52 protein-coding genes and 2 pseudogenes (1 of these 54 only partly in view) are annotated in these 55,842 nt (G+C 73.2%); 28 read left to right on the plus strand and 26 right to left on the minus strand.

What is annotated here, in order from left to right; genetic code table 11:
- Nucleotides 1–129 precede the first annotated feature (129 nt).
- Both ACPC54_RS29205 and ACPC54_RS29210 read right to left on the minus strand, forming a co-directional pair.
- Nucleotides 130–696, minus strand: a complete 567-nt coding sequence (locus tag ACPC54_RS29205; RefSeq protein ID WP_498969043.1) for a hypothetical protein — start codon at nt 694–696, stop codon at nt 130–132.
- A 13-nt stretch (nt 697–709) separates the two neighbouring features.
- Nucleotides 710–1,159: an ATP-binding protein gene (locus ACPC54_RS29210; RefSeq protein ID WP_498969045.1), complete on the minus strand. Its 450-nt coding sequence runs from the start codon at nt 1,157–1,159 to the stop codon at nt 710–712.
- Nucleotides 1,160–1,376: 217 nt separating this feature from the next.
- Here ACPC54_RS29210 and ACPC54_RS29215 point away from each other — a divergent pair, with 217 nt between their 5' ends.
- From ACPC54_RS29215 to ACPC54_RS29235, 5 genes are all read left to right on the plus strand, one after another.
- Nucleotides 1,377–2,642 (plus strand): NsdA family TPR-like regulatory protein, encoded by a 1,266-nt coding sequence (locus tag ACPC54_RS29215; protein WP_498969047.1) that lies wholly within the window; start codon nt 1,377–1,379, stop codon nt 2,640–2,642.
- Nucleotides 2,639–3,151: a GNAT family N-acetyltransferase gene (locus tag ACPC54_RS29220; RefSeq protein WP_498969048.1), complete on the plus strand. Its 513-nt coding sequence runs from the start codon at nt 2,639–2,641 to the stop codon at nt 3,149–3,151. The genes ACPC54_RS29215 and ACPC54_RS29220 overlap by 4 nt, the downstream gene beginning before the upstream one ends.
- 246 nt (nt 3,152–3,397) lie before the next feature.
- Nucleotides 3,398–3,742, plus strand: coding sequence for an ASCH domain-containing protein (locus ACPC54_RS29225; RefSeq protein WP_498969050.1), 345 nt, complete (start codon nt 3,398–3,400; stop codon nt 3,740–3,742).
- A 571-nt stretch (nt 3,743–4,313) separates the two neighbouring features.
- Nucleotides 4,314–5,045, plus strand: a complete 732-nt coding sequence (locus ACPC54_RS29230; RefSeq protein WP_498969051.1) for a hypothetical protein — start codon at nt 4,314–4,316, stop codon at nt 5,043–5,045.
- Nucleotides 5,046–5,162: 117 nt separating this feature from the next.
- Nucleotides 5,163–5,315, plus strand: coding sequence for a hypothetical protein (locus ACPC54_RS29235; protein WP_498969053.1), 153 nt, complete (start codon nt 5,163–5,165; stop codon nt 5,313–5,315).
- Nucleotides 5,316–5,487: 172 nt separating this feature from the next.
- Here the strand turns inward: ACPC54_RS29235 and ACPC54_RS29240 are convergent.
- The 5 genes and pseudogenes from ACPC54_RS29240 to ACPC54_RS29260 form a co-directional block, all read right to left on the minus strand.
- A pseudogene (locus ACPC54_RS29240) lies at nt 5,488–5,652 on the minus strand (LuxR C-terminal-related transcriptional regulator); the annotation flags it as partial.
- 31 nt (nt 5,653–5,683) lie between these two features.
- Nucleotides 5,684–6,670 (minus strand): IS3 family transposase, encoded by a 987-nt coding sequence (locus ACPC54_RS29245; protein WP_498969189.1) that lies wholly within the window; start codon nt 6,668–6,670, stop codon nt 5,684–5,686.
- Nucleotides 6,601–6,912, minus strand: a complete 312-nt coding sequence (locus ACPC54_RS29250) for a transposase (RefSeq protein ID WP_498969054.1) — start codon at nt 6,910–6,912, stop codon at nt 6,601–6,603. Before ACPC54_RS29250 ends, ACPC54_RS29245 begins: the two co-directional genes overlap by 70 nt.
- A gap of 69 nt (nt 6,913–6,981) precedes the next feature.
- Nucleotides 6,982–7,512 (minus strand): annotated as a pseudogene (locus tag ACPC54_RS29255) (response regulator); the annotation flags it as partial.
- Nucleotides 7,509–8,750 (minus strand): sensor histidine kinase, encoded by a 1,242-nt coding sequence (locus tag ACPC54_RS29260; protein ID WP_498969056.1) that lies wholly within the window; start codon nt 8,748–8,750, stop codon nt 7,509–7,511. The pseudogene ACPC54_RS29255 and the gene ACPC54_RS29260, both read right to left, overlap by 4 nt.
- A gap of 200 nt (nt 8,751–8,950) precedes the next feature.
- Between ACPC54_RS29260 and ACPC54_RS29265 the strand changes: the two genes are divergently transcribed.
- The 5 genes from ACPC54_RS29265 (at nt 8,951) to ACPC54_RS29285 (ending at nt 12,730) form a co-directional block, all read left to right on the plus strand.
- Nucleotides 8,951–9,844 (plus strand): ABC transporter ATP-binding protein, encoded by an 894-nt coding sequence (locus ACPC54_RS29265; RefSeq protein ID WP_498969057.1) that lies wholly within the window; start codon nt 8,951–8,953, stop codon nt 9,842–9,844.
- Entirely contained in the window at nt 9,841–10,836 is a 996-nt protein-coding gene (locus ACPC54_RS29270) for an ABC-2 membrane transporter-related protein (protein WP_498969058.1), read from the plus strand. The genes ACPC54_RS29265 and ACPC54_RS29270 overlap by 4 nt, the downstream gene beginning before the upstream one ends.
- A gap of 622 nt (nt 10,837–11,458) precedes the next feature.
- Nucleotides 11,459–11,584: a hypothetical protein gene (locus tag ACPC54_RS29275; protein WP_498969059.1), complete on the plus strand. Its 126-nt coding sequence runs from the start codon at nt 11,459–11,461 to the stop codon at nt 11,582–11,584.
- Nucleotides 11,585–11,876: 292 nt separating this feature from the next.
- A complete protein-coding gene (locus ACPC54_RS29280) occupies nt 11,877–12,377 on the plus strand; it encodes a VOC family protein (protein ID WP_498969060.1) in 501 nt (166 codons plus the stop codon).
- Between the two features lie 59 nt (nt 12,378–12,436).
- Nucleotides 12,437–12,730 carry a flavin reductase family protein gene (locus ACPC54_RS29285; protein ID WP_498969061.1) on the plus strand — a complete coding sequence of 98 codons (294 nt, stop codon included), beginning with the start codon at nt 12,437–12,439 and terminating at the stop codon, nt 12,728–12,730.
- A 7-nt stretch (nt 12,731–12,737) separates the two neighbouring features.
- Here the strand turns inward: ACPC54_RS29285 and ACPC54_RS29290 are convergent, their stop codons facing one another.
- A complete protein-coding gene (locus ACPC54_RS29290; protein ID WP_498969062.1) occupies nt 12,738–13,577 on the minus strand; it encodes an IclR family transcriptional regulator in 840 nt (279 codons plus the stop codon).
- 102 nt (nt 13,578–13,679) lie between these two features.
- Between ACPC54_RS29290 and ACPC54_RS29295 the strand changes: the two genes are divergently transcribed.
- The 3 genes from ACPC54_RS29295 (at nt 13,680) to ACPC54_RS29305 (ending at nt 18,463) form a co-directional block, all read left to right on the plus strand.
- On the plus strand, nt 13,680–14,633 hold the full coding sequence (locus ACPC54_RS29295) for an amidohydrolase family protein (protein ID WP_498969064.1): 954 nt from the start codon (nt 13,680–13,682) through the stop codon (nt 14,631–14,633).
- 1,905 nt (nt 14,634–16,538) lie between these two features.
- Nucleotides 16,539–17,048: a SixA phosphatase family protein gene (locus ACPC54_RS29300; RefSeq protein WP_498969065.1), complete on the plus strand. Its 510-nt coding sequence runs from the start codon at nt 16,539–16,541 to the stop codon at nt 17,046–17,048.
- Nucleotides 17,049–17,104: 56 nt separating this feature from the next.
- Complete coding sequence (locus ACPC54_RS29305; RefSeq protein WP_498969066.1) at nt 17,105–18,463, plus strand: dihydrolipoyl dehydrogenase family protein; 1,359 nt, start codon at nt 17,105–17,107, stop codon at nt 18,461–18,463.
- A 22-nt stretch (nt 18,464–18,485) separates the two neighbouring features.
- Here ACPC54_RS29305 and ACPC54_RS29310 read toward each other — a convergent pair whose 3' ends face one another.
- The 4 genes from ACPC54_RS29310 to cseB form a co-directional block, all read right to left on the minus strand.
- On the minus strand, nt 18,486–21,023 hold the full coding sequence (locus tag ACPC54_RS29310) for an ABC transporter permease (RefSeq protein ID WP_498969067.1): 2,538 nt from the start codon (nt 21,021–21,023) through the stop codon (nt 18,486–18,488).
- A 49-nt stretch (nt 21,024–21,072) separates the two neighbouring features.
- Nucleotides 21,073–21,843: an ABC transporter ATP-binding protein gene (locus tag ACPC54_RS29315; protein WP_498969190.1), complete on the minus strand. Its 771-nt coding sequence runs from the start codon at nt 21,841–21,843 to the stop codon at nt 21,073–21,075.
- A gap of 134 nt (nt 21,844–21,977) precedes the next feature.
- Nucleotides 21,978–23,225: a sensor histidine kinase gene (locus ACPC54_RS29320; RefSeq protein WP_498969192.1), complete on the minus strand. Its 1,248-nt coding sequence runs from the start codon at nt 23,223–23,225 to the stop codon at nt 21,978–21,980.
- Between the two features lie 5 nt (nt 23,226–23,230).
- On the minus strand, nt 23,231–23,914 hold the full coding sequence (gene cseB, locus ACPC54_RS29325; protein ID WP_498969194.1) for a two-component system response regulator CseB: 684 nt from the start codon (nt 23,912–23,914) through the stop codon (nt 23,231–23,233).
- A gap of 338 nt (nt 23,915–24,252) precedes the next feature.
- Here cseB and ACPC54_RS29330 point away from each other — a divergent pair, with 338 nt between their 5' ends.
- The 9 genes from ACPC54_RS29330 to ACPC54_RS29370 all read left to right on the plus strand — a co-directional run bounded on the left by ACPC54_RS29330 (nt 24,253) and on the right by ACPC54_RS29370 (nt 37,744).
- Nucleotides 24,253–25,068: a PP2C family protein-serine/threonine phosphatase gene (locus ACPC54_RS29330; protein ID WP_498969069.1), complete on the plus strand. Its 816-nt coding sequence runs from the start codon at nt 24,253–24,255 to the stop codon at nt 25,066–25,068.
- A gap of 61 nt (nt 25,069–25,129) precedes the next feature.
- Nucleotides 25,130–26,146 (plus strand): MASE1 domain-containing protein, encoded by a 1,017-nt coding sequence (locus tag ACPC54_RS29335; RefSeq protein WP_498969071.1) that lies wholly within the window; start codon nt 25,130–25,132, stop codon nt 26,144–26,146.
- Between the two features lie 48 nt (nt 26,147–26,194).
- Complete coding sequence (locus ACPC54_RS29340) at nt 26,195–26,950, plus strand: DeoR/GlpR family DNA-binding transcription regulator (RefSeq protein ID WP_498969072.1); 756 nt, start codon at nt 26,195–26,197, stop codon at nt 26,948–26,950.
- A gap of 246 nt (nt 26,951–27,196) precedes the next feature.
- Nucleotides 27,197–28,474, plus strand: coding sequence for an extracellular solute-binding protein (locus ACPC54_RS29345; RefSeq protein ID WP_498969073.1), 1,278 nt, complete (start codon nt 27,197–27,199; stop codon nt 28,472–28,474).
- Nucleotides 28,475–28,544: 70 nt separating this feature from the next.
- Nucleotides 28,545–29,468: a carbohydrate ABC transporter permease gene (locus ACPC54_RS29350; protein ID WP_498969074.1), complete on the plus strand. Its 924-nt coding sequence runs from the start codon at nt 28,545–28,547 to the stop codon at nt 29,466–29,468.
- Nucleotides 29,465–30,292 (plus strand): carbohydrate ABC transporter permease, encoded by an 828-nt coding sequence (locus ACPC54_RS29355; RefSeq protein ID WP_498969076.1) that lies wholly within the window; start codon nt 29,465–29,467, stop codon nt 30,290–30,292. Before ACPC54_RS29350 ends, ACPC54_RS29355 begins: the two co-directional genes overlap by 4 nt.
- A gap of 57 nt (nt 30,293–30,349) precedes the next feature.
- Nucleotides 30,350–33,013 carry a glycoside hydrolase family 31 protein gene (locus tag ACPC54_RS29360; protein WP_498969078.1) on the plus strand — a complete coding sequence of 888 codons (2,664 nt, stop codon included), beginning with the start codon at nt 30,350–30,352 and terminating at the stop codon, nt 33,011–33,013.
- Nucleotides 33,014–33,188: 175 nt separating this feature from the next.
- Nucleotides 33,189–34,919 (plus strand): RNA ligase family protein, encoded by a 1,731-nt coding sequence (locus tag ACPC54_RS29365; protein WP_498969080.1) that lies wholly within the window; start codon nt 33,189–33,191, stop codon nt 34,917–34,919.
- Nucleotides 34,919–37,744 carry an RNA repair domain-containing protein gene (locus tag ACPC54_RS29370; RefSeq protein WP_498969081.1) on the plus strand — a complete coding sequence of 942 codons (2,826 nt, stop codon included), beginning with the start codon at nt 34,919–34,921 and terminating at the stop codon, nt 37,742–37,744. The genes ACPC54_RS29365 and ACPC54_RS29370 overlap by 1 nt, the downstream gene beginning before the upstream one ends.
- A 216-nt stretch (nt 37,745–37,960) precedes the next feature.
- On the opposite strand, the gene ACPC54_RS29375 is transcribed toward ACPC54_RS29370, so the two are convergent.
- Nucleotides 37,961–38,554 carry a helix-turn-helix domain-containing protein gene (locus tag ACPC54_RS29375; RefSeq protein ID WP_498969196.1) on the minus strand — a complete coding sequence of 198 codons (594 nt, stop codon included), beginning with the start codon at nt 38,552–38,554 and terminating at the stop codon, nt 37,961–37,963.
- A gap of 164 nt (nt 38,555–38,718) precedes the next feature.
- Here ACPC54_RS29375 and ACPC54_RS29380 point away from each other — a divergent pair, with 164 nt between their 5' ends.
- Entirely contained in the window at nt 38,719–39,708 is a 990-nt protein-coding gene (locus ACPC54_RS29380; protein WP_498969083.1) for an alpha/beta fold hydrolase, read from the plus strand.
- A 176-nt stretch (nt 39,709–39,884) separates the two neighbouring features.
- Here the strand turns inward: ACPC54_RS29380 and ACPC54_RS29385 are convergent, their stop codons facing one another.
- Both ACPC54_RS29385 and ACPC54_RS29390 read right to left on the minus strand, forming a co-directional pair.
- A complete protein-coding gene (locus tag ACPC54_RS29385) occupies nt 39,885–40,463 on the minus strand; it encodes a dienelactone hydrolase family protein (RefSeq protein WP_498969085.1) in 579 nt (192 codons plus the stop codon).
- A gap of 80 nt (nt 40,464–40,543) precedes the next feature.
- On the minus strand, nt 40,544–42,169 hold the full coding sequence (locus ACPC54_RS29390; RefSeq protein WP_498969086.1) for an outer membrane protein assembly factor BamB family protein: 1,626 nt from the start codon (nt 42,167–42,169) through the stop codon (nt 40,544–40,546).
- Between the two features lie 142 nt (nt 42,170–42,311).
- Between ACPC54_RS29390 and ACPC54_RS29395 the strand changes: the two genes are divergently transcribed.
- Nucleotides 42,312–42,935 (plus strand): helix-turn-helix domain-containing protein, encoded by a 624-nt coding sequence (locus ACPC54_RS29395; RefSeq protein ID WP_498969087.1) that lies wholly within the window; start codon nt 42,312–42,314, stop codon nt 42,933–42,935.
- A 127-nt stretch (nt 42,936–43,062) separates the two neighbouring features.
- Nucleotides 43,063–44,352 (plus strand): MFS transporter, encoded by a 1,290-nt coding sequence (locus ACPC54_RS29400; protein WP_498969089.1) that lies wholly within the window; start codon nt 43,063–43,065, stop codon nt 44,350–44,352.
- A 218-nt stretch (nt 44,353–44,570) separates the two neighbouring features.
- On the opposite strand, the gene ACPC54_RS29405 is transcribed toward ACPC54_RS29400, so the two are convergent.
- On the minus strand, nt 44,571–45,149 hold the full coding sequence (locus tag ACPC54_RS29405) for a TetR/AcrR family transcriptional regulator (protein ID WP_498969091.1): 579 nt from the start codon (nt 45,147–45,149) through the stop codon (nt 44,571–44,573).
- Between the two features lie 143 nt (nt 45,150–45,292).
- Between ACPC54_RS29405 and ACPC54_RS29410 the strand changes: the two genes are divergently transcribed.
- Complete coding sequence (locus ACPC54_RS29410) at nt 45,293–46,054, plus strand: SDR family NAD(P)-dependent oxidoreductase (RefSeq protein ID WP_498969093.1); 762 nt, start codon at nt 45,293–45,295, stop codon at nt 46,052–46,054.
- A 158-nt stretch (nt 46,055–46,212) separates the two neighbouring features.
- Here the strand turns inward: ACPC54_RS29410 and ACPC54_RS29415 are convergent, their stop codons facing one another.
- From ACPC54_RS29415 to ACPC54_RS29440, 6 genes are all read right to left on the minus strand, one after another.
- The gene (locus ACPC54_RS29415) at nt 46,213–47,016 is read right to left on the minus strand and encodes a putative protein N(5)-glutamine methyltransferase (protein WP_498969094.1); all 804 of its coding nucleotides are present in this window, start codon (nt 47,014–47,016) and stop codon (nt 46,213–46,215) included.
- Between the two features lie 234 nt (nt 47,017–47,250).
- The gene (gene ligA, locus ACPC54_RS29420; protein ID WP_498969095.1) at nt 47,251–49,338 is read right to left on the minus strand and encodes an NAD-dependent DNA ligase LigA; all 2,088 of its coding nucleotides are present in this window, start codon (nt 49,336–49,338) and stop codon (nt 47,251–47,253) included.
- A gap of 71 nt (nt 49,339–49,409) precedes the next feature.
- Entirely contained in the window at nt 49,410–50,072 is a 663-nt protein-coding gene (locus tag ACPC54_RS29425) for a ScbR family autoregulator-binding transcription factor (RefSeq protein ID WP_498969097.1), read from the minus strand.
- 60 nt (nt 50,073–50,132) lie between these two features.
- Nucleotides 50,133–50,300 (minus strand): hypothetical protein, encoded by a 168-nt coding sequence (locus ACPC54_RS29430; protein ID WP_498969099.1) that lies wholly within the window; start codon nt 50,298–50,300, stop codon nt 50,133–50,135.
- Between the two features lie 30 nt (nt 50,301–50,330).
- Nucleotides 50,331–50,525: a BTAD domain-containing putative transcriptional regulator gene (locus ACPC54_RS29435; protein ID WP_498969101.1), complete on the minus strand. Its 195-nt coding sequence runs from the start codon at nt 50,523–50,525 to the stop codon at nt 50,331–50,333.
- Between the two features lie 98 nt (nt 50,526–50,623).
- Nucleotides 50,624–51,325, minus strand: a complete 702-nt coding sequence (locus tag ACPC54_RS29440) for a ScbR family autoregulator-binding transcription factor (protein WP_498969102.1) — start codon at nt 51,323–51,325, stop codon at nt 50,624–50,626.
- A gap of 397 nt (nt 51,326–51,722) precedes the next feature.
- Here ACPC54_RS29440 and ACPC54_RS29445 point away from each other — a divergent pair, with 397 nt between their 5' ends.
- Entirely contained in the window at nt 51,723–52,388 is a 666-nt protein-coding gene (locus ACPC54_RS29445; protein ID WP_498969104.1) for a C40 family peptidase, read from the plus strand.
- Between the two features lie 67 nt (nt 52,389–52,455).
- Here the strand turns inward: ACPC54_RS29445 and ACPC54_RS29450 are convergent, their stop codons facing one another.
- A complete protein-coding gene (locus ACPC54_RS29450; RefSeq protein WP_498969105.1) occupies nt 52,456–52,938 on the minus strand; it encodes a MarR family winged helix-turn-helix transcriptional regulator in 483 nt (160 codons plus the stop codon).
- Nucleotides 52,939–53,049: 111 nt separating this feature from the next.
- Here ACPC54_RS29450 and ACPC54_RS29455 point away from each other — a divergent pair, with 111 nt between their 5' ends.
- Nucleotides 53,050–53,463 (plus strand): VOC family protein, encoded by a 414-nt coding sequence (locus ACPC54_RS29455; protein ID WP_498969106.1) that lies wholly within the window; start codon nt 53,050–53,052, stop codon nt 53,461–53,463.
- On the opposite strand, the gene thrS is transcribed toward ACPC54_RS29455, so the two are convergent.
- The 3 genes from thrS to ACPC54_RS29470 form a co-directional block, all read right to left on the minus strand.
- Entirely contained in the window at nt 53,457–54,746 is a 1,290-nt protein-coding gene (gene thrS / locus ACPC54_RS29460; protein WP_498969107.1) for a threonine--tRNA ligase, read from the minus strand. The two genes, ACPC54_RS29455 and thrS, sit on opposite strands and share 7 nt — an antisense overlap.
- A 213-nt stretch (nt 54,747–54,959) precedes the next feature.
- A complete protein-coding gene (locus ACPC54_RS29465) occupies nt 54,960–55,700 on the minus strand; it encodes a leucine-rich repeat domain-containing protein (protein ID WP_498969110.1) in 741 nt (246 codons plus the stop codon).
- Nucleotides 55,701–55,731: 31 nt separating this feature from the next.
- A protein-coding gene (locus ACPC54_RS29470) for a hypothetical protein (RefSeq protein ID WP_498969111.1) crosses the window boundary here: on the minus strand, nt 55,732–55,842 show its 3' portion. It continues 36 nt past the right edge of the window; only the last 111 of its 147 coding nucleotides appear in the window; its start codon lies beyond the right edge, outside the window; it ends in the stop codon at nt 55,732–55,734.

A 55,842-nucleotide genomic window follows, 5' to 3' on the forward strand; every position in this document is an offset into this window, starting at 1 on the left:
ACGAGGGCCCCGGCGGACTGGTCTCGGCGGTACGCGCGCCGCGCTGAGCACGACGACGGCAACGACGACCGACCCCCGCGTGCGGCGGGGGCCGGTCTGTCGGCTTTCGGCCGGGCGCACTTCCTCCGGTTACGTGGTGGTCGCGCGGGTGGCGCGGTCGCGGCAGCGGGCAAGGGCGTTGCGGAGGCGGACGTCGGGGTTGGGGGTGCCGGCGAGGAGTTCGCCGGCGGCGACGAGGGTGGTCCAGTAGCGGGCCGGGTCGCCGGTGCGGGGCATGGGGGTGGCGGCGGCGAGGGACAGGTAGGCGGCGGTGAGGTTGCCGGTGGTGAACCAGCGGGCCAGGCCGTGCTGGTGGCCGGCACGGATGCCGCCCAGAGCGTCGATGGCGGTGAGGAAGAGGTCGACGACAGCCTGCTCGCGGGTGTCGAGCTGCTTGGGGACGTCGAACACGCCGAGGGCTTCGAGGAGTTCGCCGGTGTCGGCCTCGGAGCCGGGGCGGGGGTCGGCGAGCAGGGCGTCGTAGCAGTCGTTGAGGCGGCAGGTGGCCTCGGCCACGGGGATGTCGAGGGCGAGGCAGACCGCACGGGCGGCGGGGAGCGGCTTGCGACTGCGGCGGGCGAGGAGGGCGTAGGCCTCGGCGGGGGTGGAGCCTCGGGCGAGGCAGTGCCGGGCGAGGGTGACGAGGGGCGGGTTCATCGGCGGCACGCTTTCAGACGGCAGTGGCGAGGGCCGGGGCAGGGGCGGGCGCGACGCGCACCCAGACGAACTTGCCGATCCCGTCCGCGCGGGGACAGCAGCCCCATCGCTCGGCGAGCGCGTCGACGAGGAAGACTCCGCGACCGTGCTCGTCGTCGTGGGCGGCGCTGCGGAGGGCGGGGCGTCCGCTGCCGCCGTCGTGGACTTCGAGGCGCAAGTGGTCGTCGACGAGGGCGAAGCGGACCTCGATCAGGCCGTCGTCGGGCGCGTCGGAATACTGGACGGCGTTGGCGAAGAGCTCGCCGAGGAGGAGTTCGGCAACGTCGCGGTAGCAGTCGCCGGTGGGCAGGGCGGAGAGGTACGCCCGGAGGAGGTGCCGCGCGAGGGGCGTCGAGTCCGGGCGGGAATCGAGGCGCGCGGCGAACGGGCGGGGGCGACGGGCCGTGGAGCGGCTTTCGAGCATGGCGAAGTACCTCGGGAGACGAAGAGGCGATGTACGAGGGGTCCAGGAGTCAGCAGAGCTCTCGACTCCGAAAGGAAACTGACATCTACTCAACTCTCTGAATCCGCCGATGGGGAGTGAAAAACACGACCGTCCAAGCGCCCCCTGGAGGGAACTTTTGACTAGCTCTTTACACAAACTCGCGCACGCCCTGTGACTGCTGCGTTACTTTGAGAACATGGTGGAGAACGTCGAACTCCGCGCTGTGATGACCGAACTCGGGCTCACGCGGCCGGAACTGGCTCGTCTGGTCAACACCGAGCTCGTAGCCCTTGGATGCCCGGGAACCCTCACAGTGCGGACGGTAGGCACCTGGCTCGCCGGCAAGTCCCGGTGGCCTCAGGGCAGAATCCGGATCGCGCTCGAACGCGCGCTGAAGCGCACGCCCGAGCAACTCGGCTTCATCCCACCCGGCGCCACCCAGCCCCGAGCATCACCGGAGGAACCCGTGCTCCGCCGCAACTTCCTCGGCCTGTCGGCCGCTGCCGCCCTCCCGTCTGCAACCCTTCGAGGAAACTCGGTCGGGCACACCGATGTCGACCGGCTCAACGCCAGTCTCAGGACCCTCACCGAACTCGACGACCGTCGCGGCGGACACGGCACGCTTGAGGCGGCCGCGGTTGCGGGAGCGAAGCAGGCCCTCGACCAGGCCCAGCACGCCATCAGTGAAAGCGTGCAACGACGCCTCTACAGCCTCGCTGCCGACTACACCGCAACCGCCGGATTCTCGTGCATCGACGGCCGTCGCCTGGATGCCGCCGAACGGCACTTCGAGACGGCCCTACGTCTGGCCGGGTTCGGCAACGACCACGTAGCGGCGCTGCGGGTCTTCAACTCCCTCTCCATGATCGGCTACCAGCGCAACAATCCCGCTGTCGCCTTGTCAGCCGCCCGAGCCGCCCAGGACACCCGAGCGACGCAGCGCGACCCGTTCCTCGCCTCCCTCGCGCACGCCCGTACCGCCGTCGCCTACTCCACCGCAGGCGATCGGCAAGCCGCCTTGCGCTGCCTGGGGCACGCCCGCGATGCGCTGGAGCGCGCGGACAACCGGGACCGGCCGACCTGGGTCAAGTTCTACGGCCCGGCCGAACTGGCTGCCTTGAGCGCCATCGTTCACCAGCATCTCAACCGCAGCGCCGAGGCCGAACGATCGTCACACCAAGCTCTGGCCGGGATTCCCCCGCAGTTCCGCCGCAACCGCGCGTTCGCGACAGCCCGCCTCTCGCTCGCCCAACTGGGCCAGGAGGAGGTCGAGCAGGCCACGACGACCGCCAGCAGTGTGTACGCGCTCATGGACGGCGACCCGCTTCCGCCACGGCTGCGCACCCTCCTCGGGGACTTCCACCGCGGCCTTGTCACCCTGGCGCCGATGTCCGCGGTGACGCGAGAGTGGACCGACCGAATTCATGCTCAGCGAATTCATGCTCAGGGAGAAGCCAAGTGACGATAACCCTCCGCCGATACGAGGCCGGCGGCCTTCCCGTCAGCCACAAGCAACTGCTGATCGACGTCCATGCGGACGCCTACCGGGACCAGGCGGACGACCCTTTCGTCCAACGCTTCCCCTGGTTCGCCCAGCACTGGACGTCCCGGCCCGGCTACTGCTGTGTCATGGCCTACGACGGCGACGAGCCGGTCGGCTACTCCTACGGCGCACCACTGGAAGCCGAACGTGAATGGTGGCGCCGGTACATGCCCGCGCCCGCTGACCCGTCGACCTTCGCGGTGTCCGAGGTCATGGTGCGTCCGAGCTGGCGGAAGCTGGGCATCGCCGAGCAGACGCACGAGGCGCTGCTGGCCGAACGGGGCGAGGCCCTCGCCGTGCTCAACGTCGACGTCACCCATCCTCGTGTCCAGGCCATGTACGAGAGCTGGTCGTACAGGAAGGTCGGCGAACGCCGTCCCTTCGAAGACGCCCCGCTCTATGCCGTGATGGTTCGTCAGCTCCGATGAGGTGCCTCAGCAAGGGCGGAATCGGCGGCCGGGGCCTCCTTTGACGGATCCCCGGCCACGTGGTGGCGGGCGCGCACGATCGTTGGGGGGAGACGTTCAGGGCGCGCCCCCTCCGGTCTCACGACCGGATTCGACATGCCGGTTATTGCCCAACTCACCTCGAACAACAAGTCGCTATCCGCGAACCGAGCGAACATCCGGCCTCTCACCCCTACCCACCCCGGCGTAGAAGCGGAGCACCACGGCATGCCCGAGCAGGACCGCGTCATCCACATCCGCCGCCCCTACCTCGACCTGATCGCCGGCGGCACCAAAACGATCGAGGTCCGCGTCGGCTACCCCAGCATGCGCAGGATCCGAGCCGGGCAGACGCTCGTCTTCGAATCCGGGGGCGCCCGCTGCCGGACCCAGGTGGTCGAGGTGGCGGAGTACCCGACGTTCGAGGCACTGCTCGACGCCGAGGACATGGACGCGATCGGCTCCGAGGGAATGAGCCGGACCGAACTCCTCGCCGCCTGCCGGGAGATCTACCCGCCCGAGAAGGAACAGCTCGGCGTCCTCGCGATCCACCTGCGGCTCGCCCCGTCATAATGTCGATAGGGAAAGCGGTTAGCGGCAAGGAAGTTGACGGGACACAGCCGCCCCGGCCGACGACACGCGACACCTCTACCGCGTCTTCTTGCGAGGGTGCAGGGCGGCGACTTCACGAGCCATTTCGGCGGCCCGATACTTGGGCAGGCCCGCCGGCTCAACGGCGCGGGGTCGTACGGTCGCACTGCGAGCGCGGGCGGCTGCGGCGTTCACCCGCTGGGCGTCCCGCGCGGGTTTCGTACCAGTGGACGTAGATCTCGACGATGTCGACCACGGTGAATGTTCTCCTTGCCATCCGGTGTGTCCGTTGACCTCTCGGCCCGCAGGTCGAGGAACACCTGCGGCTCCGAGATGGCCAGGACCCTCAACCCGGCACCGGCATGCCCATGGGGAACCAGACCGATTCGCAAGGAATGGCGAACTAGCGCGCAAACCACCCAAACAGGGAAGGACTATGCGAGTTCGATCACGCACGCCCCCTGCCAGACGCAGCCACCGAGCCTCCCAGTGAGATGGTGATCGCTCCCCGGAGTTCTTGACGGTGCCGAGGCACGAGGACACCTTGAGACACATGAGCAACCAGACCTTTGAAGCCGAGGACTACCGTTCGGGCGACGTGTTGAGGATGGAATGCCCGTTTACCGAGGTCACGGTCACTGGGGTCTCCCGGTCCCACGTCTCGGTGCGCTGGCCATGGTGGGAGATCGACACTGCGGCGGACGGGATCGAGTGGAACGGCGACGTGGCTCTTCCGACGCCGGCGGACTACGGCTGGAAGAGCGAGTACTTCCGGACGAGGCCGGCGGAGGACACGCTGAAGGCTGGCGACAGGTGCCTGGTGGGGATCCCTGCGACCGTGGTGCACGTCCTGGCGGTCCACCATTTCGATCCGCCGCTGGAGACAGGCTGGCTGCCACGACCCGCGACCTACCTCGACGTCCTGCGGCAGGGCGAGTCCTATGACGCCAGGCTCGAGGAGCAAGGCTACGAGATCGACCCGGTCGGCGGTGTGCCGTTCCAGCTCGAACTGCTCTTCCGCCCTTTCGCGTTCCTGGAAACCGGCGACGAGGTCGTCGACCGCGACGGGCGTGCGTGGAACTTCGACGCTCCCTGGTGCTGGAACGCGTTCGATGGCGGGCAGTCGAGCACTCCGTCCTGGCCGCTTGCCCTGCTCTTCCGCAATGGTGAGCCGACGCCCGAGGCCGTCGCGGCTGTCGCGGAGGCCACAGCCTCAGGCAGCCACGCCGGCGAGGTGAGCCGGTGGGTGGAACTCACCCGTGCGGAGCCAATCACACCCGCGTGAGCTGCCTCGGAAGTCGGCACCGCGTGTGCCTGGTGTCGGTCACCGTCCCCATGGGGACTCGTGACCGCGGCGGTGGGGAATTACGCCGACACGAAACCGCAGCTTGTGGGGAATTGCGTGACCGCTGACACGCCCTACCTGACCGAGATGATCATGCGGTTCGGCGAGTACTCCACCCGCGAGCTCGACCTGGCCCCGGAGGCGTACGAGCCGCACCTGGACGTCGACTTCACCAAGCTTGACCCGCAGGACTTCGGCGCGGCCTCCTGACGGTCCACCCCCGGGAGCGGGCGGCACCGAGCCGGTGCCGCCGCCCGGTGAGGCCGGTGTCAGCCGACCGGCGGCAGCGCGCCGAGGACGACGAAACGGCGGATGACTGACAGGCTGGGCCGCAGTCCGATCGAGAAGCTTGGGGGAGCACTCGGGGCGGCGGGATACGAGCTCAGTCAGCACCGGTGTGATGTGCTTCAGCTGCGGATGCCGGGCGGACCAGGCGGGCGTCGTAGGCGGCGATGACGAGTTGGGCCCGGTCGCGGGCGCCGAGTTTCATGAGCAGGCGTCCGACGTGGGTCTTGGCGGTGGACAGGCTGACGTGCAGGTGGGCGGCTGAGCTTCCCCCGCTGCGCGGGAGGTGCTGATTAGCTGGTCAGTGCGGGTGTGGGTGGTTCGACGGCCACTGCTTCGGCCGTCGCCTGGTCGGCGTAGTACTTCGCCTCGTACTCGTCCGGGCTGAGCCAGTCGAGGCGCTTCTGGATGCGCTGGGTGTTGTACCAGCCGTCGATGTAGGCGAACAGCGCCAGGTCGGCATCCGTGCGGGTCGCGAAGGTCGTGCGGCGCACGCACTCGGTCTTCAGCACGCTCCAGAAGTTCTCGGCCAGGGCATTGTCGAACGAGTCGCCGACGGTGCCCATGCTTGCCTCAATTCCGGCCTTGAGGAGGCGGGTTGTGAGCTTGATGGATGTGTATTGACAGCCGTGGTCGCTGTGATGGATCAGCTTGCCCGGCTCCACCGGGCGACCGTGGAGGGCGTACTCCAGGGCGGTGAGGACCAGGTCGGCGTCCGCACGTTCGGAGGTGTGCCAGCCCACGATCCGGCGGGAGAACGCGTCTCGGATCGTGGCCAGCCACCACGGTCCCTCGCCGGTGGGGATCAGCGAGATGTCCGCGACCCACAGCCGGTTCGGTGCGTTCGCGGTGAAGTCGCGCTGGACGAGGTCCGGGGCGAGGCCGGCGGCCGGGTCGCGGTGGGTGAAGGAGCGGGGCCGGCGCGGGCTGACGCCCTGGAGTCCGGCCTCGCGCATCAGGCGCTCGACCCGTTTGCGGCCGACGTGCACTCCCTCGCGCCGCAGGACGGCGTGGACGCGCGGGGAGCCGTAGGTGGCATCCGAGTCTGCGTGGACGCGGCGGATCTGCTCGGTCAGCTCGGTGTCCTGGCGCTTGCGCTCGCACGGCGTGTGGACGTCCCGGCGCCAGCGGTAGTAGGTGGAGGCGGGGATGTGCAGTTCCCGGAGGACGGGCTCGGCCCCGAAGCGGTCCTGGTGCTCGTCGATGAGCTTCAGTACCGTCGCCGGGTCGGGTCGAGCTCCTGGGCGAAAAAAGCCGAGGCGGCTTTGAGGATCTCGCAGGACCGGCGGAGCTCGGCGTTCTCCTTGCGCAGCGCGGCCAGTTCCTCCTTCTCGGCGGTGGTCAGCCGGTCGTCGCGCTTGCCTCGGTCGGCCTCGTCCTGGCGGATCCAGTTACGCAGGGCCTCGTGGTGCACGCCCAGGTCCCGGGCCATCTGCCGGATCACCGGCTTCGGGTCGGCGGCCCGGTACGCGGCAACGGCTCGCTGCCGCAACTCGGGCGGGTACTTCATCGGTGCAGCCATGGCAGAGGCTCCCTTCTCACGACCTATCAGGTCACGTCCGGCAACCTTCCGCACCTCGGGGGAACCTCAGGCGATCTCGGTGTTCGACAGGCCGATGCCGACCAATGTCAGGACTTCTCGCTCCCGTTCGGTCGTCTCCGCCAGCGCGGCGGAGGGCCGGCTGGGGGCTTCGGGGCGGCGGGTGAACTCCTCGATGAGGCGGCGAGTGACGCCCGGGGCGAGGAGGGCGTCGCCGGCCGCGATGACACGGATTGCGGCCAGCAGGTCGGTCGGCCGGGTGTCCTTGAGCAGGAAGCCGCTCGCGCCTGCGTGGAGGGCGGCGAAGACGTACTCGTCGATGTCGAAGGTCGTCAGGATCAGCACTTTGACGCCCGAGGTCGTCGGGTCGGCGGTGATCCGCCGGGTCGCCTGGATGCCGTCCAGGCCCGGCATCCTGATATCCATCAGGACGACGTCGGGCCTCTCGCGTCGGGCGAGTTCGACAGCCTCCTCACCCGACTCGGCCTCGCCGATGGCGGTCAGATCTGGTGCGGTGTCCACGAGGATACGGAAGCTGCCACGGACCAGCGCCTGGTCGTCGGCGACCAGTACGCGGATCACAGTGAGACCCCGGTAGTTGTGGACGGGAACCGGGCGGCGACCTGGAAGCCACGTCCCGGCCTTGGCCCGGCCCGGAACTCGCCGCCGTACATGCCGACCCGCTCACGCATGCCGACAATGCCGTGACCAGTCACCGGCCGGGCGCCGCCCTTTTCGGCGTCCCGGCTGGTACCGACGCCGTCGTCCGTGACCTCCACCATCACCGCATCAGGGTGGTACGTGACGGCCACCCGGCACCGCTCCACCGCCGCGTGCTTGATCACATTGGTGATCGCCTCCTGGACCACCCTGAAGGCGGCCAGGTCCAGGCCAGGAGACAGCTCCGGCCGCTCGCCGCGGACCTCCAGATCCACCTGAACGCCCGCCTCAGCGGTCCGGTCCACCAAGGCAGCGAGATCTGCCAGCCCCGGTGCGGGGGCCGTCCCGGCACCGCCCTGGCCCGGTTGCCCGCTATTCTCCTCGCTCCTGAGAATCCCGAGCATCGCCCGCATCTCCCGCAGCGCCCCGCGGCTGGTCTCCTCGATGGACGACAGCGCGCGCCGCGTTTCGTCCGGACGCTCGGCGGCGACGTGATTCGCAACCCCTGCCTGCACCGCGATCACACTCATCGTGTGGGCCACCACGTCGTGAAGCTCCCGCGCAATCCGCAGGCGTTCCTCACCAGCCGCGCGACGAGCCTCGGCCAGCTGCTCCTGGACCCGCTGCTCCGCCCGGGTGCGCAAGCTGTCGGTGTAGAGCCTCTGCTGCTGCACCGCGTAGCCGATCGTCCACGCCACCGTGACGAGCAGCGCGCTCTCTATGACCAGCGCGGCGCTGTGCCGGGTGGGCTGACCGTACGGCAGGTCGAGGAACCCGGTGAGCCCGGCGGTTGGCACCATCACCAGCAAGGACGCGGCGAGCACCCGGAGCGCCCCGCGACGCGGGAGCCGCTGAGGGATCACGTACATCACAAAGGCGACCGCCACCAGCGGCACCGGCCCCCCACGCACGAAGGTGGCGACGGTTCCGACGATCACGACCGACGCGAGCACGGCACGCGGCCAGCGCCGGCGGAACGCCACCGCCAGCAGCGAGAGCACGGCGGTCAGGACGTCCACCAGGTTCAGCCCGCCCAGGTCGGCCGTCCCCTGCCAGAGCAGGGTGGAACCGGCCATCGCCAGCACTGCGGCGGCGCAGTCGATCAGGGCCCAGTGCGTCATGCTCAGACGCTTGAGCAGAGGCGGTCGAAGAGACTCCATGATCGCAATGTAGCCGCCGGGACCCAGGCCCCGCGTCGGTCTGGGGACCGACGAAAAGAGGTGTACCTGAGGCCAGTCGGCCACGTCGAGGTCTGTCCTCAGGCCCGACGCCGTCCCCGCTGTTCGGCGGCACAGTGGACGCCGTCGCCGCGGCACACCGCGGCGAATCGCCCATTGCTACCCGCGATCAGAGGAGGAGCATGACCGCCGTCATCGAGGCCCACGGGTTGGGCAAGCGGTATCGGGGCCGGTGGGCCCTGACAGAGTGCACGCTGTCGATCCCGCCAGGACGGGTGGTGGGGCTGGTCGGCCCCAACGGGGCCGGCAAGTCCACACTGCTGAACCTGGCCTGCGGCCAGCTGAGCCCCACCACCGGAACCATCCGCGTCCTCGGCCACCGGCCCGGGGACGGCCCCGGACAGCTGGCCAGGGTCGGATTCGTTGCCCAGGACACCCCGGTGTACGCCGGCTTGTCGGTCGCTGACCACCTGCACTTCGGCGCCCGCATGAATCCCGCCTGGGACCGCGAGGCCGCGCACCGCCGGATCGAACAGCTCGGCCTCGATCCGCAGCAGAAGGCAGGCAGGCTGTCCGGCGGCCAGCGCGCGCAACTGGCGCTGACCCTCGCCACCGCAAAGCAGCCCGAACTGCTGCTGCTGGACGAGCCAGTGGCCGCCCTCGACCCACTGGCCCGGCGTTCCTTCCTGGTCGGCCTGACGGATTTCGCCGGGGAGCGGGAGGGCAGAACCATCGTCCTGTCCTCCCACGTGATCACCGACCTCGAACGGGTCTGCGACTACCTGCTCCTGATTTCCGGAGCCCGGGTCCAACTGGCCGGGCCGCGCGAGGAACTGATCGCCGAGCACTACCGCATCGTCGGTCCAAGCCGTGCGGCCTCCGCGCTCCCCGCGTCTCTGTCGGTCGTGCAGGAGCACCACGCCGACAACCGGAGCTCGTTCGTCGTCAGGACCACCGCGCCGCTCTCCGAGGGGGACTGGGAAGCCGAGCGCCTCGACCTCGAAGACCTGGTCCTCGCGTACCTGGCCCGCGACCGGCAGGCGCGCAACTCGCATGAATGGGAGGACCTCCGATGACCTGGGTGACCTGGCGCCAGTTCCGTACCCAGGCGACTGTCGGCGCGCTCGCTCTCGCCGCAGCCGCGACCTACCTCCTGGTGCTCGGACTGAACATCCGCAGTGACTACGACCGCAGCCTGGCGGGGTGCATCGCCACGGGCTGCGCGCCCGGCCTCGTCTCGGGCTTCGCGGACAAGTACTCCACCGTCGTGATGCTCACGGACCTGGCCCTGATGACCGTCCCCGGCCTGCTCGGCGTCTTCTGGGGAGCGCCGTTGATCAGCGGGGAGCTGGCAGCCGGAACCCATCGGCTGGCCTGGCACCAGAGTGTCACCCGAACCCGCTGGCTGGCAGTGAAGCTTCTGGTCGTCGGCCTCGGCGCGGTGGCCCTGACGGGACTGCTCGACCTGCTGATGGCCTGGGGCGCGGGCCGGTACGACGCGGTCAAGGCCGCCCGGTTCTCCGCGCTGGTCTTCGGCGCACGCGGCATCGTTCCGCTCTCCTATGCGGCCTTCGCGTTCACCCTGGGAGCCGCCGCCGGCCTGCTGCTGCGACAACCGATTGCCGCCATGGGCCTGACCCTGGCCGTGTTCGCGGCCGTGCAGTTCGCCGTGCCGACCGCCCTTCGGTCGAACTACCTCCCCGCGCGCACTGCGGACATCCGGCTCGACGCGACGACTCTGAGCCACGCCGACGGCATCGTCCAGAATGGCTCGTCGCTCGTGATCGGCGGCATCTCCCTCCCTGACGCCTGGGTCGTTTCCGCCGGCCACGCGGTCGACTCGACCGGTCAACCTCCCGGCGCCGAGAAGATCGATCACTGCTTGAGGCCGGGCCAGTTCAACCAGACGATCAACTGCCTGGCCGGACAGGACCTCCACGTGACTGCCACCTACCAGCCGAACTCCCGTTACTGGCCCTTCCAGCTGATCGAGGCAGCGCTCTACATGGCCGTGACCGCGGCGCTCTCGGGTTTCTGCTTCTTCTGGATCCGACGCCGCACGACCTGACCGGTTCTGCACGGCCTCGAACCACAACGGGTCCGAGACCGGGCTCACGCTCCCCTCGACATGCGCGCGGCGGGTACGAAGCACGCCTACCGAGCGGAGAACGGTGTCCGGGAAGGTGCGCCCAGTCGGCACACTTCCCGGACACACCGACGGCATCGAACCAACCTGCGAAGCACTCGACCGAACCGCCTTCGGGCTGATGATCCGATAATCGGGCGACGCCAGCGCGCGAAGCCACGGCGAAGGCGTGTGGCTGTGCGTGATGGCCGTTACGGTGGGTCACTCTCATAAATGAACGGTTGCGAGAGTTCTGAGAGGCCCCCGGAACGTGTCCGGTTTATCCAGGTCTTCGCTCGCAGAAAACCTCTCAAAACTCCGGCGTTCCGCAAGACGCTTCCGAGAGAATCCCGACATGGATCTGACATCCGATCAGGCAGCATCTGCGGTAGAACGCCACGATTACCCGAAGTGCGAAGCCCCGGTCGGCAGCCCCTGCCGGACGATGGGCGGCGAAAACGGCCAGCCCCGCTACCGTTCCCCACTTGGTTGCGCTTGCATCAAAGGCCGGAGTCCGCTGCACCGCCGCCTGGGCCGGGAGACCCCCGCACCACTGGCTGGTGCGATGCATTTCCCGACCCGCTGGGATCCGTTCCTCCGCGGCACGATGACCATCGCGGAGCTGTACCGCCATCCCACCCAGCACTACGACTTCCACCGCGGCCAACTCACGCTCCAGCAGCGCAGCTGACGGTGGTGGGCATGCTCGTCGGACCCGTCACCCACCACCACCCCCGGCGGTCGGCTCGTCTTCCACGTCTTCTCAGCCCCCGCCGAGTTCATCCGCGAGCTCATCGTCCCCGGCACCCGTGAAGCCGAAATCAGTCAGCCCTCGGCCTGGCAGGGCCGGTCGGAGGCGCCGCCGACGGTGGGGAGGGCGTCGCCCGTGCTGGCCGCATCCGCACCGAGTTGTTCAAATTCGAATCACTCGGTATCGTCAAAGTGATTCAATTTTAAGTTTGAACTTTGCAAGGAGAAGCCCGATGCCGGTACGCCGCCTCAACCACGCGGTGCTCTACATCCGCGACGTCGCGACCTCGGTCGCGTTCTACACCGAGGTGCTGGGCTTCAAGGTCGACACCGAGTTCCCCGGACGTGCCGCCTTCCTCAGCGCCAAGGAGACGCTCAACGACCACGACCTCGGCCTGTTCGCGATCGGCGCCGACGCACCCGGCCCGCAGCCCGGCCGAGTGGGCCTGTACCACCTGGCCTGGGAGGTCGGCACCCTGGGCGAGCTGGCCGAGATCGGCCGGGCACTCGGCGAGCGCGGCGCGCTGGTCGGTGCCACCGACCACCACCACTCCATGTCCTTCTACGCCAAGGACCCGGACGGCAACGAGTTCGAGGTGATGTGGCGGGTACCGCGCGAGGGCTGGCCCGCGCCCGGCGAGGCGCCGAAGATGGGCCCCCTGGACCTTCAGGCCGCCATCGCCCGCTGGGGCGCCGACCTGGCCACCGGCGCCGCCGCCGGCTCCGCCACCTGAGGCTCACCCCGGGAACGGCGAGCCGATCCCCCAGCGCCGCCACCGCCACCAGCCGGCAGGTGTGCGCGGCCTTCGCCGGGCCGCCCGCCAAGCGCTTCGCCACCGGCAACTGGGAGTCGCGCGAGGGCCGGGCACTGCGGCTGGACGGGGCGGTCGCGTGGATCGAGTGCGAAGTCGCGGACAGCGTCGCGGCCGGGGACCACACGGCCGTGCTGGGCCGGGTGCGGTCACTCGACGCCGCCGACGACGGGAGGCGCCGACCACTGGTGTTCCATCGCGGCCGGCTCGTCCGGCTGGACCGGGCCCACACCGGACACGCGCCCACCGGCTCCTTCTACCGGCGGGATGGCTGACACCCTGTCAGGAAGGGACCCGACCCGGCCTGTCCTGCGCGCTCGGAGCGGGCCCGCCCTCCGTGAGCCGACGCGAGACCGCACGGGCCGCCGCCCGGACCGCCGGGCCGTAGCCCGCCTCGGCGAAGCCGCTGCCGGGCGCCACGACGGACAGCGCCGCCACCACCTCGCCGCCGTCACGCACCGACGCGGCCACGGTGGCGACCGGCCAAGGGTGCTGCTGGCGCCCGAAGACGAAATCGGCCCGGCGCACCTGCGCGAGGACCCGGCGCAACTCGGCCGCGGTGGGGATGTCGTCGTTGCCCGGCTCGGGCCGGTAGGCATCGATCGCACGGGCCTGGACCTCGGGCGGCGCGAAGGCCAGCAGCACCAGACCGACGCCCGTCGAGGCCAGCGGCAGGCGGCCGCCCACGCGGTAGCGCACGGGGCTCGCGTCCAGCGCCGACAGGCGCTCCACCAGCACCGCCTCGTCCTCGTCCCGCACGGCGAGCAGCACGTGCTGCCGGGTGACGTGGAACAGGTCCTCCATGAACGGCATCGCAACGGACCGCAGGCCGTGCCCGCGCGGCGCCAGCGAAGCGGTCTCCAGCAGCCGCAGCCCCACCACGTAGCGCCCGTCCTCCAGACGCTCCAGCGCTCCCACCCCGACCAGCGACCGGGCCAGGCGCAGCGCGCTGCTGCGCGGGATGCCGCTGCGCCCGGCGAGCTCGGCGAGGGCGAGCGCGCGGTGGTCGCTGTCGAACGCGCCGAGCAGCGCAAAGGCACGGTCGATGACCGGCTGGCCCTCGGCGGGCCGACCGCCCCGGCGTGCCTGACCTGAGTCAGCCGCATTCTGTGTTTCATTCATCGGAATCACCCATGCCACTGTACGGTCACCCTTCCTATCGTGGCAGCCGTACCGCCGTACGGGCCACCACCGTACGGAGCAGCCACCACCGAGGAGATCCCCATGACCCCGACCGGACTCGTGGACGTCCACGCGCACTTCGTGACCGACGGCTACACCGCGGCGGCCCGCTCCGCCGGCGTCGAGCATCCCGACGGGATGCCGGGCTGGCCCGAATGGAGCGTCGATCAGCAACTCGACCTGATGGAACGCTGCGGGATCGAGAAGTCCTACCTGTCGGCCTCTTCCCCCGGCGTGCACTTCGGGGACGACCACGCCGCCCGCACGCTGGCACGCGAGGTCAACGCCTTCGCGGCCTCGGTCCGCGCCGCCCACCCGGAGCGCTTCGGCCACTTCGCCTCCCTGCCGCTGCCGGACGTCGAGGGCGCGCTCACCGAGGCCGGCCACGCCCTCGACGTCCTCGGAGCGGACGGCATCGCGGTGGAGACCAACCACCACGGCCACTACCTGGGCGATCCCCGCTTCGAGCCGCTGTGGCAGGAGCTCGACCGACGCGGGGCCCTCGTCTTCGTCCACCCCACCTCGCCGCCGAGTGCCGACGCCATCGCCCTGGGGCGCCCGCGGCCCCTGCTGGAGTTCCTCTTCGACACCGCCCGCACCGCGAGCGACCTGCTCTTCCGTGGCGTCCTCGCGCGGTACCCGCGCATCCGCTGGATCCTGACCCACGGCGGCGGCGCGCTGCCCCTGCTCGCCGACCGCATGGAGGCATTCCGCCCGATGCTCGGCGACACCGGGGACCCGGCCACCGTCGTCGAACAGCTGGGACGCCTCTGGTACGACATGGCCGAGACGCCCTTCCCCCGCCAGATCGCAGCGGTCGACGCCGCGTTCGGCACCGAGCGCCTGTTGTACGGGAGCGACTCCTGCTGGACCCCGCCCGCGGGGGTCCTCGCGCAGGTCGCCTCCATCGACTCAGCCGCCCCGCCGCGCGAGGACGACACCTGGCGCGTTCTCACCACACGAAACGCCCGGCGCCTGCTCGCCGCCGGAAGCTGAACCACTCCGGCCACCGAACCTCGGAAGAAGGACGCCACGCCTGCCAGCCCCGCCGCCGCCCTGCTCCTGCGCTCCGCCACCGTGACCGGGCAGTCCTGCGCTCGCCGTCGCCGAGCGGGCCGCGGTCGGCTCGGCGGTCCCGTCCTCGGCCCACAGGGGGAGTTCCATGGGCTCGGAGGGGTCGAGCACCCTGGCGCCCGACCCCGCAGCCAGGGAAGAACCCGCCGCCGCTCCGGCTGCGGCCGCGTCCGCATCCGCCAGCTCGTCCCAGATGCTCTCGTCGACCGCCGAAGGAACTCCGAGCACGAGATCGTCGTGTTCGGGTGGATCCAGTGAGCGCATTCTCCATCTCCCACGAAAACGAACCACTTGGCTGCTGATCTGCTTCATGGACGGAGCACCCGGAGTGGAACGCGTCCCATCCATTGCAGACCGCACCCGGTGTAGCACACGGTCATTCCGCTGTTCCGGTCGACGCGACCACGCAGGCCGGATCCCCTGAGCCTGCCGCTACTCGTCCAGACCCCACGTCAAGCCGTAATCGCACGGTTCACACCATGGGCTCACGAACGTCGAACAGGCGTGGCGTTGAGGTCGGGCAACCCCGGCCTGGAGGAACGTGTCGGTGATCACCGACAAGGAGAAATCGTGATCGTCAGGACACCCGTGATCTCAACTGCGGCGAGTATCACGACACCGCCACCCGTGGCCGCCGCCGGTGCTCCACGCGACATGGAATTCGCAAAACTCCCCGATACCTACGCCCCGGCGGTCCAGAGCATTCGTGCTGCTGTGGAATCCGGAGACCACCTGACGGCAACCACCCTGGCAGACGAACTTCTGCGGCAGGTCTCCATGGACCACGGCGCTCTGCATCCTGCAGCGCTGAGGGCGATCGAGGTGCGCGCACACGTCGCGGTTTGTTGCCACGAGTACGAGCAGGCGGCCGAGCTCTACTCCTCCGCAGCAGCCGGCTGGGCAGGGCGCGGGTCATCCGAACAACTACCGGCCACCCGCAACGCGGTGATCTGCCGACGACTGGCAGCGGACGCTGCAGCAGCCCCCAAGGCCCCAGCACGCCTTGCGAGAGCCCCGCACGAACGTGCGCAGCCGAAGCAGCACTTCCTGCGACGCGGCCTGACACCGGTCGTTCTCGCCGCGGTACTCGTCGGCCTCACGTTCACGGGCGGCGAGCGCCGCACACCCGCCCCGACCTCGGTGACCGCGAGCCCGGGGCTTCCCATGGCTCCGGTCATCGCCGCGGCGCTCGATCACCCGCAGGTGCAACCAGCGGCGCCTCCGCCTCCCCGGCCGTCAGCGGTGCCCGCTCCCCCTCCGGACGACGGTTCCCTCCCACGCGACGACGCAGGGGCCCCGACCGGCGGCACCGCGTCCGCGGATCTCGGAGCAGCACCTCGCGCCCGGCCACGTGTTGCGCCAACGGCGAAGTCGTGGACGTCAGGACAGCAGCGCCAGGATCCCGTGAGTCCGCCGCCCGCACCTTCGCCTGCTGCTCCCCCGTCCCGCCAGGGCGGGGACCCTGCGGACCGCCTCCACTCGCCCCGGTTGGCCCGTCTGTGTGCCAACCTGCAGACCCAGGTCGGCCGTCTTCCCGACACCGTGCCGGAGCTGTGCAGCCGGGGACCTGGACGATGAGCGGCTCGGCCCGGTCCGCCCGATCACGGCTCACTCGCGCACCACGCGACGACGAACGCCGAACGCACCACTCCTGCTGCGCTCGGAGGCGATGGCTCCTACCGGACATCCAGCGAGTTAGTACTCGTTGCCACATCGGGCTCGGGCGAGGACGCCGCGTCCTGCGGGTGACCCGAACGCTGGGCGGCCCGCTCATGGCCAGCGGGCGGCAGGTGCAGCCGGCCCCGGGCCGGTGGGAGCATGGCCGGTATGGATGCCGTACGGACGCTGGTGGTGCTGCGGCACGCGAAGTCCGCCTGGCCCGATGTCCCGGATGCCGAGCGGCCGCTCGCGCCGCGCGGGCGCCGTGATGCCCCGGCGGCGGGCGCGTGGCTGAGCGAAGCGGCGCTGCTGCCCGATCTGGTGGTGTGCTCGCCCGCCCGGCGCGCCGCCGAGACCTTCGAGTTGGCCTGCGGGCAGTGGCGGCGCCGCCCGCCGGTCGCGTTCGACCCCCGGGTGTACGGCGCCGACGCCGCCGGGCTCGTCGAGGTGCTGCGCGACGTCGAGGAGGCGGTGGGCACGTTGCTGCTGATCGGGCACCAGCCCGCGCTGCAGGACCTCGTCCTGGACCTGTCCGCCGGCACCCGGGGCGAGGCCGTCGAGCGGCTGCGCCGGAAGTTCCCCACCTGCGGCCTCGCCGTGGTGCGCATCGCCTGGCCGTGGACGCGGCTGGGGCCGGGAGCGGGACGGTTGGTCGACTTCGCTGTGCCCCGGGGTTGAACCCTGCCACCGGGTACTGAGGAAACGGACGGACCGCGAGGACGGAGGGCCGACTGATGACGCAGAACACGGACGTCGTGGTGATCGGGATGGGTGTGGGCGGCGAGCACGTCGCCGAGCGGCTGGCCGAGGAGGGGCTGGACGTCGTGGGGGTGGAGGCCGAGCTGGTGGGCGGGGAGTGCCCGTACTGGGCGTGCGTCCCGAGCAAGATGATGATCCGCGCCGCGAACCTGCTCGCCGAGGCCCGTCGCATCCCCGGCATGGCCGGGCGCGGGACGGTCGAGCCGGACTGGAAGCCCGTCGCGGACCGGATCCGGGACGAGGCGACCGACGACTGGGACGACCGGGTGGCCGTCGACCGCTTCACCGGCAAGGGCGGCCACTTCGTGCGGGGCCGGGCCCGGCTGGCCGGGCCGGGGCGGGTCGAGGTGGCGGGGCGGGAGTTCGCGGCGCGCCGCGGCGTGGTGCTGGCCACCGGGAGCCGACCGGCGCTGCCGCCGGTGCCCGGGCTGGACGAGGTGCCGTACTGGACCAACCGGGACGCCGTCTCCGTGGCGGAGCCGCCCGACTCGCTGCTGGTGCTGGGTGGTGGGGCGATCGGGCTCGAACTCGCCCAGGCCTTCGCCCGGTTCGGCAGCCGGGTGACCGTGGTCGAGGCCATGGACCGGCTGCTTCCCGCCGAGGAACCCGAGACCGGCGCGCTGCTGGCCGAGGCCCTGGGCGCGGACGGGATCACCGTCCGCACCGGCGTCCGGGCCACCGGGGTGCGCCACGACGGGCAGGGGTTCCGGCTGTCCCTCGACGACGGCGGGGAGGTGGCCGGGCACCGGCTGCTGGTCGCGACCGGGCGCCGTGCCGACCTCACCGGCCTCGGTCTGGAGACGGTGGGCCTCGACCCGGGTGCCCGCGCCCTGGCCGTCGACGGGCAGCAGCGGGCCGGGGAGCGGCTCTGGGCGGTGGGCGACGTGACCGGCCGGGGCATGTTCACCCACGTCGCGATGTACCAGGCCGGGATCGCCGTCCGCGACCTCCTCGGCACGCCCGGCCCGGACGCGGACTACCGCGCGCTGCCCCGGGTCACCTTCACCGACCCCGAGGTCGGCTCGGTGGGCCTGACCGAGCGGGCCGCCCGCGAGAAGGGCCTGCGGGTGCGGACCGGCACGGCCTCGATCCCGTCCTCCACCCGGGGCTGGATCCACAAGGCCGGCAACGCGGGCCTGATCAAGCTCGTCGAGGACGCCGACCGGGGTGTGCTGATCGGCGCCGGCTCGGTCGGGCCCGCGGGCGGCGAGGTGCTGTACGGGCTCGCGGTAGCCGTCCAGGCCGAGGTGCCGGTCGAGCGGCTGCGGCACATGATCTTCGCGTACCCGACCTTCCACCGCGCCGTCGAGGACGCGCTGCGGGAGCTGCGCTGACCGACCCCGGACCGGCCGGGCCCTACGCCTGCGCGACGGCTTCCAGTGGGCTCAGGGCGGCGGCCCGGCGGGCCGGGGCGGTCGCGGCGACGGCGCCGATGGCGAGGGAGAGCGCGCACACGAGGAGCAGGGTCCCCCAGGGCAGGGCCAGGGTGTACTGCTTCACCGCGCCGTTGGCCAGGGCGCCGAGGGCCCAGGCGCTGAACAGGCCGCCGGCCAGGCCGAGCAGGGTGCCGAACGCCGCGACGGCCAGGGCTTCCAGGCGGATCATCCGGCGGATGCCGGCGCGGTCCGTGCCGATGGCGCGCAGGACGCCGATCTCGCGGGTGCGTTCGGCGACCGACATGGCCATGGTGTTCACGATGCCGAGACCGGAGATCACGGCGCCGAGGGCGAGCAGGCCGTACATCAGGGTGAGCAGGTTGCCCACGGTGCCCGCTGCCTCGTGCACGAGGTCGGTGCGGTTCTGGACCTTGAGCAGCGGATTGTCGCCGACCGCGGTGCGCAGGTCGTGTGCGCTGGTGCCGTCGCCGCGCACGAGGATGCGCTGGAGGGAGTCGGGCAGGTGGCTGTTGCGCTGGACTTCCGCGCGGGTGCCGAGGACGTCGTGGGCGGTGGGGTTGTCCTGGTAGACCCCCACGACGGTGTACTCGGTGAGGCCCTGTTCCCGGCCGATGCGGGCGTTGACCCGGCTGCCCGTGGTGAGGCCGCTCTCCCCCGCGGTGGTGGCGGAGACGGCGATCCGGCCGGGCCCGAGGTCCTTGGCGGAGCCGCTGAGGAAGTCGAGCGTCATGACCTCGCCCACCGTGTCGCGGTCGACGCCGGAGACGGTCCGGACCTTGCCGCCGATGATCAGGGTGGAGTCGGCGACGGCGCTGGCGGTCCGTACGCCGGGGGCGTGGGCCACCCGCTGGACGGCGGCCGGGTCGATGCCGCTCATGGTGGTGTTGGTGCTGATCACGTAGTCGGCGCCGAGCCCGGCCGCGGCCTGGTGGTCGAGGGCCCGGCTGGTGGAGTCGCCCAGGACGGCGAGGCCGGTGACCATCGCGGTGCTGATCAGCACGGTGGCGGCGGTCGCGGCGGTGCGGCGGGGGTCGCGCAGCGCGTTCTGCTGGGCGAGCCGACCGGCGGTGCCGAAGCGGCGGGTGAAGCGTCCGGTCAGCCGGAGGACCGGGGCGGCGAGGGCGGGCGCGACCGTGATCAGGCCGACGACCAGCAGGCCGCAGCCGAGCACCCCGGCGTCGAGGTTGTCCTGGGCGGCGTCCTTCGCGGTGGTGGCGAGGTGGACCAGCAGGCCGACGCCGAGGACGAGCAGGGCCGTTCCGGCGAGCGGGCGCAGCCGGGAGCGCGGGGCGGGCTGTGCGGCTGTGCGCAGGGCCTCGATCGGGGCGATCCGCGCGGCACCGCGGGAGGGCAGCCAGGCGGCGAGGACGGTGACGCCGACCCCGACGAGGAGCGCCGCCGCGACCGGGCGCGGGCCGATCACCAGTGCACCGGTGGGCAGTTGGTTCCCGTCGCTGCTCAGCAGGCCGGGCAGCGCCCGGGCGATGCCGAGGCCGGCGAGGAACCCGGCCGCGGAGGCGGCGAGGCCGACCAGCAGGGCTTCGAGGAGGAGCGAGCGCACGACCTGGCGGCGCGTCGCGCCGATCGCCCGCAGGAGGGCGAGTTCCCGGGTGCGGCGGGCGACGAGCATGGTGAAGGTGTTGATGATCAGGAAGGAGCCGATGAACAGGGCGACGGCGGCGAACACCATCGGCAGCTTCTGGTAGCCGCGGGTCAGGGTCCCGACATAGACGGCCTGCTGGTCGGCGAGCGCCTGGCCGGTGGTCGCCTCGGCCCCGGCCGGGAGCACCGCGGTGACCTGCTGGGCCAGCGCGTACTGGCTGACGCCGGGCGCGGCGGACAGGTCGATGCTGCCGTAGTGGCCCGGGGCGGCGAACAATTGCTGGGCGGTGGCCCGGTCGAACAGGGTGAGGGTGCCGCCGGCGCCGACCCGGGTGTCGTCGGTGGTGACGGTGCCGACGAGGCGCTTGGTCATGGCCGGGCCGTCGGTGGCCAGCGTGACGGTGTCGCCGATGCGCAGGCGCCCGGCGGCGGCGGTGCCCCGGTCGACGGCGATCTCGTCGCCGCCGGTCGGGGCGTGGCCCTGGACCAGGGGGTAGCGGGCGTCCTTGCCGTCGTTGCCGGGGACGTAGGCGGCGCCCAGGTTCGAGCCGAGGTGGACGCGCAGCGGCGTGCCGTCGGCCGCGTTCAGGGTGGCCGGGCCGTCTGCGGAGGGCCGTACGGCGGCCACGCCGGGCACCTCGGCGAGCCGGTGCGCGAGCCCGTCCGTCAGGGGGCTCGGTCGGTCGGTGGCGCCGGCCGGAGCGGTGGCCGTGGCCGTGACGCTGACGGCGGTGTCGGCGAAGTTCCGGGACGCGGCGGCCCGGTAGGCGGCGGCCGTGGAGTCCGCGAAGACGAGGGTACCGGAGACGAACGCGACCCCCAGGCAGACGGCGAGGACGGTCATCAGCAGACGCGCCCGGTGCCCGAGGACGTTGCGCAGGGCTGTACGCAGCATGGTCAACTCTCAGGAACGGTGGGGTGGATGGCGGGTGGACCGGCGGGGCTTACCGGCTGTCCCCGGTGAGCCGCGGCATCGCGTCGAGCACGCGGTCCGGGGTGGGGTGCGCCATCTCGTCGACCAGTCGGCCGTCGGAGAGGAAGACCACGCGGTCGGCGTATCCGGCCGCGACCGGGTCGTGGGTGACCATGACGACGGTCTGGCCCAGTTCGCGCACCGAGTCGCGCAGGAAGCCGAGGACCTCGGCCCCGGCGCGGGAGTCGAGGTTGCCGGTGGGCTCGTCGCCGAAGACGATCGCGGGCCGGGAGGCCAGGGCGCGGGCGACCGCGACGCGCTGCTGCTGCCCGCCGGACAGCTCGGCGGGCCGGTGGCCGAGGCGCTGGGAGAGGCCGACCATGGCGATCACCCGGTCCAGCCACTGCGGGTCGGGCTTGCGGCCGGCGAGGTCCATCGGCAGGGTGATGTTCTCCAGCGCGGTCAGGGTGGGCAGCAGGTTGAACGCCTGGAAGACGAAGCCGATCCGGTCCCGGCGCAGCCGGGTGAGCTGCCGGTCGCCGAGCCCGCCCAGTTCGGTGGTGCCGACGCGTACGGAGCCGGAGGTGGGGGTGTCGAGCCCGGCGGCGCAGTGCAGCAGGGTGGACTTGCCGCAGCCGGAGGGGCCCATGATCGCGGTGAACTCGCCCTCGCGGAAGCCGACGCTGACCTGGTCCAGCGCGGTGACCCGGGTCTCGCCGCTGCCGTAGACCTTCGTCAGGCCGGTGGTGGCGGCCGCGATCCCGGGCGTCGAGTGCGGCGCGTACGGGTGCTGCGGGGCGATGGTCACGAGGGCTCCTCTTCGGGTGCGGACGGTTGCACGACGAAGGGTGTCCGGGGGACGTATCGGGGCGTGGGCCGCCGTGTATCGGCGGCCGCGCCACTGTGTATCGGCTCCGCGTCATCAGCTCCGCGGCATCAGTTCGGTGGCGGCCCGCCGGTCCGGTCCGGCAGGCGCAGGGTGGCGACCGCGCCGCCGTCCGGGGCGTTGGCCAACCGCAGTTCGGCGCCGATCAGTTGGGCCTGTCCGAGGGCGATGGTCAGGCCGAGGCCGTGGCCCGAGCCGCGCTCCGGGGCGCCGGTCTGGAAGCGGCGCGGGCCGTGCCGCAGCAGTTCCTCCGGGAAGCCGGGGCCGTGGTCGCGCACGACGACCGTGCGGCCTTCGACGGTGACCTCGACCGGGGCGCCGCCGTGCCGGTGGGCGTTGGTGACGAGGTTGCCGACGATCCGTTCGAGGCGGCGCGGGTCGGTCTCCACGGTCTCCGCGGCCGTCTGGCGGACCTCGGTGTCGTGCCCGGTGCGCGCCACGGCCTCGGTGACCACGGCGCCGAGCGGCGCCCGGACGTGGGCGGGCCGTTCGGCGCCGGCATCCAGGCGGGAGACCTCCAGGAGGTCCTCGACCAGGTCGCGCAGGTCCCGCACCCGGGCCCGGAGCAGGTCCTCCGTCTCACCGGGCTCCAGCAGGTCGACGGCGGCCAGCAGACCGCCGACCGGGGTGCGCAGTTCGTGGGCCACGTCGGCGGTGAACCGGCGCTCGGCGCGCAGCCGCGCGCTGAGGGTGTCGGCCATCAGGTCGACGGTGGCGGCGATGTCGGCGACCTCGTCGGTGCCCTTGGCCGGCCCGGTGCGGGCGTCGAGGTCTCCGGCCGAGATGCGTCGGGCGGTCTCGGAGACCTGTCGCAGCCGGCGGGCGAGCACCCCCGCCCCGTAGACGGCCAGTGGTGCGGCCGCCGCGAGGGCGACCAGCGAGGCCACCGCCATGGCCGCGTCCAGCCTGGGCACGTCGGACAGTTCCGGGCCCGTGTTGACCTCGAAGGCGAGCACCGGGCTGCCGGGGCCGCCGGTCCGCTGGGCGGCCCAGACCATCTGCCCGGCCACGACCACGTGCCGGGCGTCGTCGGCCGGGTCGCGCAGTGCGGAGGGCAGGCCGGGCGGGTCGAGCTCGGCGCCGTCCGCCAGGGTGCCGGTGCGGCGGTACGTCTCCATCGCCGAGTACACGGAGTTGAAGGCCCGCGCCTCGGCCCGGCCGCGGATGTCCTGTTCCGTCCACAGGTGCACCAGGACGCCGACCGCGACGGCGACCAGGCAGGCGGTGGCCGCGGCCAGTGCGGCGATCTTCCAGCGCAGGGACGCGCGGGCCGGCCGCATCCGCGGGTACGGACGCACCGGGCTCAACGCCTGAGCTTGTAGCCGAAGCCGCGGACGGTCTCGATCCGTTCCCGTCCGAGCTTGCGGCGCAGCCGCTGCACGCACAGGTCCACGACCCGGCTGTCGCCGTCCCAGCCGTAGTCCCAGACGTTGCGCAGCAGGGTGTGCCGCTCCAGCACGATGCCGGGGTTGGCGGCGAACTCCAGCAGCAGTTTCAGTTCGGTCGGGGTCAGCGCCACCGGGCTCCCGGCGACGGACACCTCCAGTGCGGCGGTGTCGATCCTCAGGTCGCCGAAGGCCAGGGCCTCCCCGCCTGCGGGCCGCTCCTCGCCTGCCGCGCCCGCCACGCCGGCCGCCGGTTCGGGTGCCTGGGCGGGCGGGTAGGCGGCCCGGCGCAGCAGCGAGCGGATGCGCGCCACGAGCACGTAGGTGTCGACGGGCTTGACCACGTAGTCGTCGGCCCCGGCCTCCAGGCCGGCGACGACGTCGAGCCCGTCACCGCGTGCGGACATCATCAGCACGGGGACCAGGCTGCTCTCCCGGACTCTGCGGCAGAGCCCGATGCCGTCCAGGCCGGGCAGCATCACGTCCAGGATCAGCAGGTCGAAGTCCTCGTCGCGGAACAGCTCCAGCCCGGTCAGCCCGTCCGCCGCGACCTGCACCCCGTAGCCGTAGCGCTCCAGCGCGACCGCGAAGGAGCGGCGCATCAGCTCGTCGTCCTCCACGAGCAGCACACGGACGGGGGGCAGGGCCGCCGGGGCGGGCGAGGACACGGGCGGACAACCCCTCTCGGACGGTCTGGTGCGGCATCGCGGCCCCGGCTGCGCGCCGGGCGGCGACCAGAAGGGAACGATACGGCACAGATCGTTCTCGACGACCGCGCCCGTCTGCGGCCGGTGCCCGGCGGGCGGGCGCCGACGCGGTGGGCGTCGCCCCGCGCGGCGGGGCGACGCGGGAGGCCCGTGGGGGCTTCGAGCGGCCGTCGCCCGTTCGGCCGACATACGCTGGCTCTGATCGCCCCGCCCCACACCCTGCCGGAGGGCCGATGATCGGACGCCGCCCCGCCGGCCGACCGAGCGCGGACGAACTGCTGACCGAGCTCGGCCGGCTGACCGCGTCCGCGCTGGAGCAGGCCGAGCTGCAGCGGGCCCGGGTGGAGCTGGCCGAGGCGCTGCAGCGGGTGCTGCTGCCCTCCGCGCTGCCGCAGCTGCCCGGTCTGCGGGCGGCGGCCCGGTACGCGCCGGCCCGGCACGGTCTGAGCGTCGGCGGTGACTGGTACGACGGCTTCCTGCTGCCGGACGGCTCGGTCGCCTTCTCGCTCGGCGACGTCCAGGGCCACGACGTGGAGGCGGCGGCGATCATGGGCCAGGTGCGGGTCGGTCTGCGTGCCGTGGCGGCCTCGGCCGCCGATCCCGGCGAGGTCCTGCAGCGGGCCAACGACCTGCTGATCTCGATGGACAGCCGCCGCTTCGCCACCTGCAGCTTCCTGCGCTACGACCCGGCCACCGGGGAGCTGTCGCACGCCAGGGCCGGGCACGTCCCGCCGGTCTGGGCGACCGGTGACGGCCGCTGGGGGCACAGCGCCGACGACGGCGGTCCGCCGCTCGGTGTGCTGCCCGACCAGACGTATCCGGTGGACCGCCGCCGGCTCGCCGGAGCGGAGGTGGTCGCGTTCGTGACTGACGGCGTGGTCGAGGGGCCGGCGTTCCCGATCGAGGCCGGGCTGGCGCGGGTGGCGGCCGTGCTGCGGGAGCGGGTCGAGGAGGGGCCGGACGGGCTGGCCGCGGCGCTGCTGGAGGTCGCCGACCTGACCGGGCACGCCGACGACGCCGCGGTGCTGGTCCTGCGCCACGACGGCTGAGGCCGCCCGGGCGGGCGCCCGTGCGTGTCACGCCCGCCCCGGGCCGCCGGAACGTAGTCAGATGGCTACCGTGCCGCCGACCACCACGCCCCGCCGCCGCGATCCCCGTCACCTGGCCCTGACCGCCCTGCTCCTGCTCGCGGTCACCGCGGTCTACCTCGCGGCCGGGCGGATCGGCCTGCTGGAGCAGGTGGTGATCGGCGGGGCCAAGGTCACCCCGCTCTGGCCGCCGACCGGGATCGCGCTCACCTGCCTGCTGCTGTTCGGGCTCCGCATCTGGCCGGCCGTGGCGCTCGGCGCCTTCCTGGTGATCGCCTCCTCCGGGCCGCCGACCTGGGGCTCGCTCGGCGTCGTGGCCGGGAACACGCTGGCCCCGGTGGCCGCGTGCCTGATGCTGCGCCGGGCCGGTTTCCGGATCGAGCTGGACCGGCTCCGGGACGGGATGGCGCTGGTCTTCCTGGGGGCGCTCGCCGGGATGCTGATCAGCTCCACCATCGGCACCGCCGTCCTGGTCCTGAACGGCGACCTGACGGCCGGCGGGTTCTGGTCCACCTGGTCGGCCTGGTGGACGGGCGACGCGATGGGGGTGCTGGTGGTGACCCCGGTGGCGCTGGCGCTGCGCACGGCCCGGCTGCCCGCCGATCGCCGCCCGTCCGACTGGGTGGAGCCCGTCCTGCTGCTGGCCAGTACCGCCGGCGCCACCGTGATCGCCACCTCCACCACGCTGAGCCTGCTCTTCCTGGTCTTCCCGTTCCTGATCTGGGCGGCGCTGCGGTTCCAACTGCTCGGGGCGGCGCCCTGCGTCCTGCTGATCTCGCTGATCACCATCACGGCGGCCACCAACCGGGCCGGCCCGTTCGCCGGGCACGGGCTGGTCGCCGCCATGGTGACGCTGCAGGCCCTCAACGGGTGCGCGGCGCTCACCGGCCTGCTGCTGGCCGCGATCGTCGCCGAGCAGCGTGACACCTACCGACGGATCGAGCAGGCCACGGTCGAACTGGCCGAGGTCGTCAACCGCCTGGCGCCCGGCAAGGCCGACACCGGCCGCTGGCTGCCGCAGGAGGACGGCGACCGCTGAGCGGTTCTGCGCGGAGGGCCGGAACACCGCGCCCACTACACTTCGGCCATGCTCAAAGCTGACCGGACCGCCCGGATTCTGTCGCACATCGCCGAGGCCGGCAGTGCCGACGTACACGAGCTGGCCGCACTCCTCCAGGTGTCTCCGGCCACCGTCCGCCGCGACCTGCAGGAACTGCACGACCAGGGCCTGCTGCACCGCACCCGCGGCGGGGCCGTCACCGGCGCCGTCAACCTCGAACTGCCGCTGCGCCACAAGCACGGCACGCGCCAGGCCGAGAAGCGGCGGATCGCCCTGGCGGCCGACCGGCTGGTGCCGGACGGCGCGGTGGTCGGCCTGACCGGCGGCACCACCACCAGCGAGCTGGCCCGGGTGCTGGCCGAGCGCGGCGGGATCACCATCGTGACCAACGCCGTCAACATCGCGGCCGACCTGATCGTCCGTCCGGAGGTGCGCCTGATGGTGGTCGGCGGCATCGCCCGGACCACCAGCTACGAGCTGGTCGGGCCGGCCGCCGAGCGGATGCTCGCCGAGTACCACCTCGACCTCGCCTTCATCGGCGTGGACGGCCTGACCCAGGAGGGCTGCACCACGCACGACGAGATGGAGGCCCAGACCGACCGGGCCTTCCTGCGCAGCAGCGCGCGGTCGGTCGTCCTGGCGGACAGCACCAAGGTCGGCCGGATCACCTTCGCCAGGATCTGCCCGCTCAGCGACGTCCACGAGCTGGTCACGGACGACGAGTTGAGCGCCGCCCAGGAGGAGGCGATCTGCGCCAACGGCCTCCACGTCCGGCGCGCCTGACGTATCGTCAGCTCACCGAGCCCGGCCCGGAGCCGCCCTCCGGCCGGGCGTTCTTTTGCAGCCGCAATTGTCATGCAACGGTCCGATAACGGTCTCCGGAGACCACCTCGACCGGACGGCCCGCCTCGGGAATACTGCCCGACGCAGCCAGCACTTTCGATTCTGCTCAAAACCAGCGCTCTTCAAGCATCTCGGATCACACCAGATCACGATCGAAGCACACGGCGTACGAAGGCGGTAACTGCGGTGCACAAACGATTCCTCGCCCTCACCACGGCCTGCGCCCTGGGCGCGCTCGCCCTCACGGCCTGCGGGAGCGGCAGCGACGGCGGCGGCGCCGACGCGGACGGCAAGGTGACGCTCAAACTGGTGGCCGCCGACTACGGCGACAAGGAGTCCAACAGCTCCCGGACGTACTGGAACAACCTCGCCGCCGCCTTCACCGCCGCCAACCCGAAGATCCGGGTCGACGTCCAGGTGGTCAACTGGAACGACATCGACAAGCAGGTCCGCACGATGATCCAGAGCGGCAACGTGCCGGACGTCCTGCAGACCGGCGGCTACGCCGACAAGGTCGCCGACGACCTGCTCTACAAGGCCGAGGACGTGCTCTCCACCGGCACCCGGGCCGACTTCATCGACAGCTTCGCCGAGGCCGGCCGGGTCAAGGGCGTGCAGTACGGCATCCCGTTCGTCTCCTCCGCCCGCGCGCTCTTCTACAACAAGACCCTGTTCCAGCAGGCCGGCATCACCCAGCCGCCCGCCACCTGGGAGGACGTCCGCAAGGACGCCGAACTCCTCAAGGTCAAAGCCCCCGGCGCCACCCCGTACGCCCTGCCGCTCGGCCCCGAGGAGGCCCAGGGCGAGAGCATGATGTGGGAGCTCGGCAACGGCGGCGGCCCCACCGACAAGGACGGCGCGTACACCCTCGACAGCCCGGCCAACGTCGAGACCTTCAGCTGGCTCAAGGCCAACCTCGTCGGCCCCGGCCTCACCTACGCCAACCCGGCCACCACCGACCGCAAGACCGCGTTCGCCGACTTCGCCGCCGGCAAGGCCGGCATGCTCAACGGCCACCCCTCGCTGATCCAGATGGCCCGCGACGGCAAGGTCGACTACGGCGTCGCGCCCATCCCCGGCAAGGCCGGCCCGCTCAAGTCCACGCTCGGCGTGGCCGACTGGATGATGGCCTTCAAGAAGAACGGCCACCGCGACCAGATCCGCACCTTCCTCGACTTCGTCTACGCCAAGGACAACACGCTCCGGTTCGACGAGACCTACAACCTGATGCCCGTCACCCAGGACACCCTGCGCGAGATGACCGGCAGCGGCAAGCACAAGGACCTCGAACCCTTCTTCGCGCTGCTCCCGCACGCCGCCTTCTACCCGCTCGGCGACACCAGCTGGGACACCGTCTCGGCCGAGCTGAAGAAGACCGTCGGCACCGCCCTCACCGACGACCCGGCCAAGGTGCTCGGCGCCCTGCAGAAGAAGGCCAAGGACACCGCCGCCGACAACAAGTAGCCGGCCGGCCCCTTCGCACCACCCACCCGGTGGCCGCCGCCGAGCCGAACCCCCGTGAGAGGCAAGCCCGTTGTCCCAGCACTCCCCCGCCCCCGCCCGGGGCGCACCGCCCGCGCGGACGCCGCGCCGCCGGGGCCGGCTCGGCCCGCTGCCCTGGATCGCGCCCGCCGTCCTGCTGATCCTGTTCGTCGTCCTGTGGCCCGTCTACGAGATGGTGCGCACCTCGTTCCTGCGCATCAGCACCAGCGGCTTCGTCCGCGGCTCCGCCGGGCTGGACAAGTACCGCAAACTGTTCGGCGAGACCGACCTCGGCCACGTCCTGCTGGCCACCGTCCTGTGGACCGTCGCCGTCGTCGGCCTGACCATGATCGTCTCGCTCGGCCTGGCCCAGCTGTTCGACCAGCGCTTCCCCGGCCGCCGGTTCGCCCGCTGGGCGCTGATCGCGCCCTGGGCGGCGTCCGTCCTGATGACCGCCATCGGCTTCCGCTGGATGCTCGACCGGACGGCGGGCGTGCTCAACACCGCGATGACCGACCTCGGCCTGATCGACGGGCCGCGCGACTGGCTCGGCGACCCGTCCACCGCCTGGCCGTGGATGATCGGCGTCGCCGTCTTCGTCTCGCTGCCGTTCACCACCTACACCCTGCTGGCCGGCCTGCAGACCGTCCCCGCCGAGGTGTCCGAGGCGGCCAGGGTGGACGGCGCGAGCGCCTGGCAGGCGTACCGGCGGATCACCCTGCCGCTGCTGCGCCCGGCGTTCCTGGTCGGGCTGGTGATCAACCTGATCAACGTCTTCAACTCCTTCCCCGTCATCTGGGGCATGACCCAGGGCGGCCCGAGCAGCGACACCGCCACCAGCACGGTGTTCATGTACCAGCTGAAGGCCACCGACATCGGCGAGTCCGCGGCCATGTCGGTGGTCAACTTCGCCCTCGTGGTGCTGCTGGTGCTGCTCTTCCTCAAGGTCAGCCGCTGGAACCGGGAGGAGAGTTGACCGGCCGCCGCCTCAGGCCCCGCACCCTGCTGCTCGCCGCCACCGCCTGGCTGCTGGCCGCCGTCTTCCTGCTCCCCTACCTGGAGATGGCCGTCACCGCGCTGCGCCCGGCCGACGAGCTGCGCGACCCGGGCTACCTGCCGCACCACTTCGCCTGGTCCAACTTCGTGAACGTCTGGCGGGACTCCACCCTCGGCGCCAACCTGCGCGTCACCCTGCTGGTCGCCGGCGGCTCCACCCTGCTGGCGCTGCTGGTCGCGCTGCCCGCCGCCTACCACACCGCCCGGGTCCGCTACCGGGGCCGCCGGCTGTTCCTGCTGCTGGTGCTGGTCACCCAGATGTTCCAGCCGACCTCGCTGCTGGTCGGCCTGTACCGCGAGTTCTACCAGCTCGACATGCTCAACTCGGTCTGGACGCTGATCCTCTGCAACGCCGCCTTCAACCTGGCCTTCGCCGTCTGGATCCTCACCGCCTACATCGGCTCCATCCCGGTCGAGCTGGAGGAGGCCGCGATGATCGACGGCCTCGGCCGGTTCGGGGCGCTGCGCCGGGTGGTGCTGCCGCTGGCGATGCCCGGCGTGGTCACCGCCCTGATCTTCACCTTCATCGCGGCCTGGAACGAGTTCGTGATGGGCCTGACCCTCTCGACGGCGATCCGCAGCCAGCCGCTCACCGCCGGGATCAACAGCTTCATCGGCGACTACACCGTGCAGTGGAACTACCTGTTCGCCGGCTCGGTCGTCGCCATCGTGCCGGTGATCGTGCTGTTCGCCCTGATCGAGGGCAAGGTCGTCTCCGGCCTGACCGCCGGCTCGGTCAAGTAGCTCCGAAGCACCGATCGCGCATACCCCGCCCCCGTACCGCCGACCGGAGGAACCACCGTGCGCCTGCACCGACCCCGGCTGCGCCGGGCCGCCCTCGCCGCGGCCCTGACCAGCCTCGCCGCCCTCGCCGGGCCCGCCCTCCCGGCCCACGCCGCCGGCACCCCGTCCGCCGTCCTCGACCAGGGCCACCAGAGCGTCACCTGGCAGAGCCCGCAGTACGCCAAGGGCACCCTCGGCGGCGCCGACTCCTGCCCGAGCGCCGCCCAGGACCCGGACGGCGCCGTCTGCGCCCGCTTCGACGTCACCGTGAACGTGCCGGCCGGCTACTGGGACGACAACCCGGAGGGCGGCGTCCCGATCTCCGTGCAGTGGCAGAACCCCACCGACGACTTCGACCTCTACATCTTCGACGCCGCCGGGAAGCAGGTCGCCTCCAGCGCGGGCACCGCCGATCCGGAGGCCACCGTCATCCCCAAGGCCTCCGGCACCTACCACGTCCTGGTCGTCCCCTACGACGTGCACGGCGGCTCCTTCACCGGCCGTGCCTACCTCCCGCAGACCAGCGACGCCGGGGACCTCACCTCCTTCACCGGCGGCCAGGGCAGCTACGACATCGCCGCCGGTACCCTCAAGGCCAAGGTCGACTTCCTCGCCGACGACCAACTGCGTCTGCGCGCCGCCCCGGACGGCGTGCTCACCGACCCGGCGGGCAGCACCATCATCCGCACCCAGCCCCAGCCCCGGCGCGACACCAGCTCCTTCGACGCCGGCGACTACTACGGCATCCGCGCCGGCGACACCGTCCTGCGGGTCTACAAGCACCCGCTGCGCTTCGGCCTCTACCACGCCGACGGCACCGCCATCTGGCAGGAGGACGTCCCGCTGCGCTGGAGCACCAGCGGCCTGCGCCAGAGCCTGCGGCGCGGCGCCGACGAGCAGTTCTTCGGCGGCGGCGAGCAGAACGGCAGCTTCTCGCACCGCGACCACACCGTGCACGTCGCCAACAGCTTCGACTGGAACGAGGGCGGCTACAACAACTCGCAGCCGTTCTACGTCTCCACCGCCGGCTACGGCGTCTTCCGCAACACCTTCGCCCCCGGCATCTACGACTTCGGCTCGCCCGTACGCACCGGCCAGCAGGAACGCCGCCTGGACGCCTACTACTTCACCGGCGACGTCAAGTCCGTGATCGGCCGCTACACCGCCCTGGTCGGCAAGCCGTTCATGCCGCCGGTCTACGGCCTCGAACCCGGCGACTCCGACTGCTACCTGCACAACGCCAACCGCGGCGAACGCCACACCCTCGACGCGCTGAAGACCGCCGACGGCTACGTGCGCAACCAGATGCCGCTCGGCTGGATGCTCGTCAACGACGGCTACGGCTGCGGCTACGAGAACCTGCCGCAGACCGGCGAGGGCCTGCGCAAGGACCACGCCCAGCTCGGCCTGTGGACCCAGAACGGCCTGCCCAACCAGGCCGCCGAGGTCAAGGCCGGCGTGCGGGTGCGCAAGCTCGACGTCGCCTGGGTCGGCAACGGCTACGACTTCGCGCTAAACGCCTGCGACCAGGCCAAGGCGGGCATCGAGGACAACAGCGACGCCCGCGGCTTCGTCTGGCTGCCCGTCTCCTGGGCCGGCGCGCAGCGCTGCGGCGTGCTGTGGAGCGGCGACCAGAGCCTGTCCTGGGACTACATCCGCTGGCAGATCCCCACCTACGCGGGCGCCACCATGTCCGGCATCGCCTACGACACCGGCGACGTCGGCTCGATCTTCCGCCGCGACCCGATGATGTACACCCGCGACCTGCAGTGGAAGACCTTCATCCCGACCATCATGACGATGGACGGCTGGGCCCGGGACATGACCGGCAAGCAGCAGCGCGACCAGCAGCCCTGGCTGGACGGCGAGCCGTACACCTCGATCAACCGCAAGTACCTGCAGCTCAAGGAGCGGCTGCTGCCGTACATGTACACCCTCTCGGCGGAGGCCACCCGCACCGGCATCGGCGCGGTGCGCCCGCTCGCCCTGGAGTACCCGGACGACCCGGACGCGCTCGGCCCGGACTCCAGGTACGAGTTCCTGGCCGGCCCGGACTTCCTGGTCGCCCCGGTCTACTCCGACACCTCGGTGCGGGGCGGCATCCACCTGCCCGAGGGCACCTGGACGGACTACTGGACCGGGCGCACCTACCAGGGCCCGACCACCGTCGACGACTACGCGGCGCCGCTCGACACCCTGCCTCTGTTCGTCCGCGGCGGCGCGATCGTCCCGATGTGGCCCAAGGGCACGCTCTCCTGGGAGACCAGGGACCGCGGCGAGCTCGACTACGACCTCTACCCGCAGGAGCAGGCCGACTCCAGCTACACCCTGTACGAGGACGACGGCGTCACGCGGCAGTTCAGCGGCGGCGCCTCGGCCACCCAGCAGGTCGACGTGCACGCCAACGGCGCCGTCACCACCGTCAAGGTCGGTGCCAGCGAGGGCAGTTACAGCGGCAAGCCGGACGCCCGCAGCTACCGCTTCACCGTCCACGGCCAGGACGCGCCGCGCCGGGTCGTCACCCAGGGCGGCCCGCTGCCGGAGCTCGACTCCGCGGCCGCCCTCGACGCGGCCGGCTCCGGGTGGTTCCACGACGACGCCACCGGCGTCACCGAGGTCAAGACCCCGCGGATGTCCACCGACCGCGGCTTCTCCCTGCACCTGATCCACGGCGGCCGCTGACACCCCGCCGGGTGGGGCCCCGCGCTGGGGCCCCACCCGGTCGGGGCCTGTCTCCTGGACTTTGTCGGCACGCCCGGCGAGGGTCCACGAGACAGGCCCCAAAATCGCTGGTCAGGCGGATCGGCGTGCTCCTACAGTGTCGGCGGACCACGACCGACCGACCCGGGAGCAGGACATGCGACGCGTGCAGTACCCCAGGACGCCGCACCTGCCCTGGTCGCCGGGCGCCGCGGCCGACGACGTACGGACCGGCGACCTCTCCGGCCTCGCCGGAGCCGAGGTCGTCGTCACCGAGAAGCTCGACGGCGAGAACACCACCCTCTACGGGGACGGCCTGCACGCCCGCTCGCTGGACTCCGCCCACCACCCCTCGCGGGCCTGGGTGAAGGAACTGCACGGCCGGATCCGCCGGATGGTCCCGCAGGGCTGGCGGATCTGCGGCGAGAACCTGTACGCCCAGCACTCGATCCCGTACACCGACCTGGAGAGCTGGTTCTACGGCTTCTCGGTGTGGCGGGCCGACGACACCTGCCTGGACTGGGACGCCACCGTCCGCTTCCTGCGCCGCGCGGGCGTCCCGACGCCGCGGGTGCTGTGGCGCGGCCGCTTCGACGAGCGGGCGCTGCGGGCCCTGGCGGCGGGCCTGGACCTGGACCGGCAGGAGGGGTACGTCGTACGGACCGTCCAGGGCTTCCCCCTGGGCGAGTTCGGCGAGCGGGTCGCCAAGTGGGTGCGCCCCCGGCACGTCCGCACCGACACCCACTGGATGCACGCCGCCGTGCAGCCCAACGGCCTCGGCCCGTCCGCCGCCCTGTGGGCGGTGCGCAACGGCGCCCGGCCCGCCCCCGGCGCCCTCGCCGCGGCCCTCGGCCTCGACGAACTCCCCGGCCCCGAGCACGAGTTGGCCGAGATGTCGGACCGGCTCGACGCCCTCGGCCGGACCGGCGACCGCCGGCTCGTCGGCGTGCTCGCCACCGTGCTGCGCGCCGAGCGCCGGGCGGAGCTGGCGCCCCGGCTGGCCGGGACGCTCGGCCTGCCGCTGGCCCGCCGGGTCGCCGACCTGGTCGGCCTGCACCCGCGGCTGCACCGGCCGTACCCCGACGAGGACCGGCCCGCCGGACTGGTCCGGATGTCCGTCGCCGCCGACCTGGAGGTGCTGCACGCCCTCGCCGCCGTGGCCGCCCCCGGCCCGGAGGAGCGGGAGCAGGTCGGCTGGTCCGCCCTGCACGCCGACGCCGAGGCCCTGCTCGACGAGGACCCGCTCGACTTCCTGCGCAACGGCCTGCGCAAGCGGTTCGCCGACCTCGGGCGCGAGGCCGCCGACCGCTGCTTCGCCCAGGCCCGCGAGGCGTTCGCGCTCGGCCGGATCCACACGGTCGACGAGGCGGTGGCCGCCACCTGGCGCTGGCGCGACGGCGCCTTCCCCCGGCTGATCCAGCTCACCGGCCCGTCCGGCAGTGGCAAGAGCACCTTCACCGGCACGCTCGACGGCGTCGACACCGTGGTCTCGCTGGACGGGCTGCGCGCCGCCCGGGGATCCCGCGCCGACCAGCGCGACAACCCCGACGTGCTGCGCGAGGGCCTGGACCGGCTGTCCGCCGCGCTCACCCCCGGCGCCACCGTGGTCTGGGACGCCACCTCGCTCAACCGCCACCAACGCGCCCTGGTGGCGGGCGTCACCGAGCGCCGGGACGCCCTGGTCACCCACGTCGTCATGACCGTCGACGAGGCCGAACTGCGCCGCCGCAACGCCACCCGCCCGCACCCGGTGCCGCCGGACGTGCTCACCGCGCAACTGCACCGCTACCGCCCGCCGTACCCCGGCGAGGCCCACCGCACCTGGTACGTCGGCGCGCGTGGCACCGTGGAGGACACGGCGGGCTCGCTCGACTCCCTGGAGGACTGATGCGCCCGATCGAGCAGATCTGCCAGCGAATCCGCTGGGACGCCCGGTTCGACCCGGCCCGGTTCACCCTGGGCGTGCGCCAGCGCGACGACCGCGTCAAGCGCGTCCCGCTGGAGGCCTTCACCGCCTCCGGCGACGTCCCCTGGCACCGGGTGCGGTTCGTCGAGGCGGACGGCGTGCCGGTCTGGGACCGCGACACCGGCCTGGACGAACTGGACCGCACCGAGGCCGGGCGGCGCACCGACCCGCACCGGCTGCCCACGCCGTTCTTCACCGCCGCCGTGCCGCACGCCTGGCGGGCCGGGGACGGCTGGCGGCCCACCTCCGGGGCTGCTTCGACGGTCGGCGCCGAGCGGCTGCGCGTGGTCACCTGGAACACGCTCTGGGACCGCTACGACGCGCCGCTCATCGCCAGCGACCGCCGCCGCCCGCTGCTGCTCGCGGCCCTGGCGGCGGCGGACGCCGACGTCATCGCCCTCCAGGAGGTCGAGCCCGCGCTGGTCGACATGCTGCTCGCCGCGCCCTGGGCCCGGGAGGGCTACACCCTCCACCTCGATCCGCGCGGAACCGACATCGCCGAGTACGGCCTGCTGCTGCTCAGCCGCCTGCCCGTCCTGGCCGCCGGCCGGCACGTGCTCGGCCCGCACAAGGCGGTGGCCGCCGTCACCGTCCGGACCGCCGGAGCGCCGCTGACCGTCGCCGCCGTCCACCTGAGCAGCGACCACTCGCCGGACGGGCCGGACCGCCGGCAGGCCGAACTCGCCCGGCTCGCCGAGGGGTTCGCCAACGTCGAGGGCGAGCTGCTGGTCCTCGGCGACTTCAACGACGCCCGCTCGGGCCCGGCCGGCCCGGCCGCCGCGCTCGGCCTGCGGGACGCCTGGACGCAAGCCCGCGGCCCCGCCGACGACACCCCCACCTTCGACCCGGTCGGCAACCCACTGGCCGCCGTCTCCTCGCTCACCGGCCGGGCCGGGCGGCTCGACCGCGTCCTGCTGCGCGCCGAGCGCGCCCGGGCCACCGGCGCCCGGCTGCTGGGCGACCGCCCGACCGAGGACGGGCTGCACCCCTCGGACCACTACGGCGTGGCCGTCGACCTCGACCTGTCCGCCGGGGAGCCGGCCGCGCCGGACTCCCTGGACGCGGCGCCCACCGCCCGCACCGCCGTCGCCTGGCTGCCGCCGCAGGAGCTGTGGCCGCCGATCCAGCGGCTGCGCGCCGCGCACGACCCGCAGCTGCGGCGCTGGCCGCCGCACGTCAACCTGCTGTTCGGCTTCGTCCCGGAGGCCGAGTTCGACCGCGCCCTGCCGCTGCTGGGCCGGGCCGCCGCCGAGGTCGCGCCGTTCACCGCCCGGCTCGCCGGGGTGCACACCTTCGGCCACCGCGAGGACGCCACGATCTGGCTCGACCCGGCGGCCGACTCCCCCGAGCCCTGGGCGCAGCTGCGGGCCGCGCTGGAGCGCCGCTTCCCCCGCTGCCGGGGCCGCGCGGAGGGCTACACCCCGCACCTGACCCTGGGCCGCGGCACCGACCCGCAGCGCACGGCCGCCGAGTGCGCGGCCGGGCTCGCCGAGGCAGCCGGGGCCGCCGGGGCCTCGGCCCGGGTCGGCGAGCTGGTGGTGCTCTCCCGCCGGGGCGACGAGCCGATGCGGGTGCGCGCGGTGGTCGCGCTGGGTACCGGCGCGGTCCGGGAGGTACCGGAGACGCCGACCGCCCCGCCGACACCTCCCCAACGCGCCGCCACCGCCCAGGCGTTGGTCGATCGGATCGCGGCGGCACTGCCGGACGGCGTCGTCCACGTGGTCGGCTCGCGCCGCCTGGGCTGCCAGCTGGACGGCGCCGACCTGGACCTGGTGGCCGCCCTGCCCGGCCCCGCCGATCTGGCCGCGGTCCGGGCCCGGGTGGCGGACGCCCTGCCGCACGCGCAGGGGCCGCACGAGGTGCGCGGGGCGCGGGTGCCGGGGCTGCGGCTGACGGCGGACGGCCTGGCGGTGGACCTCGTGGTGGTCTTCACCGGCGATGTCGACCCGGCCGAGGCCGTCGGGCACCGGGCGGAGCTGGGCGAGGCGGCGGCCGTCGCGCTGAGCGCCGTCACGGACGCCGAGGCGCTGCTGGCGGCGGTCGGCGACCGGCACCCGGCCTTCGTCCGGCTGGCCCGGCAGGTGAAGGCCTGGGCCCGGGCACGCGGCCTGGACTCCGCGCCGTTCGGCCAACTGCCGTCGCTGGCCTGGTCGGTGCTGGCCGCTCGAACAGTCCTGGACGCGGGCGCGGACTCGGACTCGGAGGACCTGTTCCCGCGCTTCGCCGAGACCTGGGCGGGCTGGGACTGGCGCCGCCCGGTCGCCCTGCTCGGCGAGCCGGCCGCCCTTCCGGCCGAGGGGCTGGCCGTCCTCACCCCCTCCGCGCCGGTCCGCAGCTGCACCACCCAGGTCGGCCCGGCCGGGCGCGAGCTGCTCGCCGAGGAGCTCTACCGGGCCTGGGAGCTCGCCACCGAACACCCGGACCCGTGGCCGGAGTTGCTCGCCCCACCACCGCTGCACCGGCGCCACGCCGCCTGGGCCGTGGTCACCGCCGAGCCGGACGAGCTCGGCGCCGTCCGGGGCCGGATCCGCGCCCTGCTCGGCGCCCTGGAGGAAGCGGGCGCCACCCGGCTGCACGCCTGGCCGCGCCCCTTCCACACCGCAGGCCGACCGCACCTCGCGATCGGCCTCGGACCCGACCCCCTCCCCGCCGCGCGGCTGGCCCCGATCGCCACCGCCTGGTCCCGCGGCCTTTCCGGCGTCCACGTCGACCACGTCCCCGGAGGATCGGTGCCCACGCTGATCTGACGCCCCCTCCGGACAGCCGCCGGAGCCTGTCCGACAATTGATCATTGCCCCGCACAAGTGCCGGCACGGCCGTCGACCTCACCCCGGCCGACGCCGAGGGGCGCGAGCTGGATCTGGGCACCACGGCCCGCGCCCGCCGCGCGACGCGGACGCCGCCGGGACGTGAAGCCGCAGGCACCGTCGTGGGGGAGGCGGTCCCGGATGCTGTGCTCCGTACTACCGGGCCCCGCGGGCGAGGGCCGGGGTGCGCGGTCGTAGGCGCTCTCCCTGCGGCCCGAACATGATCAGGTATTCGACCGGTCCGCCTGGTCCGGCGTTCGCGACTCCGTGGGCGGTGCGGGTGTCGAACTCGGCCACGTCCCCGGCGCTCAGGACGAGGTCCTGCTCGCCGAGCGCCAACCACAGCCGCCCGTACAGGACGCACAGCCATTCGTATCCGTCGTGGGAGACCTGCCGCGGCCGCGCCGGCGGCGCGTCGACGGCGGGCAGGACGTGTTTGTGGGCGTGCAGGCCCCCCACGTAGCGGGTCAACGGCAGCACCACCTTGTCGTTGCCGGGGCGCTGCGGCATCGGGATCCGCGGTCCGGCCGCGGCGACGGATGCGGTGCCGGCCAGCTCGTCCAGGGAGATGTCGTACGCCTTCGCGAGTTGCAGCAACACCTCCAGGGTCGGCTTGCGCCGCCCTGTCTCGATCCGCGACAGCGTGCTCGGCGAGATGCCGGTCGCGCGGCTGACGCCGGTGAGCGTGGCGCCACGCTGCTCGCGCGCGGTCCGCAGCCGAGGGCCCACGGCCGCCAGCGTGTCGGCCATGCCGTCGTCCGTCACCGTCACCGTCGCCCCGCTCCCGTCGGCCGTGCCGCCTCCACCGCTGTGTCCTGTCAGTTTGCCAGGATGGCAACGGTGCTCGCATCGGGCGGCCGCCGCGCCGCAAGATCGGTGGGCAACCGAGGCCGCCCGTGAACCGAGGAGAAACCATGCACCAGCCCGCGCCGTCCGCCGACCTGCGCCACCGCACCATCGAGGCACCCGCCGGGCGCCTGCACCTGGTCGAGCAGGGCACCGGGCCGCTGGTCCTGCTCGTCCACGGCTTCCCCGAGTCCTGGTACTCCTGGCGCCGCCAGCTCCCGGCCCTCGCGGCGGCGGGGTACCGGGCCGTGGCGCTCGACGTGCGCGGCTACGGCCGCTCCTCCAAGCCGGCCGCGACGGACGCCTACCGGATGCTCGACCTGGTGGCGGACAACGTCGCCCTGGTGCGCGCCCTGGGCGAGGAGAGGGCGGTGGTCGTCGGGCACGACTGGGGCTCCGGCATCGCGGCGACCTCCGCCCTGCTCCACCCCGAGGTCTTCCGCGCAGTCGCACTGCTGAGCGTCCCCTACACGCCGCCCGGCGGCCCCCGCCCCACCGACGTCTTCGCGCGGATGGGCGGCGACCAGGAGTTCTACGTCTCGTACTTCCAGGAGCCCGGCCGGGCCGAAGCGGAGATGGAGCCAGACCTCCGGGGCTGGCTCGCGGGCTTCTACGCAGCCATGTCCGCCGACACCATGCCCGCCCAGGGCGAGCCCGACCCCCACTTCGTGGCCCGCGCCGGCGGCCGGCTGCGCGACCGCTTCCCCGGCGGCAAGCTGCCCGCCTGGCTGACCGAGGACGACCTCGACGTGTACGCCGGGGAGTTCGAGCGCACCGGCACGACCGGGGCCCTCAACCGCTACCGCGCCATGGACCGCGACTGGGAGGACCTCGCCCCGTACGGCGGCGCCCCGATCAAGCAGCCGTCCCTGTTCATCGGCGGCGCCCTGGACGCCTCCACGACCTGGATGGCCGACGCGATCGACGCCTACCCGGCCACCCTCCCCGGCCTGGTCTCCACCCACATCCTGGACGGCTGCGGGCACTGGATCCAGCAGGAGCGTCCCGAGGAGGTGAACCGCCTGCTGACCTCCTGGCTCGCCTCCCTCCCGGGCTGAATCGCCGGGCCCGAGGGCGTGATCGCCCACCGGCGGAACCGGGTGCGGCCCCCGAAGCGGGCAGGGACCGGGCCAGGACAGCCCACTCGGCATCCGAGAGCTCATGACGGCGCACCATGGCCGACATGACCCCGCATCACTCGATCGACTGTGAGGACGAACCCTACGGTGCGGTGCTATTCGATGCGGTCGAGGAAGTCGAGCACCCGCCGGGTGACCTGCCGTGCGGCGGGTTCGTCGTACGACGGGAGGCTGCTGTCGGTGAACAGGTGCCGCTCGCCCGGGTAGCGGAACAGCTCGGCGTCCGCCGCCGTCCCGACCAGCGCGCGGGCCGCGTCCACGTCGCCCTCCCCCGCGAAGTACGGATCCGCGTCCATGCCGTGGACCTGGACCGGGACGCCCTGCGGCCAGGCGGCACCGAACTCCGCGACCGGCACGCAGGCCTCCAGCAACAGCGCGCCCTTCGCTCCGGGGCGGGTCTGGGCCAGCTTCTGCGCCGGCAGGACGCCCAGCGAGAACCCGAGGTAGACGAGCTCCGCGGGCAGCGCCTCGGCGGCGGCGGTACCGCGCTCGATGATCGTGCCGAACCCGGTGCGCTCGGCGTAGCCGATGCCCTCCCGCAGGCTGTCGAACACCGTCCCCTCGAACAGGTCCGGGACGTGGACGACGTGCCCGGTCTGTCGCAGCCGCTCGGCGAACGCGCGGACGCCTTCGGTCAGTCCGTACCCGTGATGGAACACCAGCACCTCAGCCATGCTTCTCCCCTCGTGCCGTGGCGCCCGGACGGCGCCGCGGCACGAGTATCACCGGCGGTACTGACACACCGTGACCGGGCTCAGGTGCCCGCGCCGCCGAACGCGACGAGGTGGCCGTCCTTCGTACCGACGAAGATCCGTCCGTTGTCCGTCGCGGGCACCGAGAACCTGCTCACGGTGCCGAGGGGGAAGCTGCGGCGCAGCGTGAGTGCTCCGTCGACCGGTACCGGGTCGTAGACCCGCAGTTCGCCGTTCTGGCCGTTCGGCCCGGTGCCGGAGTAGACGGTCCAGACGAGCGCCGAGCCGGAGGCGGTGCCGTCCGAGGTGACCACGGGGGAGCCGGAGGCGTACCCGAAGCCCTCGGGGCTGGTGCCGGCGCTGGTCAGCTGCGGAGTGCCGGTGCCGTCGACCGAGTACGCGAGGGCGCGCAGTGCGCCGTTGTTCTCGACCAGGTAGACGTATCCGCCGTCGCCGCCCCAGACGCCCGGGTGTCCCCACACGCCCTTGTAGGGGCCGGTCGTGCCGACCACGTCGTCGGTCCCGCCCTGGCCCTGGCCCGTGCCGCCGAGGTTGTCACGGTCCAGCAGGAAGACGCGGCCGTCCTTGCCGACCTGGACCAGCAGGTGCGGGTGGGCGGACGTGCCGAAGGCGTCCGGCAGCGCCGCGGGGCCGCCGGAGCCGAGGTCCAGGTCGGAGCGGTCCATGTCGCCGTTGTTGGTGGGGCTGAAGAAGTCCTGCGCGGCGAGGCTGCCGTCGGCGTCGACGCCGAGGCGGACGACCGATTCGGCGAGGTGGGCCGGCGGCGTGCCGCCCGGTCCCGGGGGCGGCGAGCCCCCGTCCGCGCCGTTGCCGGTGGCGAGGAAGATCCGGCCGTCGCCGTCCGACATCAGCCCGCCGCCGCTCATCCAGACGCCGCCCTCCTGCGAGCCGGAGCCGGCCTCGGTGGACCAGAGGGTCACCTTCCGCGTGGTGGTGTCGACGCCGCCGACGTGGCCGACGTACGGCGTCCTGCCGCAGTCCGAGGCGAAGCCGAAGTACACCGCACCGCCGAGGAGCAGCAGCCCGGCGCGCTGCGCGGACATGGCGGGGTTGAGCGGGACGCCCGGGCTGTTCACCGGTTCGCCCTGGACCGGCACCGGCCAGCCGCTGCGCTCTGCGCCCGTGGCGAGGTCCAGGGCGTGCGCCGAGAAGTGGGCGCCCCCGTCGTTGGACTTCGCGACCAGGTAGACGGTGCCGCTCGTGGTGTCGAGCACCGGCGTCGAGGTGATGCCGGTGCCGGGTGAGAGGCAGTCGGTCGACGAGGGCACGGGGGTCCCGAGGGCGCGCTGCCAGATGATGCGGCCGTCCGCCGCGTTGACGCCGTACACGTGGTTGGTCTCGGTGGCGACGACCACGGTCGATCCGGCGGTCAGGGGCTGGGCGTGCACCGCACCGTCGATGGCGGTGGACCAGCGCCGGCCGAAGTCCGCGGCCGAGACCTGGGCGGGGCCGAGATTCGGTTCGGCCGCGTCCCAGCCGGTCCGCAGGCTGTTCACCGAGACGGTCGGGTTGTCGGCCCGGGCCGACGACGGGGCGAGCAGGGAGGTGGCGAGGGTCGGGGCCAACAGGGCCAGGCCGGCCAGCAGGGCTGCCGGGCGGCGGCCGCCACCGGGCGCACGCGAGGAGCGCGGTTCACGGCACCGGAGTGCACGAGGAGGTCGGTTCATGCGACCAACCTTGGCCGGGCGCTTGGGCGGTGGCGATGCGACGAGGGCCGGATGGCCGAGGACGGAAACCCGGTCGGCGCCGACGCCGGTCAGATCCGAAAACTTTGTTGCGCAACTTCTCTTTCGGATTTACGGTGGCGTCATGCCCTCAGAACCCCGGCCCGCGCCCCAGCCCCGGAACCAGCCCAAGCCCGACCAGATCACCGACCTGACCCGGCTGAAGGCGTTCACCAACCCGCTGCGGATGCAGCTGTACCGGCTGCTCTACGCCGCCGGCTCCGCCACCGCCTCGCAGCTCGGTGAACAGGTCGGCCAGGCGCCCTCGCTGGTCAGCTACCACCTGCGCAAGCTCGCCGAGCTCGGCTTCGTCGCCGAGGCGACCGGCCGCAGCGGCGATGCGCGGGAGCGCTGGTGGCAGGTGGCCTCCGAGGGGGGCTGGGGCTTCCGCGACTCGGACTTCACCCAGACCCCCGAGGGCGCGGCCGTCGTCGAGGCGGTCGGCCGGAGCGTCTTCGACACCCGGGTCGCCCAGTACCGCAGCTACCTCTCCCAGACCCACACCTGGGGCCCGGAGTGGACCGACGCGGCCGTCGCCTCGGAATGGATGCTCGACCTCACCCCGGCCGAACTCACCGAGTTCGGCCAGGAGTTGAACGCGATCACCCGGCGCTGGCGGGAGCGCGGCCAGGCCGCCAAGGCCGCCGGCGAAACCGAGGGCCGCGAGCACGTGTCCGTCTACCTGTACGGCTTCCCGTTCCGCCCCTGACCGGCCGCGCCGCGCTCTCCTGACGCCCCGCCTTCCCGACGCCCGCGTGCGGACCTCGCGCGCCGGGTGACGCTTCCGCACGCCCGCACGGCCCTTCCTCGACTCCTCGACGATCCGGAGCCCCGCCATGACGACCCTGGAGACCGCGCCACCCCTCAGCCCCGCCCCCGCGCCCGTACTCGCACCCGCACCCGCACCCGCACCCGCCCACCGCGACGGCAACGTGCTGCGCTGGCTCACCGCCTACACCGCCTCGCTGGTCGGCGACAGCGTGTACTTCCTCACCCTCGGCTGGTCCGCCCAGCGCGCCGCCTCCCCGGCCCAGGTCGGCCTGGTGATGGCCGCCGGCGGGGTCCCCCGGGCGCTGCTGATGCTCGGCGGCGGCGTGCTCGCCGACCGCCTCGACCCGCGCCGGGTGATCCTCGGCAGCGACGCACTGCGCTGCCTGCTGATCCTCGCGGTGGCCGCCGCCGTCGCCCTGACCACGCCCGCGCTCTGGCTGCTGGTCGCGGTGGCGCTGGCCTTCGGCGCCGTCGACGCCCTGTTCGTCCCCGCCGTCGGCGCCCTGCCGCCCCGGATCACCCGCCCCGACCAGCTCGCCCGGGTCGCCGGCCTGCGCTCGCTGGCCACGCGCGTCGGCCAGATCGCCGGCCCACCGCTCGGCGGCCTGGCCATGGGCCTCGGCGGCCCGGCCACCGCCTTCGCCGTCTCCGGCGCGCTGTTCGCGCTCTCCCTGCCGCTGCTGCTGTCCCTGCGCATCCGGCCGCTGGACCCTCCGGCGGACGGGGCCGCACGCCCGGCCGGCCCGGCCCGCGCCGACCTCCTCGACGGCCTGCGCTACCTGCGCCGCCACCCGCTGATCGGCCCGCTGGTCCTCGCCGGGGCGGTCACCGAACTCGGCCTCGGCGGCACGCTCAACGTCGGCATGGTCCTGCTCAACGCCGAACGCGGGTGGGGCGCGTCCGGCTACGGCTGGATCGTCGGCGGTTTCGGCGTCGGCGCGACGGCCGGCGCCGTCCTGCTCGCGGTCCTCGGCCGGCTGCCCCGGGCCGGCCTGGCCGTGTGCGGCGCCCTGCTGCTCGGCGGCGCGGGAGCCGCCGGGCTGGGCCTGGTGCCCAGCCTGTCGGCGGCCGTGGCACTGGCCGCCCTCACCGGGCTCGCGGCGGGCACGGCCGGCAGCCTCATCCACACCCTGGTCCAGACCGCGACCGACCCCGCCTACCTCGGCCGGGTCACCTCCGTCGTGATGCTGACCATGATCGGCCTGGCCCCGCTCGGCTACCCCCTGGTCGGCGCCGCCATCGGCAGCTGGGGCGCCGGCCCGGTCTTCGTCACCTGCGGCGCCTTCGGCTGCCTCGGCCTGGCCCTCGCCCTGTCCTCCCCCACCCTCCGCCGAGCCGAACTGCCCCGGGCCTGACTGCCCCGGGCCCCCTGACGCCACCTCCGGCGCATTCCACCGGGCCGAGAACCCCGACGTCCCGGAAGTACGGGGTCGAGCAGCGGTCGGACCTTCCAGAGGACGGTACGAACTCTGTCACCAGCCGCAAACGAAGCCCTCAGAGGGCGGCGGGGGACGGCCCTGGTCCTGTCGAGGTGCCCGTGGACCGTCGTTTGCCGACCCTTCCTGAGGCGGCATCAGTCCGCCGTGCCGTACCTGAGTCCGTCGAGGGTGAGGTCGAGGAGGCGTCCGGCCTGTTCGCGCTGTTCGGGCTTTCCCGAGCCGAGGGCGACGCCGCTGAGGGCGGCGAACATGTCCTCCGGGCCGATGTCCGATCGGATGCTTCCGGCAGCGGTCGCGGCGTCCAGGAGCGAGGTGAGGGCGGTCATCATCAACTCCCGACTGTGGGCGTAGGGGTTGACGCCGGAGTCGACGACGGCGCGGAGCGCCTCGGCCATCCCCAGTTTCGCGGTGGCGTAGTCGATGAAGCGCCCCATCCAGGCGCGGAGCGCCTCGCGTGGTGGCATGGCCGCCAGGAGTTCGGGAGCCGCGTCGCACAGGCGGCTCAGTTCGTTGCGGTAGGCGGCCTCGATCAGGAGTTCCCGGGTCGGGAAGTTGCGGTAGAGCGTGCCGGTCCCGACTCCCGCCTCCTTGGCGATGTACTCCAGGTGCGCGTCCAGTCCCCGCTCCGCGAAGACACGCACCGCGGTGGAGAGGATCTTCTCCCGGTTGCGTCGCGCATCGGCCCGCAGCGGCCGGCCGGTCTCTGTGGTCATCGGAGAGCTCTTTCCTCGAAGAGTTGCTAAGCGGAGGCACCTCCGATTAGCGTGCCGTAAGTGGCGGCGCCTCCACTTATAAGTGTAGGACGCACGCCGCCACCGTCCGTACGGTGCGGGCAAGCACAGCAGAGGAGACAACGATGAGCCTCCCGCTCGATGGAAAGGTCGCCGTGGTCACCGGCGGCGCGTCCGGCGTGGGCCTGGGGATCGCCCAGGAATTCGTGGACCAGGGCGCCCGCGTGGTCATCACCGACCTTCAGCAGCACCAGCTGGACGAGGCGGTTGCCAAGATCGGCCCGAACTCCTCGGGCATCGTGGCCGACGTCACCAAGCTCGCGGACATGGAGGCGGCGTACCGAGAAGTCGTCGCACGCCACGGACACCTCGACGCGGTCGTGGCCAACGCCGGCATCGGCGCGCACGCCCCGCTCGGCGCGATCAGCGAGGAGCAGTTCGACCGCACCTTCGACGTCAATGCCAAGGGCGTCCTGTTCACCGTTCAGCCGGCGATCGCGCTGCTGCCGCCCGGCGGCACCATCGTCATCATCGGGTCGACCGCGTCCGTCCAGCCCCCGGCCGGCATGGGCCTGTACGGCGGCTCCAAGGCTGCGGTGCGCGCCTTCATCCGGTCCTGGATCCAGGACGTCAAGGGCACCGGCATCCGCATGAACGTCCTCAGCCCCGGCGCCGTGGACACCGAGTCCCTGCGCAGCGCCCTGGGCATGGCACAGGGCACCGGCGCCGTTGCCGCCGCGGTCCGGAAGATGGGCGAGGGCAACCCCACCGGGCGGATCGCCGACCCGCGCGAGATCGGCAAGGCCGTGGCGTTCCTCTCCAGCGACGCCTCCAGTTTCATCACCGGCGTCGAACTCTTCACAGACGGCGGCATGGCGCAGGTCTGAGCAGCCAAGCCGAGTCAGCCCCCCCGGCGGCCAGGCCCGCTGGGCGCCCGGCCTCAACCGGGCCGTTCCCACCGGCACGCACCCGCCGCGCGATCGCCCCCGGCTCCTCGGGGCCGGGCCCGGCCGGCGCCGTGGGGGCGACGGCCGGGCCCCGGCGCTCAACCGGCTGTCGCCAGCCGCGCGGTGACCACCGTCGCGTCCAGGGCGTCGTCCTCGTGGGCGTCCGCCACCAGGCCGGCCGCGCGGACCACGGCCAGGGCCGCCGCCAGCTGCCGCTCGCTGGTCTCGAACAGCAGCGAGCCGCCCGGCGCGAGCCACCCGGGGGCCTCGGCGGCGACCCGACGCAGCACGTCGAGGCCGTCCGCGCCGCCGTCGAGCGCCGGCAGGGCCTCATGCAGCCGGGCCTCGGGCGGCAGCAGGGCGACGTCGCCGGTCGGGACGTACGGGACGTTGGCGATCAGGACGTCGACGCGCCCGCGCAGTTCGGCGGCGGGCAGGGGGGCGAACAGGTCGCCGGCGAAGACCCGGGCGCCGGCGGTCGCGAGGTTGCGCCGGGCGCAGTGGACGGCCGCCTCGTCCAGGTCGGCCGCGTACAGCTCGACCGGGTGTCCGGCGCCGGCCGCGACGGCGGCGCCGAGCGCGCCGCTGCCGCAGCACAGGTCCACGACCACCGCGCCGGGCGCGGTGAGCCCGGCCGCGGTGGCGGCCAGGAACTCGCTGCGGCGGCGCGGCACGAAGACACCCGGGTCGACGGCGATCCGCAGCCCGGCGAACTCGGCCCAGCCGACGACGTGTTCGATCGGCCGCCCCTCGGCGCGGGCGCGGACCATGGCGGCCAGTTCGGCCGGGGTGGCGGCGGAGGCGAGCAGGATGCGCGCCTCGTCCTCGGCGAACACGCAGCCCGCGGCGCGCAGGCGGGAGACCACGGAGGATCGGAGGGCGGAGGAGGAGAAGACCGGCACAGGGGACCCCTTGGGGAGAAATCGGGAGGAGGCGAGATGGACTCCGCCAGGGCTCCCGTCAGGGGGGTCGCGTGTCGACGCGTCCGCGCTATGCGCGAACGGCGCCCACGCGGCCGCGCTCCGGGAGCACCCGCTCGGACGTTCCGTTGATGGGGCTCACCTCCCTCGGTCGCGGTCGTACTCGGCGCCGCACACCCTACCGCATCCGCGGCGCCGATGATCACTGCCCTCCGCTCAGCCCAGGAAGCCGCCCACCAGCTCGGCGAACTCCTCCGGCGCCATGACCGGCACGCCGAGCTCCTCGGCCTTGGCCCGCTTGGAGCCGGCCTTCTCCCCGGCGACCAACAGGGTGGTCTTCTTCGACACCGAGGAGGAGGCCTTGCCGCCGGCCCGCTCGATCAGTTCGTTCACGGCGTTGCGGGAGAGGTCGGCGAGGGCGCCGGTCATGCTGCCGGTGACCACGACGCTCTGCCCGGCCAGCGGGCCGGCCGCACCGCCCGGAACACCGCCCGGAACACCGTCCGAAGCTCCTGCCGGAGCGCCCTCGGGGTTCGGCACGGCGGCGGCCGGCTCGGTCACCGCGGTGCCCACGCCCTGCGCGGCGAGCCGGTCCAACAGCGCGGCCACCTCGGCGAGTTCGGAGAGCACCAGGGCCGCCTTCTCGGTGCCGATGCCGTCCACGGCGGCCAGCGCCTCGGCGTCGGCGGCGCGGATCGCGGCCATGCTGCCGAAGTGGGCGGCGATCCGGCGGGACATGGTGCGGCCGGTGCCCCGGATGCCGAGCGCGCAGAACACCCGGCCCAACGGGCGGGTGCGGGCGGTCTCGATCGCGGCGAGCAGCTTGTCGGCGCTGGTCTCGCCCATCCGGTCCAGGGTGAGCAACTGCTCCCGGGTGAGGGTGAACAGGTCGGCGAGGTCGGCGACCAGCCCGGCCTCGACGAGTTGGACGGCCCGGGTGCCGCCCAGGCCCTCGATGTCGAGCTGGTCGCGCCCGGCGGCGTAGATCACCGACGCGACGGCCTGGCAGCCGCGGCCGCGCACGCAGCGCCAGCGCTGCTCGGAGCTGTCGACGGCGTCGCCGCAGCGCGGGCAGACCTCGGGGAAGGCGATCGGCCGCTCGGCCCCGGTGCGCTCCTCGACCAGCGGCGCCTCGACGCGCGGAATCACGTCGCCGGCCCGGTAGACGAACACCCGGTCGCCGATCATCAGGCCGCGCCGCTCGATGTCGGCGGGGTTGTGCAGGGTGGCGTAGGTGACGGTGACGCCGTCGATCACCACCGGGTCGAGCACCGCGCGGGGCGCGATGATCCCGGTGCGGCCGACGTTCCACTCGACCCCGAGCAGGGTGGTCACCTGGTGCTGCGCCTGCAGCTTGCGGGCCACCGCCCAGCGCGGCGCGCGGGAGCCGGAGCCGGCGGCCTCCTGGTCGGCGACCACGTCGGCCTTGACCACCACGCCGTCGATGCCGAAAGGCAGCTCGGCGCGCAGGGCGGAGATCTCGTCGATCCGCCGCTGCGCCTCGGCGAGGGTGGCGCAGCGCCGGGGCGCGGCCTGGGTGGCGGCGGCGGTGTTGGCGCCGAGTTCGGCGATCCGGGCCAGCAGCGCGGCGTGGTCGAGGCCGGGCAGGCCGTGGGCGTCGTAGCCGAAGAAGGTCAGCTCGACCCGGTAGGCACGGTCCTTGGCGCGCAGGGTGCCGGCGGCGCCGCTGCGTGGGTGGGCGAAGGGGGTGGCGCCGTGCGCGGTGCGGACGGCGTTGGCCTGCTCGAACTGCTCGTGGGTGAGCAGCACCTCGCCGCGCAGTTCGACGTCGACGGGCTCGGCGAGCCGCTCGGGCAGGCCGAGCACGGCGTCGGCGGCGGCGGTGATGTCCTCGCCCGCCAGGCCGTCGCCCCGGGTGAGCACCTGGGTGAGCCGGCCGGCCCGGTAGCGGGCGGCGACGGCCAGGCCGTCGAGCTTCGGCTCGACGCACCAGGCGGCGACGGGCCGGCCGAGGCGGCGCTCCAGGCCGGCGGCCCAGGTCTCCAGTTCCTCGGCCGAGAAGACGTTGTCGAGGGAGAGCATCGGCACGCTGTGCGGGACGTCGCCGACCGCCGCGCCGCCGGCCACCTTGCCGGTCGGCGACTCGGGCAGCACCTCGTCGGGGTGCTCGCGCTCGTACGCCTCGACGGCGCGCACCAGGGCGTCGTACTCGTCGTCGCCGAGCGGCGTGGAGCCGTCGCCGTAGTAGGCCGCGGCCGCCCGTACGGCGGTGGCGACGGCGTCGGCGTAGGCCTCCGGGGAGGCCAGGGCTGCGGAAATGGCCGGGTTGGCTGCGTCCTTCATACCGCCATCATGGCGAGGGGGACTGACATTCGACCGCTCCGACGGTCGGGGCGGTACCGCACCGCGGGGCTTCAGGCCCGCCCGAGGGTCGGCGGGCCGGTCCGGTAGCCGCCGGCGGCACCCGGGGGGACGAGGCAGGGCAGGAGCCAGTCCCAGAGGGCGCCGACCCGGCGCGCCCGTTCCTCGGGCGGGCAGCCGTCGGCGAGCACCACCTCCAGCCCGCAGGCGACGGTCACCACCAGGGCGTCCGGGGCGGGGGTGCCCGGGCGGCCGCGCAGTTCGCCCGCGCGGCGGGCGGCGGCCAGCAGGTCGCCGGCGACGCCCGCCCAGACGCCCTGGAAACCGTGCGGACCGGCGGGCCCGGCAGCGCGGCCGCCGGTCCGCTGCCAGTCGCCCTCCCGGCCGAGTCGGAACGCGGCCCGGATCAGCGGGTCCGAGCCGAGGGCGTCGGCGAGCCAGTGGCCGACGTCGATCAGGGCCTGGAGCGGCGAGGCGGTGGTGCGCCGGGAGCCGCAGGCGGCGCGCAGGGAGTGCTCGGCCTGGGCGAGGACGGCGCCGGCCAGGTCCTCCTTGGAGGCGAAGTGGAAGTAGAGCGCCCCCTTCGTCACGCCGGCGGCCGCGGCGATCTCCCCGAGGGTGGCGCCCGCGTAGCCGGAGCGGTCGAACAGTTCCGCTCCCGCTTCCAGCAGCCGCCCTCGGGTCCGCTGCGCCCTCTCCTGCCGCATCTGGTCCATCGATCCCTCCCGATGACGCGCACGTCCTGGACCTGACCGGGGCGAGTCTCGGCGGCCGCCTCAGCCGGTCGTGGCCAGGGAGTCGGCTCGGGCCGCCAGCGCGTCCGGCCGCGACTCCGGTCGCGGCTCCGGTCGCGGCTCCGGCTGCGGCTCCCCCGCCCGCTCCGGCCCGGCGAGCAGGACGGCGCCCTGCAGGCGGCGCAGTCCGGCCGCCGGTTCGACGCCCAACTCCCGTACCAGGGTGGCACGGAGGCGCCGCTACGCCGCCAGGGCCTCGCTTCGCCGGCCGGAGCGGTGCAGGGCGAGCAGGTACTGCCCGTGCAGACTCCCATGACAGGGATAACGGTCGACGAGCACGGTGAGTTCAGACAGCAGCGCCGGGGGCGACCTCCAGTCGACAACGGGACGCGCGGCCCGTCCAGGAAAACCGAACGACTTGCATGTTTTTGTCACGCCGCGGGCGGACCGGCCGCTCCGGGTACGGATGCGGCGGCACCGGGCCCCACCGACCCTGCACCGCCGCCGAGTTGACGACCCGACCGGGGCCCTGCTCAGTGCGCGCCGACCCCGCCCGCCACCACCGCGGGCTCCGCCCCGGACTCCCCCGCAGCCGCCCGGGCCGCCGCCACCTCGGCCACCACCTCGGCCCCGCGGTCCGGCCCCGTCCGCAGCGAGGCCAGCACGCCGGGCACCGCGATGCTGGGCAGCAGGTGCCGGTAGAGCGCGGCCACCCGCTGCTCCAAGTCGGCCCGCCCGGACAGCTTCTGGGACTGGATCTGCACGCCCGTCCACGCCGCGATCATCAGCCACGCGGTGTCCGCCGGGACGACGTGCGGCAGCAGTTCGCCGCGCTCGCCGGCCGCGACCAGCAGCGCCTCCATCCGGCGGATCCAGCCGGGAATGGCGCCGCTGCCGAGATCGTCGAAGGCGTCCTGGCCGAGCGAGAGCCGGGCACCCGCACTCAGCAGCGGATCACGCGGCATCAGATGCGCGACCACCATTCCGGTGTCCACGAACTCCTGGAGCTTGCAGCAGCGCTCGGGTACGCCGTCCTGGGAGAACTGCTCGTCGACCACGCCGCGCGCGAGGTCCCGCTTGGAGGCGAAATGGAAATACACCGCGCCGCGCGTGACCCCGGCCCGGGCGACCACCTCGCCGATGGTGGCGCTCTCGTACCCGAACTCGTCGAAGACCGACGCCGCCGCCTCCAGGATCAGCCTTCGCGTCCGAAGGGCCCGTTCCTGCCGCACCACCGCAACCACCCCGCCCTGCGCCCGTCCCCGAACCGAACCGAACACCCCGCATCCTAGCGACGGGCCTCCTCGGGGCGGCAAGAAGTCAGGATGAGAAGATGCCGGGAATTCGCCCCCGCGCGCTTCTCGTCCCCCACCCACGCGTTCGATATTCGATCGCCCGGAATTTGTGTCCGGGTGGAATTAATCCATCCGGTGAACGACCCGACCCGCCCGGGACGTTCACCGCTCACCAAAACCGGTCGATCGGTTTTCTTCGTCCCCGAGGGCCGCCGCGACGCCTCTGCCCGCGAATCACCGGTGCGGGTGATGGCGAGGGCCCCGCCGGACCGGGATCCTGGTGGCCGTCCGAGCCGCGACCGCACCCGTCGCACCGACCGAGCCGGGGAGTCACCCGATGGAGTCCCAACCGCCCCACTCCGACCGCTCCCTCAAGGTCGGCCGCCGCCGCCTCTTCGGCCTGGCCCTCGGCGCCGGGCTCGCACCGGCCCTCGCCGCACCCGCTGTTGCCGCACCCGCCGTTGCCGCACCCGCCCGCGCCGAGTCGTCCGGCACCGGCCCCGGGCCCGCGATCCCCCCGACCACCGACGCCGCCGCCCTGGGCCACCGGGTGGCCGCCGTGGCCGCCGCCCAGCTCGGCGTCCCGTACGCGTGGGGCGGCGGCGACCGCCTGGGCGCGAGCCTCGGCTTCTGCGACGACGAGAACGGCTACCTGGACGGGAAGTGCCTGGGCGAGACCACGGTCGGCTTCGACTGCAGCGGCCTCGCCCTCCACTGCTGGTACCGGGCCAGCCACGGCACCGTCGAACTCGGCCACTACACCGTCGCCCAGTACCACCTCAGCGCCCCGGTCGAGCGCGCCGCCCTCGCCCCGGGCGACCTGCTGTTCTTCTCCCGCCCGGACGCCCCGCTGCACCATGTCGGGATCTTCGTCGGCGACGGCGCGATGATCCACGCCGAACGCACCGGCACGCTCGTCGCCCGGGTCGACCGGGTGCTGGAAGTGCCGCGCTGGGCCGGGGAGTTCGCGGGCGCCCGCCGCCCGGGCGTCGGCGCGCCCTGACACCCCCGGCCGCCGCGCGCGCCACCCGGGGCGCCGACCCCACGCCCCGCTCACCGCCGGCTCCGCACTACACCGCGCCGCGCCGTTCCGCCTGCCCCAGGTGCAGCCGCAGCAGCAGCCCGTGCAGCACCTCCCGCTCGTCCGCGTCCAGCGGCGCCAGCACCTCGTCCTGCACCACCCGCGCCTGCTCGTCGAGTTCCGCGAGCAGCACCCGCCCGGCCCCGGTGATCGTCACCGAGACCCGCCGCCGGTCCGCCGCGTCCCTGGCCCGTTCGACGTAGCCCGCGGCGGCAAGCTGGTCGGCGACCTTCGCCAGGTCACTCGGGTCGATGCCCAGGCGCCGGACCAGGTCGCGCTGGGCCTGCGGGCCGAAGTCGGAGAGGGCGGCGAGCACCGCCATGTCCCAGAGCCGCAGGTCGCGTTCGGCCAGCAACTCGGCGAGGCGGCCGCGCGAGGACTTGCCGATCCGGGAGAGCAGGTAGGTGCTGAGGTCGAGCAGGGTCGGCGGCAGGGCGTGGCCGGGCGGCACCGGCGGAAGATCGGAAACCATGGCGCCAGTCTAGGGTCTCTCCCTATAGTGGGTTCCGACCCACTACTTTGGCACCGGGCCGCAGCGGCCCATGCCTCCCTCAACGCATCCTCCGAGCCCAGGAGTTCACTCGTGGACGCGCTCTACCCCCGCCTGCTCGTCACCCGATTCGCCGAGTGCTTCGGCTTCTACCGCGCCGTCCTGCCCGCCCTCACCGGCGCCACCCTGGTCAAGGGCACGCCCGAGGGCCCGTACGCCAACTGGGACGTCGACGAGCAGGCCGTCCTGGTGCTCTACGACCGGGCCGCGATGGCCGCCGACCTCGGCACCGCCGACCTGCCCGCCCGGCCGACCGCCGCCGCCGCCCAGGACGCCGCGATGCTGGTCCTCCGGGTCGACGACGTGGACGCGGCACTCGACCTCTGCCTGCGCCACGGCGGCAGCCTCGTGGTCGGGGCCACCGACCGCCCGCAGTGGGGGCCGAACCTGCGCAGCGCCCATCTGCGGGACCCGGAGGGCCACCTGATCGAGCTGCAGTCCTACTGACCCCCGGCCGGAGCCGCCACCGGACCGTCCGCCCACAGCTCCGGCGCGCAGGCCGCCACCCGCTCGCCGATCCGCGCCCAGGCCGCCTCCGCGGCCATCGGCTCCAGCCTGCGCCCGTCCCGCAGCCGCAGCGCCACCTGCTCGTCCGCCGCCTCCTTCGCCCCGATCACCGCCTGGTACGGCACCAGCCGGGCCGCCCGGATCCGGGCGCCGAGGCTGCCCTGCTCCGGCCCCGCGATCTCGGCCCGCAGCCCGAGGTCCAGGCAGCGCTGCCGCTGCCGCTCGGCCTGCGCGAGTTGGGCCTCGGAGACCGGCACCAGCACCACCTGGACGGGCGCGAGCCAGGCCGGGAACGCCCCGCCGAAACGCTCGATCAGGTGGGCGACCACCCGCTCGACGCTGCCGATCACGCTGCGGTGCACCATCACCGGCCGGTGCTTGGCGCCGTCCGCGCCGATGTAGTGCAGGTTAAAGCGCTCCGGCTGGTGGAAGTCGATCTGCACGGTCGACAGGGTGGACTCCCGCCCGGCGGCGTCGGCGATCTGCACGTCGATCTTCGGCCCGTAGAACGCCGCCTCGCCCTCCGCCGCCTCGAACGGCACCCCGGAGCGCTCCAGCACCTCGGTCAGCAGCGCCACCGCCCGCTCCCAGAGCACCGGGTCGGCCACGTACTTGCCGCCCGCGCCGGGCAGCGAGAGCCGGTAGCGGACCGGCTCGATGCCGAGCGCGCGGTGCGCCGCGCGGATCAGCTCCAGCGCGGCGACGGCCTCGTCGGCGGCCTGTTCGGGGGTGCAGAACACGTGCGCGTCGTTCAGCTGGATCGCCCTGACCCTGGTCAGGCCGCCCAGGACGCCGGACAGCTCGGAGCGGTACATGCCGCCCAACTCGGCCATTCGCAGCGGCAGTTCACGGTAGCTGTGGGAGCGGGAGCGGAAGATCAGCGCATGGTGCGGGCAGAGGCTGGGCCGCAGCACCATCTCCTCCGCGCCGAGCCGCATGGGCGGGAACATGTCGTCCTGGTAGTGCTCCCAGTGGCCGGAGATCTCGTACAGTTCGCGTTTGCCGAGCACCGGTGAGTAGACGTGGCGGTAGCCGGCCCGGCGCTCGCGGTCACGGATGAACTCCTCCAGCGCGTGCCGGACGGCGGCGCCGCCGGGCAGCCAGTACGGCAGGCCGGCGCCCATCAGCGGGTCGGTGTCGAAGAGGTCGAGTTCCCGGCCGAGCCTGCGGTGGTCGTGCGGGTGCGCCTGCTCGTTCCGGTTCAGCTCGTCGTGGTGGTTCATGAGGGTGGTCTCCACTCGGATGGGCCGCCGGGCGAGTGGAGCCGGGAACGCCGAAGCCCCGGGGCACTCGCCCCGGGGCTTCGGACTTGGTCAGCAGTCAGCGCACCGGGACTCTCTCCGGCGTCGTCGTGGCGAGTGCAGCGCGCTTCATGCCGTCCACGGTAGCAGGCCGACCGGCCGCGCGGTGGTCCTTTTCTTCGGACGGCCGGTGGTTCAGTACAGAACGGAACACCCGCGCGCCGCGAGCGCGTCGAGCAGCCGGGCGGGCGGGCGGACGTCGTTCCAGCGCAGGTCCAGCTTCTCCAGCGCGGGCAGCGCGCCCGGTTCGGCCAGCCAGCCCGGCAGTTCGGTGATCCGGTTGGCCCGCAGGTCGACGCGGCGCAGCAGCGGCAGTCGGGCGAGCGCGGCCGGGAGCTCGGTGAGGGCGTTCTCCCGCAGTTCCAGCTCGCGCAGTTCGCCGAGCCCGGCCACCGTCTCCGGCAGCTCGGTCAACTGGTTGCCGCGCAGCCAGAGTTCGCGCAGCGCGCGGAGCCGTCCGATCGATTCGGGCAGGGCGGCGAGCCGGGCGCGCTGGGCGCGCAGCTCGACCAGGGCGGTCATCTCGCCGATGGCGTCCGGGAGTTCGGCGAGCGGGTTGTCCCCGACGTTGAGGTAGCGCAGCGCGGTGAGCCGCCCGAGCTCCGCCGGCAGGGCGGTCAGCGCGTTGTCGTGCAGATAGAGGAAGTCGCCGAGCCCGGTCAGGTCGCCGAGTTCGGCGGGCAGGGCGGCGAGCCGGTTGTGCCCCAGGTCGAGGGTGCGCAGTCGCCGCAACCGGCCGATGCCGGGCGGGAGTTCGGTGATGCCGGTGTCGGCGAGGATGAGCACGGTCAGCTCGGTGCGGTCCCACACCTCTGCGGGCACCTTCTCCAGCGGCTGCCGCCAGAGGTTGAGCACGGTGTCGCCGTCGCCGTTCATTCCTCCGCCTTTCGGGTGTCGGCCGCCCAGTCTACGGGCGGGCCGGCCCGGCCCGGCGCCGGTCGTCCACCCGGTCGTCCACCCGGTCGGCGGCACGGTCGGCGGCGGGGGTGGCGTTCGGCCGGCCGACGTTTGGCGTCCC

Origin of the sequence: Kitasatospora sp. NPDC094028, from assembly GCF_049543595.1 — a bacterium.
Taxonomy (GTDB): domain Bacteria; phylum Actinomycetota; class Actinomycetes; order Streptomycetales; family Streptomycetaceae; genus Kitasatospora.

What these genes read in the sequence shown, in the direction of transcription:
- thrS (WP_498969107.1), bottom strand. Translation starts at nt 54,746, where the DNA reads ATGAACCACCACGACGAGCTGAACCGGAACGAGCAGGCGCACCCGCAC.
- ACPC54_RS29405 (WP_498969091.1), bottom strand. Translation starts at nt 45,149, where the DNA reads ATGACCACAGAGACCGGCCGGCCGCTGCGGGCCGATGCGCGACGCAAC.
- ACPC54_RS29300 (WP_498969065.1), top strand. Translation starts at nt 16,539, where the DNA reads ATGGATGCCGTACGGACGCTGGTGGTGCTGCGGCACGCGAAGTCCGCC.
- ACPC54_RS29445 (WP_498969104.1), top strand. Translation starts at nt 51,723, where the DNA reads ATGGAGTCCCAACCGCCCCACTCCGACCGCTCCCTCAAGGTCGGCCGC.
- ACPC54_RS29295 (WP_498969064.1), top strand. Translation starts at nt 13,680, where the DNA reads ATGACCCCGACCGGACTCGTGGACGTCCACGCGCACTTCGTGACCGAC.
- ACPC54_RS29380 (WP_498969083.1), top strand. Translation starts at nt 38,719, where the DNA reads ATGCACCAGCCCGCGCCGTCCGCCGACCTGCGCCACCGCACCATCGAG.
- ACPC54_RS29330 (WP_498969069.1), top strand. Translation starts at nt 24,253, where the DNA reads ATGATCGGACGCCGCCCCGCCGGCCGACCGAGCGCGGACGAACTGCTG.
- ACPC54_RS29265 (WP_498969057.1), top strand. Translation starts at nt 8,951, where the DNA reads ATGACCGCCGTCATCGAGGCCCACGGGTTGGGCAAGCGGTATCGGGGC.
- ACPC54_RS29385 (WP_498969085.1), bottom strand. Translation starts at nt 40,463, where the DNA reads ATGGCTGAGGTGCTGGTGTTCCATCACGGGTACGGACTGACCGAAGGC.
- ACPC54_RS29400 (WP_498969089.1), top strand. Translation starts at nt 43,063, where the DNA reads ATGACGACCCTGGAGACCGCGCCACCCCTCAGCCCCGCCCCCGCGCCC.
- ACPC54_RS29465 (WP_498969110.1), bottom strand. Translation starts at nt 55,700, where the DNA reads ATGAACGGCGACGGCGACACCGTGCTCAACCTCTGGCGGCAGCCGCTG.
- ACPC54_RS29310 (WP_498969067.1), bottom strand. Translation starts at nt 21,023, where the DNA reads ATGCTGCGTACAGCCCTGCGCAACGTCCTCGGGCACCGGGCGCGTCTG.
- ACPC54_RS29395 (WP_498969087.1), top strand. Translation starts at nt 42,312, where the DNA reads ATGCCCTCAGAACCCCGGCCCGCGCCCCAGCCCCGGAACCAGCCCAAG.
- ACPC54_RS29230 (WP_498969051.1), top strand. Translation starts at nt 4,314, where the DNA reads ATGAGCAACCAGACCTTTGAAGCCGAGGACTACCGTTCGGGCGACGTG.
- ACPC54_RS29335 (WP_498969071.1), top strand. Translation starts at nt 25,130, where the DNA reads ATGGCTACCGTGCCGCCGACCACCACGCCCCGCCGCCGCGATCCCCGT.
- ACPC54_RS29270 (WP_498969058.1), top strand. Translation starts at nt 9,841, where the DNA reads ATGACCTGGGTGACCTGGCGCCAGTTCCGTACCCAGGCGACTGTCGGC.
- ACPC54_RS29375 (WP_498969196.1), bottom strand. Translation starts at nt 38,554, where the DNA reads ATGGCCGACACGCTGGCGGCCGTGGGCCCTCGGCTGCGGACCGCGCGC.
- ACPC54_RS29205 (WP_498969043.1), bottom strand. Translation starts at nt 696, where the DNA reads ATGAACCCGCCCCTCGTCACCCTCGCCCGGCACTGCCTCGCCCGAGGC.
- ACPC54_RS29210 (WP_498969045.1), bottom strand. Translation starts at nt 1,159, where the DNA reads ATGCTCGAAAGCCGCTCCACGGCCCGTCGCCCCCGCCCGTTCGCCGCG.
- ACPC54_RS29280 (WP_498969060.1), top strand. Translation starts at nt 11,877, where the DNA reads ATGCCGGTACGCCGCCTCAACCACGCGGTGCTCTACATCCGCGACGTC.
- ACPC54_RS29365 (WP_498969080.1), top strand. Translation starts at nt 33,189, where the DNA reads ATGCGACGCGTGCAGTACCCCAGGACGCCGCACCTGCCCTGGTCGCCG.
- cseB (WP_498969194.1), bottom strand. Translation starts at nt 23,914, where the DNA reads ATGCGCCGCTCCTTCGCGGTCGCGCTGGAGCGCTACGGCTACGGGGTG.
- ACPC54_RS29225 (WP_498969050.1), top strand. Translation starts at nt 3,398, where the DNA reads ATGCCCGAGCAGGACCGCGTCATCCACATCCGCCGCCCCTACCTCGAC.
- ACPC54_RS29305 (WP_498969066.1), top strand. Translation starts at nt 17,105, where the DNA reads ATGACGCAGAACACGGACGTCGTGGTGATCGGGATGGGTGTGGGCGGC.
- ACPC54_RS29390 (WP_498969086.1), bottom strand. Translation starts at nt 42,169, where the DNA reads ATGAACCGACCTCCTCGTGCACTCCGGTGCCGTGAACCGCGCTCCTCG.
- ACPC54_RS29290 (WP_498969062.1), bottom strand. Translation starts at nt 13,577, where the DNA reads ATGAATGAAACACAGAATGCGGCTGACTCAGGTCAGGCACGCCGGGGC.
- ACPC54_RS29370 (WP_498969081.1), top strand. Translation starts at nt 34,919, where the DNA reads ATGCGCCCGATCGAGCAGATCTGCCAGCGAATCCGCTGGGACGCCCGG.
- ACPC54_RS29410 (WP_498969093.1), top strand. Translation starts at nt 45,293, where the DNA reads ATGAGCCTCCCGCTCGATGGAAAGGTCGCCGTGGTCACCGGCGGCGCG.
- ACPC54_RS29425 (WP_498969097.1), bottom strand. Translation starts at nt 50,072, where the DNA reads ATGGACCAGATGCGGCAGGAGAGGGCGCAGCGGACCCGAGGGCGGCTG.
- ACPC54_RS29450 (WP_498969105.1), bottom strand. Translation starts at nt 52,938, where the DNA reads ATGGTTTCCGATCTTCCGCCGGTGCCGCCCGGCCACGCCCTGCCGCCG.
- ACPC54_RS29275 (WP_498969059.1), top strand. Translation starts at nt 11,459, where the DNA reads ATGCATTTCCCGACCCGCTGGGATCCGTTCCTCCGCGGCACGATGACC.
- ligA (WP_498969095.1), bottom strand. Translation starts at nt 49,338, where the DNA reads ATGAAGGACGCAGCCAACCCGGCCATTTCCGCAGCCCTGGCCTCCCCG.
- ACPC54_RS29260 (WP_498969056.1), bottom strand. Translation starts at nt 8,750, where the DNA reads ATGGAGTCTCTTCGACCGCCTCTGCTCAAGCGTCTGAGCATGACGCAC.
- ACPC54_RS29215 (WP_498969047.1), top strand. Translation starts at nt 1,377, where the DNA reads ATGGTGGAGAACGTCGAACTCCGCGCTGTGATGACCGAACTCGGGCTC.
- ACPC54_RS29250 (WP_498969054.1), bottom strand. Translation starts at nt 6,912, where the DNA reads ATGGCTGCACCGATGAAGTACCCGCCCGAGTTGCGGCAGCGAGCCGTT.
- ACPC54_RS29340 (WP_498969072.1), top strand. Translation starts at nt 26,195, where the DNA reads ATGCTCAAAGCTGACCGGACCGCCCGGATTCTGTCGCACATCGCCGAG.